51 protein-coding genes and 1 tRNA gene (1 of these 52 only partly in view) are annotated in these 41,124 nt (G+C 62.0%); 44 read left to right on the top strand and 8 right to left on the bottom strand.

The annotated features are described in order from the left end of the window. From BMY03_RS22760 to bfr, 31 genes are all read left to right on the top strand, one after another. On the top strand, nucleotides 1–465 hold a 465-nt coding region (locus tag BMY03_RS22760; protein ID WP_027614254.1), incomplete at its 5' end, for an EF-Tu C-terminal domain-related protein. A 141-nt stretch (nucleotides 466–606) separates the two neighbouring features. Beyond that, nucleotides 607–918: a 30S ribosomal protein S10 gene (rpsJ, locus tag BMY03_RS22755; protein WP_003186070.1), complete on the top strand. Its 312-nt coding sequence runs from the start codon at nucleotides 607–609 to the stop codon at nucleotides 916–918. An 80-nt stretch (nucleotides 919–998) separates the two neighbouring features. After that, a complete protein-coding gene (gene rplC, locus BMY03_RS22750; protein WP_011531887.1) occupies nucleotides 999–1,634 on the top strand; it encodes a 50S ribosomal protein L3 in 636 nt (211 codons plus the stop codon). Nucleotides 1,635–1,646: 12 nt separating this feature from the next. Further along, complete coding sequence (rplD, locus tag BMY03_RS22745; RefSeq protein WP_003255485.1) at nucleotides 1,647–2,249, top strand: 50S ribosomal protein L4; 603 nt, start codon at nucleotides 1,647–1,649, stop codon at nucleotides 2,247–2,249. Further along, nucleotides 2,246–2,545, top strand: a complete 300-nt coding sequence (rplW, locus tag BMY03_RS22740) for a 50S ribosomal protein L23 (RefSeq protein ID WP_003255484.1) — start codon at nucleotides 2,246–2,248, stop codon at nucleotides 2,543–2,545. The genes rplD and rplW overlap by 4 nt, the downstream gene beginning before the upstream one ends. 14 nt (nucleotides 2,546–2,559) lie before the next feature. Continuing rightward, complete coding sequence (rplB, locus tag BMY03_RS22735) at nucleotides 2,560–3,384, top strand: 50S ribosomal protein L2 (RefSeq protein WP_003255483.1); 825 nt, start codon at nucleotides 2,560–2,562, stop codon at nucleotides 3,382–3,384. A 16-nt stretch (nucleotides 3,385–3,400) separates the two neighbouring features. Continuing rightward, a complete protein-coding gene (gene rpsS / locus BMY03_RS22730; protein ID WP_003255482.1) occupies nucleotides 3,401–3,676 on the top strand; it encodes a 30S ribosomal protein S19 in 276 nt (91 codons plus the stop codon). Nucleotides 3,677–3,687: 11 nt separating this feature from the next. Beyond that, entirely contained in the window at nucleotides 3,688–4,020 is a 333-nt protein-coding gene (gene rplV / locus BMY03_RS22725) for a 50S ribosomal protein L22 (protein ID WP_003103908.1), read from the top strand. 13 nt (nucleotides 4,021–4,033) lie between these two features. Further along, entirely contained in the window at nucleotides 4,034–4,720 is a 687-nt protein-coding gene (gene rpsC / locus BMY03_RS22720) for a 30S ribosomal protein S3 (protein WP_011531889.1), read from the top strand. A 12-nt stretch (nucleotides 4,721–4,732) separates the two neighbouring features. Further along, nucleotides 4,733–5,146: a 50S ribosomal protein L16 gene (gene rplP, locus BMY03_RS22715; RefSeq protein WP_009397508.1), complete on the top strand. Its 414-nt coding sequence runs from the start codon at nucleotides 4,733–4,735 to the stop codon at nucleotides 5,144–5,146. Continuing rightward, nucleotides 5,146–5,337, top strand: coding sequence for a 50S ribosomal protein L29 (gene rpmC, locus BMY03_RS22710; RefSeq protein WP_002555481.1), 192 nt, complete (start codon nucleotides 5,146–5,148; stop codon nucleotides 5,335–5,337). Before rplP ends, rpmC begins: the two co-directional genes overlap by 1 nt. A gap of 2 nt (nucleotides 5,338–5,339) precedes the next feature. Then, a complete protein-coding gene (rpsQ, locus tag BMY03_RS22705; protein ID WP_003255478.1) occupies nucleotides 5,340–5,606 on the top strand; it encodes a 30S ribosomal protein S17 in 267 nt (88 codons plus the stop codon). Between the two features lie 23 nt (nucleotides 5,607–5,629). Then, entirely contained in the window at nucleotides 5,630–5,998 is a 369-nt protein-coding gene (gene rplN / locus BMY03_RS22700; RefSeq protein WP_008089810.1) for a 50S ribosomal protein L14, read from the top strand. A gap of 11 nt (nucleotides 5,999–6,009) precedes the next feature. Then, nucleotides 6,010–6,324 carry a 50S ribosomal protein L24 gene (rplX, locus tag BMY03_RS22695; protein WP_023629180.1) on the top strand — a complete coding sequence of 105 codons (315 nt, stop codon included), beginning with the start codon at nucleotides 6,010–6,012 and terminating at the stop codon, nucleotides 6,322–6,324. A gap of 20 nt (nucleotides 6,325–6,344) precedes the next feature. Further along, entirely contained in the window at nucleotides 6,345–6,884 is a 540-nt protein-coding gene (gene rplE, locus BMY03_RS22690; protein ID WP_003255474.1) for a 50S ribosomal protein L5, read from the top strand. Between the two features lie 13 nt (nucleotides 6,885–6,897). Then, entirely contained in the window at nucleotides 6,898–7,203 is a 306-nt protein-coding gene (rpsN, locus tag BMY03_RS22685) for a 30S ribosomal protein S14 (protein WP_023629181.1), read from the top strand. Between the two features lie 210 nt (nucleotides 7,204–7,413). Next, nucleotides 7,414–7,806 (top strand): 30S ribosomal protein S8, encoded by a 393-nt coding sequence (rpsH, locus tag BMY03_RS22680; RefSeq protein ID WP_023629182.1) that lies wholly within the window; start codon nucleotides 7,414–7,416, stop codon nucleotides 7,804–7,806. Nucleotides 7,807–7,818: 12 nt separating this feature from the next. Further along, on the top strand, nucleotides 7,819–8,352 hold the full coding sequence (rplF, locus tag BMY03_RS22675; RefSeq protein ID WP_038707244.1) for a 50S ribosomal protein L6: 534 nt from the start codon (nucleotides 7,819–7,821) through the stop codon (nucleotides 8,350–8,352). Nucleotides 8,353–8,362: 10 nt separating this feature from the next. Then, nucleotides 8,363–8,713: a 50S ribosomal protein L18 gene (gene rplR / locus BMY03_RS22670; protein ID WP_023629183.1), complete on the top strand. Its 351-nt coding sequence runs from the start codon at nucleotides 8,363–8,365 to the stop codon at nucleotides 8,711–8,713. Between the two features lie 3 nt (nucleotides 8,714–8,716). Then, nucleotides 8,717–9,217 (top strand): 30S ribosomal protein S5, encoded by a 501-nt coding sequence (gene rpsE, locus BMY03_RS22665; protein WP_023629184.1) that lies wholly within the window; start codon nucleotides 8,717–8,719, stop codon nucleotides 9,215–9,217. Nucleotides 9,218–9,219: 2 nt separating this feature from the next. After that, a complete protein-coding gene (gene rpmD, locus BMY03_RS22660) occupies nucleotides 9,220–9,396 on the top strand; it encodes a 50S ribosomal protein L30 (protein WP_011531895.1) in 177 nt (58 codons plus the stop codon). Nucleotides 9,397–9,399: 3 nt separating this feature from the next. Then, the gene (gene rplO, locus BMY03_RS22655; protein ID WP_011531896.1) at nucleotides 9,400–9,834 is read left to right on the top strand and encodes a 50S ribosomal protein L15; all 435 of its coding nucleotides are present in this window, start codon (nucleotides 9,400–9,402) and stop codon (nucleotides 9,832–9,834) included. Next, the gene (gene secY / locus BMY03_RS22650) at nucleotides 9,835–11,166 is read left to right on the top strand and encodes a preprotein translocase subunit SecY (protein ID WP_003257108.1); all 1,332 of its coding nucleotides are present in this window, start codon (nucleotides 9,835–9,837) and stop codon (nucleotides 11,164–11,166) included. Between the two features lie 30 nt (nucleotides 11,167–11,196). Then, nucleotides 11,197–11,313, top strand: a complete 117-nt coding sequence (gene rpmJ / locus BMY03_RS22645; RefSeq protein ID WP_002555468.1) for a 50S ribosomal protein L36 — start codon at nucleotides 11,197–11,199, stop codon at nucleotides 11,311–11,313. 131 nt (nucleotides 11,314–11,444) lie between these two features. Further along, nucleotides 11,445–11,801: a 30S ribosomal protein S13 gene (gene rpsM / locus BMY03_RS22640; RefSeq protein WP_003255457.1), complete on the top strand. Its 357-nt coding sequence runs from the start codon at nucleotides 11,445–11,447 to the stop codon at nucleotides 11,799–11,801. An 18-nt stretch (nucleotides 11,802–11,819) separates the two neighbouring features. Next, entirely contained in the window at nucleotides 11,820–12,209 is a 390-nt protein-coding gene (gene rpsK / locus BMY03_RS22635) for a 30S ribosomal protein S11 (protein WP_012270237.1), read from the top strand. Nucleotides 12,210–12,224: 15 nt separating this feature from the next. Next, nucleotides 12,225–12,845 (top strand): 30S ribosomal protein S4, encoded by a 621-nt coding sequence (gene rpsD / locus BMY03_RS22630; protein WP_023629185.1) that lies wholly within the window; start codon nucleotides 12,225–12,227, stop codon nucleotides 12,843–12,845. Nucleotides 12,846–12,867: 22 nt separating this feature from the next. After that, complete coding sequence (locus BMY03_RS22625) at nucleotides 12,868–13,869, top strand: DNA-directed RNA polymerase subunit alpha (RefSeq protein WP_003255452.1); 1,002 nt, start codon at nucleotides 12,868–12,870, stop codon at nucleotides 13,867–13,869. 42 nt (nucleotides 13,870–13,911) lie between these two features. After that, a complete protein-coding gene (gene rplQ / locus BMY03_RS22620) occupies nucleotides 13,912–14,298 on the top strand; it encodes a 50S ribosomal protein L17 (RefSeq protein ID WP_003255451.1) in 387 nt (128 codons plus the stop codon). Between the two features lie 170 nt (nucleotides 14,299–14,468). After that, nucleotides 14,469–15,908 carry a catalase gene (locus tag BMY03_RS22615; protein ID WP_094012324.1) on the top strand — a complete coding sequence of 480 codons (1,440 nt, stop codon included), beginning with the start codon at nucleotides 14,469–14,471 and terminating at the stop codon, nucleotides 15,906–15,908. A 163-nt stretch (nucleotides 15,909–16,071) separates the two neighbouring features. Continuing rightward, nucleotides 16,072–16,536, top strand: coding sequence for a bacterioferritin (gene bfr / locus BMY03_RS22610; RefSeq protein ID WP_028690240.1), 465 nt, complete (start codon nucleotides 16,072–16,074; stop codon nucleotides 16,534–16,536). 72 nt (nucleotides 16,537–16,608) lie between these two features. Here the strand turns inward: bfr and uvrA are convergent, their stop codons facing one another. Continuing rightward, nucleotides 16,609–19,443 carry an excinuclease ABC subunit UvrA gene (gene uvrA, locus BMY03_RS22605; RefSeq protein ID WP_177182944.1) on the bottom strand — a complete coding sequence of 945 codons (2,835 nt, stop codon included), beginning with the start codon at nucleotides 19,441–19,443 and terminating at the stop codon, nucleotides 16,609–16,611. 129 nt (nucleotides 19,444–19,572) lie between these two features. Here uvrA and BMY03_RS22600 point away from each other — a divergent pair, with 129 nt between their 5' ends. Together BMY03_RS22600 and BMY03_RS22595 are read left to right on the top strand one after the other, a co-directional pair. Further along, the gene (locus BMY03_RS22600; protein WP_023629919.1) at nucleotides 19,573–20,967 is read left to right on the top strand and encodes an MFS transporter; all 1,395 of its coding nucleotides are present in this window, start codon (nucleotides 19,573–19,575) and stop codon (nucleotides 20,965–20,967) included. Nucleotides 20,968–20,976: 9 nt separating this feature from the next. Continuing rightward, on the top strand, nucleotides 20,977–21,525 hold the full coding sequence (locus BMY03_RS22595; protein WP_023629920.1) for a single-stranded DNA-binding protein: 549 nt from the start codon (nucleotides 20,977–20,979) through the stop codon (nucleotides 21,523–21,525). A gap of 88 nt (nucleotides 21,526–21,613) precedes the next feature. Here the strand turns inward: BMY03_RS22595 and BMY03_RS22590 are convergent, their stop codons facing one another. Continuing rightward, nucleotides 21,614–22,108 carry a GlcG/HbpS family heme-binding protein gene (locus BMY03_RS22590; RefSeq protein ID WP_232888212.1) on the bottom strand — a complete coding sequence of 165 codons (495 nt, stop codon included), beginning with the start codon at nucleotides 22,106–22,108 and terminating at the stop codon, nucleotides 21,614–21,616. 235 nt (nucleotides 22,109–22,343) lie between these two features. Here BMY03_RS22590 and fdnG point away from each other — a divergent pair, with 235 nt between their 5' ends. The 7 genes from fdnG (at nucleotide 22,344) to BMY03_RS22550 (ending at nucleotide 31,548) form a co-directional block, all read left to right on the top strand. Beyond that, nucleotides 22,344–25,412 (top strand): formate dehydrogenase-N subunit alpha, encoded by a 3,069-nt coding sequence (fdnG, locus tag BMY03_RS22580; protein WP_143067575.1) that lies wholly within the window; start codon nucleotides 22,344–22,346, stop codon nucleotides 25,410–25,412. Continuing rightward, a complete protein-coding gene (gene fdxH / locus BMY03_RS22575) occupies nucleotides 25,412–26,362 on the top strand; it encodes a formate dehydrogenase subunit beta (protein WP_038707246.1) in 951 nt (316 codons plus the stop codon). Before fdnG ends, fdxH begins: the two co-directional genes overlap by 1 nt. Further along, a complete protein-coding gene (locus BMY03_RS22570; RefSeq protein ID WP_094012322.1) occupies nucleotides 26,359–27,015 on the top strand; it encodes a formate dehydrogenase subunit gamma in 657 nt (218 codons plus the stop codon). The genes fdxH and BMY03_RS22570 overlap by 4 nt, the downstream gene beginning before the upstream one ends. A gap of 4 nt (nucleotides 27,016–27,019) precedes the next feature. Further along, nucleotides 27,020–27,946: a formate dehydrogenase accessory protein FdhE gene (gene fdhE / locus BMY03_RS22565; protein WP_038707247.1), complete on the top strand. Its 927-nt coding sequence runs from the start codon at nucleotides 27,020–27,022 to the stop codon at nucleotides 27,944–27,946. 153 nt (nucleotides 27,947–28,099) lie between these two features. Continuing rightward, nucleotides 28,100–29,527: an L-seryl-tRNA(Sec) selenium transferase gene (gene selA, locus BMY03_RS22560; RefSeq protein WP_094012321.1), complete on the top strand. Its 1,428-nt coding sequence runs from the start codon at nucleotides 28,100–28,102 to the stop codon at nucleotides 29,525–29,527. Continuing rightward, nucleotides 29,524–31,446 (top strand): selenocysteine-specific translation elongation factor, encoded by a 1,923-nt coding sequence (gene selB, locus BMY03_RS22555; protein WP_094012320.1) that lies wholly within the window; start codon nucleotides 29,524–29,526, stop codon nucleotides 31,444–31,446. The genes selA and selB overlap by 4 nt, the downstream gene beginning before the upstream one ends. Nucleotides 31,447–31,452: 6 nt before the next feature. Then, nucleotides 31,453–31,548 (top strand) — tRNA-Sec (locus BMY03_RS22550). A gap of 95 nt (nucleotides 31,549–31,643) precedes the next feature. On the opposite strand, the gene BMY03_RS22545 is transcribed toward BMY03_RS22550, so the two are convergent. Together BMY03_RS22545 and BMY03_RS22540 are read right to left on the bottom strand one after the other, a co-directional pair. Beyond that, on the bottom strand, nucleotides 31,644–32,633 hold the full coding sequence (locus BMY03_RS22545; RefSeq protein ID WP_038707250.1) for an asparaginase: 990 nt from the start codon (nucleotides 32,631–32,633) through the stop codon (nucleotides 31,644–31,646). Nucleotides 32,634–32,708: 75 nt separating this feature from the next. Beyond that, nucleotides 32,709–34,151 carry an alanine/glycine:cation symporter family protein gene (locus tag BMY03_RS22540; protein WP_094012319.1) on the bottom strand — a complete coding sequence of 481 codons (1,443 nt, stop codon included), beginning with the start codon at nucleotides 34,149–34,151 and terminating at the stop codon, nucleotides 32,709–32,711. A 181-nt stretch (nucleotides 34,152–34,332) separates the two neighbouring features. On the opposite strand from BMY03_RS22540, the gene BMY03_RS22535 reads away from it, so the two are divergent. Beyond that, nucleotides 34,333–35,145: a helix-turn-helix domain-containing protein gene (locus tag BMY03_RS22535; RefSeq protein WP_023632678.1), complete on the top strand. Its 813-nt coding sequence runs from the start codon at nucleotides 34,333–34,335 to the stop codon at nucleotides 35,143–35,145. Between the two features lie 41 nt (nucleotides 35,146–35,186). Here BMY03_RS22535 and BMY03_RS22530 read toward each other — a convergent pair whose 3' ends face one another. After that, complete coding sequence (locus tag BMY03_RS22530) at nucleotides 35,187–36,026, bottom strand: alpha/beta hydrolase (RefSeq protein WP_094012318.1); 840 nt, start codon at nucleotides 36,024–36,026, stop codon at nucleotides 35,187–35,189. Between the two features lie 181 nt (nucleotides 36,027–36,207). Here BMY03_RS22530 and BMY03_RS22525 point away from each other — a divergent pair, with 181 nt between their 5' ends. After that, entirely contained in the window at nucleotides 36,208–37,092 is an 885-nt protein-coding gene (locus BMY03_RS22525; RefSeq protein WP_038707252.1) for a sugar nucleotide-binding protein, read from the top strand. Next, complete coding sequence (locus BMY03_RS22520; RefSeq protein WP_094012317.1) at nucleotides 37,085–38,017, top strand: NAD-dependent epimerase/dehydratase family protein; 933 nt, start codon at nucleotides 37,085–37,087, stop codon at nucleotides 38,015–38,017. Before BMY03_RS22525 ends, BMY03_RS22520 begins: the two co-directional genes overlap by 8 nt. A gap of 30 nt (nucleotides 38,018–38,047) precedes the next feature. Here BMY03_RS22520 and BMY03_RS22515 read toward each other — a convergent pair whose 3' ends face one another. Then, complete coding sequence (locus tag BMY03_RS22515) at nucleotides 38,048–38,488, bottom strand: winged helix-turn-helix transcriptional regulator (protein WP_094012316.1); 441 nt, start codon at nucleotides 38,486–38,488, stop codon at nucleotides 38,048–38,050. A 98-nt stretch (nucleotides 38,489–38,586) separates the two neighbouring features. Here BMY03_RS22515 and BMY03_RS22510 point away from each other — a divergent pair, with 98 nt between their 5' ends. Continuing rightward, nucleotides 38,587–39,810 carry an MFS transporter gene (locus BMY03_RS22510; RefSeq protein WP_038707647.1) on the top strand — a complete coding sequence of 408 codons (1,224 nt, stop codon included), beginning with the start codon at nucleotides 38,587–38,589 and terminating at the stop codon, nucleotides 39,808–39,810. On the opposite strand, the gene BMY03_RS22505 is transcribed toward BMY03_RS22510, so the two are convergent. Continuing rightward, nucleotides 39,798–40,481 carry an OmpW/AlkL family protein gene (locus BMY03_RS22505; RefSeq protein WP_094012315.1) on the bottom strand — a complete coding sequence of 228 codons (684 nt, stop codon included), beginning with the start codon at nucleotides 40,479–40,481 and terminating at the stop codon, nucleotides 39,798–39,800. The two genes, BMY03_RS22510 and BMY03_RS22505, sit on opposite strands and share 13 nt — an antisense overlap. Nucleotides 40,482–40,591: 110 nt before the next feature. Continuing rightward, nucleotides 40,592–41,124, bottom strand: partial view of a DUF3299 domain-containing protein gene (locus tag BMY03_RS22500; RefSeq protein WP_371041537.1) — the 3' portion only. It continues 22 nt past the right edge of the window; the window shows 533 of its 555 coding nt (coding positions 23–555); its start codon lies off the right edge, out of view; its stop codon occupies nucleotides 40,592–40,594.

Raw genomic sequence — 41,124 nt, 5'->3', positions numbered from 1 at the left:
GACGCCCTGGAAATCGTTGGTCTGCGTGACACCACCACCACCACCTGCACCGGTGTTGAGATGTTCCGCAAGCTGCTGGACGAAGGTCGTGCTGGCGAGAACTGCGGCGTTCTGCTGCGTGGTACCAAGCGTGACGACGTTGAGCGTGGCCAGGTTCTGGTCAAGCCAGGTTCGGTCAAGCCGCACACCAAGTTCACCGCAGAAGTCTACGTCCTGTCGAAGGAAGAAGGCGGCCGTCACACTCCGTTCTTCAAAGGCTACCGTCCTCAGTTCTACTTCCGTACCACTGACGTGACCGGTAACTGCGAACTGCCGGAAGGCGTTGAAATGGTAATGCCAGGTGACAACATCCAGATGACTGTCACCCTGATCAAGACCATCGCAATGGAAGACGGTCTGCGTTTCGCCATCCGTGAAGGCGGTCGTACCGTCGGCGCCGGCGTCGTAGCCAAAATCATCGAGTAATCACTCGACCGATTGAAAAAGCCCCCGCTCAGCGGGGGCTTTTTTTATTGGGTTGACACTAAATTGGGGCGTCTATAGAATCACGCCTCCTTTTAGCGGGCGTAGTGCGTCCGTTGGGAACAGCCTGGAGTCTGAAATCCAATGCAAAATCAGCAAATCCGTATCAGGTTGAAGGCTTTCGACCATCGCCTGATCGACCAATCCACCCAGGAAATCGTGGAAACCGCGAAACGTACTGGTGCACAAGTGCGTGGTCCAATTCCACTGCCTACCCGCAAAGAGCGTTTCACCGTTCTGGTCTCCCCGCACGTCAACAAAGACGCGCGTGACCAGTACGAGATTCGCACTCATAAGCGTGTTCTGGACATCGTCCAGCCAACGGATAAAACCGTTGACGCGCTGATGAAGCTCGATCTGGCGGCCGGCGTGGAAGTACAGATCAGCCTCGGCTAAGACTTCGGTCTGGTCGTGTAACGCTCTGAAATGGGCGGCCATAGCGGGTGAAAGCCCCGTACACTCATGAGGTTTACAACATGACTATTGGTGTAGTCGGTCGGAAAGCGGGCATGACCCGTATTTTCACCGAAGAAGGTGTCTCCATTCCGGTCACGGTCATCGAGATCGAGCCGAATCGCGTCACCCAGTTCAAAACCGAAGAAACTGATGGCTACCGTGCAGTGCAAGTCACTGTCGGCGAGCGTCGTGCTTCGCGTGTGACCGCCGCTCAGGCAGGCCACTTTGCCAAGGCCAACGTTGCCGCTGGTCGCGGTGTCTGGGAGTTCCGTCTTGAAGAAGGCGATTTCCAGGCTGGCGATCTGATCAAAGCTGAACTCTTCACTGCAGGCCAGCTGGTAGACGTAACCGGTCAGTCCAAAGGTAAAGGCTTCGCCGGTACCATCAAGCGCTGGAACTTCCGTGGTCAAGATAACACCCACGGTAACTCCGTATCGCACCGTGTCCCTGGCTCCATCGGCCAGTGCCAGACTCCTGGTCGTGTATTCAAGGGCAAGAAAATGTCCGGTCACATGGGCGCTGAGCGCGTGACTGTGCAGTCCCTGGAAGTAGTACGCGTAGACGCTGAACGCAACCTGCTGCTGATCAAGGGTGCCGTTCCAGGCGCTACTGGCGGCGACGTGGTTGTGCGTCCAGCTGTCAAGGCTCGCGGGTAAGGGGAAACTGACATGCAACTTAATGTAAATGACGCTCAGGCGATCGAAGTTTCCGAACTGACTTTCGGTGGCGAATTCAACGAGACGCTGGTACACCAAGCAGTCGTGGCCTACATGGCCGGCGGCCGTCAGGGCACCAAGCAGCAGAAGACCCGTTCTGACGTAGCCGGTGGCGGTAAGCGCCCATGGCGTCAGAAAGGTACTGGCCGTGCTCGTGCCGGTACTACCCGTGGTCCGATCTGGCGTGGCGGTGGTGTAACTTTCGCAGCTCGTCCTCAAGATCATTCGCAGAAGCTCAACAAGAAGATGTACCGCGCAGCCCTGCGCTCCATCCTCGCCGAGCTGGTGCGTAGCGACCGTCTGGTCGTGGTTCAGGACTTCGCTGTTGAAGCACCGAAAACCAAAGATCTGCTGAACAAGCTGAACGGCATGGGTCTGAGCGACGTACTGATCGTTTCGGACGCTGTTGATCAGAACCTGTACCTGGCTGCTCGTAACCTGCCGCACGTCGACGTACGTGACGTTCAAGGTTCCGACCCGGTCAGTCTGATCGCATACGAGAAAGTGTTGATCACTGTCTCGGCCGTGAAGAAATTCGAGGAGCTGCTGGGATGAACCAGGAACGCGTATTCAAAGTCCTCCTTGGCCCGCACGTTTCCGAGAAGGCTACCGTTCTGGCTGAGAAAAAAGGCCAGTTCGTATTCAAGGTTGCTACCGATGCAACCAAGCTGGAAATCAAGAAAGCTGTCGAAGGCCTGTTCAACGTAAAAGTTGAAAACGTGTCGACCGTTAACGTTCTGGGTAAAACCAAGCGTACCGCACGTGGTCTGGGCAAGCGTAATGACTGGAAGAAGGCGATCGTCTCCCTTCAGCCAGGCCAAGATCTCGATTTCAGCAGCAGTGCTGAGTAAGGAAGGGGTGCATCATGGCAATCGTTAAATGCAAACCGACTTCCCCTGGCCGCCGTTTCGTGGTCAAGGTGGTCAACAAGGAGCTGCACAAAGGCGCTCCTCACGCACCGCTGATCGAGAAGAAATCGAAGTCTGGTGGTCGTAACAACAATGGCCGCATCACCACGCGTCACGTGGGTGGTGGTCATAAGCAGCACTACCGTCTGGTCGACTTCCGTCGCAACGACAAAGATGGCATCCCAGCCACTGTCGAGCGTATCGAATACGATCCAAACCGTACTGCTCACATCGCCCTGCTGTGCTACGCAGACGGTGAGCGTCGCTACATCATCGCCCCTAAAGGCGTGAGCGCTGGTGACCAGCTGATCGCAGGTGCCCTGGCCCCAATCAAGGCCGGTAACTCACTGCAACTGCGCAACATTCCAGTAGGTAGCACCATTCACGGCATCGAACTGAAGCCGGGTAAAGGTGCTCAGATCGCTCGTTCCGCTGGTGCTTCGGCTCAGCTGATCGCTCGCGAAGGTGTCTACGTGACCCTGCGTCTGCGCTCTGGTGAAATGCGTAAAGTCCTGGCTGAGTGCCGTGCGACCCTGGGCGAAGTCTCGAACTCCGAGCACAGCCTGCGTTCGCTGGGTAAAGCTGGTGCCAAACGCTGGCGCGGCGTTCGCCCAACCGTTCGTGGTGTTGCCATGAACCCGGTTGACCACCCGCATGGTGGTGGTGAAGGTCGTACCTCCGGTGGTCGTCATCCGGTATCGCCATGGGGCTTCCCAACCAAGGGTGCTAAAACCCGTGGTAATAAGCGTACCGACAACATGATCGTCCGTCGTCGCAAGTAACTAGAGGGATACGACAGTGCCACGTTCTCTGAAAAAAGGTCCTTTTATCGATCTTCACCTGTTGAAGAAGGTCGAAGTGGCGGTGGAGAAGAACGATCGCAAGCCAGTTAAAACCTGGTCGCGCCGTTCGATGATCCTGCCACAAATGGTCGGTCTGACCATCGCGGTACACAACGGTCGCCAACACGTCCCAGTTCTCGTGAACGAAGACATGGTCGGCCACAAACTGGGCGAGTTCGCCGGTACCCGCACCTACCGCGGGCACGTGGCTGACAAGAAAGCCAAGCGTTAAGGGGTAAGGAAATGGAAGTAGCCGCTAAGTTGTCGGGCGCTCGCATCTCCGCCCAGAAAGCCCGCTTGGTCGCCGACCAGATCCGCGGGAAGAAGGTGGGCGAAGCGCTCAACCTGTTGGCCTTCAGCAGCAAAAAAGCCGCTGAAATCATGAAGAAAGTCCTCGAGTCGGCCGTTGCCAACGCCGAACACAACGAAGGCGCAGACGTTGATGACCTGAAGGTCTCCACCGTCTTCGTCAACGAAGGGCGTTCGCTGAAGCGCATCATGCCACGTGCCAAAGGCCGTGCTGATCGCATCGTCAAGCGGTCTTGCCATATCACTGTCAAGGTTGCGGACAAGTAACGGAGTCGATCAGATGGGTCAGAAAGTACATCCCACTGGCATTCGCCTGGGAATCGTCAAGGAGCACACCTCCGTCTGGTACGCAGACGGCGCGACTTACGCAGATTACCTGCTGAAGGATCTGCAAACTCGCGAGTACCTCCAAGACAAACTAAAAAGCGCGTCCGTTAGCCGTATCGATATCCATCGCCCGGCTCAAACTGCACGCATCACCATCCACACCGCTCGTCCCGGTATCGTTATCGGCAAGAAAGGTGAAGATGTTGAGAAGCTGCGTCAGGACCTGACCAAGCAGATGGGTGTGCCTGTGCACATCAACATCGAAGAGATCCGCAAGCCGGAACTCGACGCCATGCTGGTTGCTCAGAGCGTAGCCCAGCAGCTGGAGCGCCGCGTAATGTTCCGTCGCGCCATGAAGCGCGCCGTGCAGAACGCCATGCGTATTGGTGCCAAGGGCATCAAGATCCAGGTGAGCGGTCGTCTCGGCGGTGCCGAGATCGCACGTACCGAGTGGTATCGCGAAGGTCGTGTGCCCCTGCACACCCTGCGTGCCGATATCGACTACAACACCTACGAAGCTCACACCACTTACGGTGTGATCGGTGTGAAGGTTTGGATCTTCAAAGGCGAAGTTATTGGTGGTCGCCAGGAAGAGCTGAAGCCGCAAGCACCAGCGCCTCGTAAAAAAGCTGCTAAGTAAGGGGTACGCCAAATGTTGCAACCAAAGCGTACAAAATTCCGCAAGCAGATGACCGGCCACAACCGTGGTCTGGCACTGCGCGGTAGCAAGGTCAGCTTCGGCGAGTTCGCTCTGAAAGCTGTCGCCCGCGGTCGTCTCACCGCTCGCCAGATCGAGTCGGCACGTCGTGCCCTGACCCGTCACGTTAAGCGTGGCGGCAAGATCTGGATCCGTGTGTTCCCGGACAAGCCGGTTACCAAGAAGCCTCTCGAAGTGCGGATGGGTAAAGGTAAGGGTTCCGTGGAATACTGGGTTGCCCAGATTCAGCCAGGCAAAGTCCTGTACGAGATCGAGGGTGTTTCTGAAGAGCTGGCGCGCGAAGCTTTCGCCCTGGCTGCTGCAAAGCTGCCACTCGCCACCTCCTTTGTTAAGCGGACGGTGATGTGATGAAAGCGAATGAACTTCGTGAAAAATCCGCACAGCAACTGAATGAGCAACTGCTCGGCTTGCTGCGCGACCAGTTCAATCTGCGCATGCAGAAAGCAACTGGCCAGTTGGGGCAGTCGCACCTGCTCTCGCAAGTTAAGCGTGACATCGCTCGCGTGAAAACTGTGCTCAACCAGCAGGCAGGTAAGTGATCATGGCTGAAGCTGAAAAAACCGTCCGTACGCTGACTGGCCGTGTCGTCAGCGACAAAATGGACAAGACCATCACCGTTCTGATCGAGCGTCGCGTAAAGCACCCGATCTACGGTAAATACGTTAAGCGTTCGACTAAGCTGCACGCGCACGACGAAGCCAACCAGTGCAAGATCGGCGACAAGGTTTCCATCCGTGAAACCCGTCCGCTGGCCAAGACCAAGTCCTGGGCACTGGTTGAAGTCCTCGAACGCGCTGTTGAAGTCTAAGGGCTAGGGGTCGGAGAAATTTTATGATTCAGACTCAATCCATGCTCGATGTGGCCGATAACAGCGGCGCTCGTCGCGTCATGTGCATCAAGGTGCTCGGCGGTTCCCACCGTCGTTACGCCGGTATCGGTGACATCATCAAAGTTACCGTCAAGGAAGCAATTCCTCGCGGTAAGGTCAAAAAAGGCCAGGTGATGACCGCTGTTGTCGTCCGTACCCGTCACGGTGTACGTCGCGCTGACGGTTCCATCATTCGTTTCGACGGCAACGCTGCTGTTCTGCTGAACACCAAGCAAGAGCCGATCGGTACTCGCATCTTCGGGCCAGTGACCCGTGAACTTCGTACCGAGAAGTTCATGAAGATCGTTTCGCTCGCCCCTGAAGTGCTCTAAGGAGATCCGACATGCAAAAGATTCGTCGTGACGACGAGATCATCGTGATCGCCGGCAAAGACAAGGGTAAGCGCGGTAAGGTGCTGAAGGTTCTGGCTGATGACCGTCTGGTCATCGGTGGTGTGAACCTGGTCAAGCGTCATACCAAGCCTAACCCGATGGCGGGCGTTCAGGGCGGTATCGTCGAAAAAGAAGCGCCACTGCACGCTTCCAACGTTGCCATCTTCAACAGCGAAACCAACAAGGCTGACCGCGTTGGCTTCAAAGTAGAAGAAGGCAAGAAAATTCGTGTCTTCAAGTCGACCCAAAAAGCGGTTGATGCTTGAACACTGCTAGGTAGAAGACCATGGCACGACTGAAAGAGATTTACCGGAACGAAATCGCTCCCAAGCTTAAGGAAGAACTTAAGCTGTCGAACGTGATGGAAGTTCCGCGCGTTACCAAAATCACCCTGAACATGGGTCTGGGCGAAGCGATCGGCGACAAGAAAGTCATCGAGCACGCTGTTGCCGACCTGGAAAAGATCACCGGTCAAAAGCCGGTCGTGACTTTCGCTCGTAAATCCATCGCGGGCTTCAAAGTCCGTGAAGGCTGGCCGATCGGCGTCAAGGTGACCCTGCGTAGCGACAAGATGTACGAATTCCTGGACCGCCTGCTGGCGATCTCCCTGCCTCGGGTTCGCGACTTCCGCGGCCTGAATGCCAAGTCCTTCGATGGTCGTGGCAACTACAGCATGGGCGTGAAAGAGCAGATCATCTTCCCGGAAATCGACTACGACAAGATCGATGCTCTGCGCGGTTTGGACATCACCCTGACCACCACTGCTCGTTCGGACGACGAAGGCCGCGCTCTGCTGCGTGCTTTCAAGTTCCCGTTCCGCAACTGATTGGAGTAGGAAAATGGCCAAGAAGAGCATGAAAAACCGCGAGCTGAAGCGTCAGCTCACGGTAGCCAAGTACGCCAAAAAGCGTGCCGAGCTGAAAGCGACCATCGTCAACCTGAACGCCTCTCCAGAAGAGCGTTTCGCTGCCGTTGTCGCCCTGCAGAAGCAACCACGTGACGCCAGCGCTTCGCGCATGCGTAACCGTTGCCGCATCACCGGTCGTCCGCACGGCGTGTACCGCAAGTTCGGCCTCGGCCGTAACAAGCTGCGCGAAGCCGCCATGCGTGGTGACGTGCCAGGTCTGGTCAAGGCCAGCTGGTAATCCCGGTTGGCGTGACCACCGGTGGAAGGGGAGTGATCTTCCGACCGCCGGTGACCTCGCATTGAAACAAGCCCCTATATGGGGCTTGTTTCGTTTCTGCCTTGTGTCTAGAATGACCGGCTCACCTGAGCCCGGGTTTTTTGCCCTGCCTGCTCGGGTGGTTGTGATAGCCGCAAGGCTAATAATTCTTGTATCAGGAGCATCTAGCCCATGAGTATGCAGGACCCGTTAGCGGACATGCTAACTCGCATCCGTAATGCCCAGATGGCTGAAAAGTCTGTCGTAAGCATGCCTTCTTCTACCCTGAAGGTCGCGGTTGCCAAAGTACTGAAAGACGAAGGTTACATCGCCGGCTACGAAGTCAACGGCGAAGCCAAGCCTTCCCTGTCGATCGAACTCAAGTACTTCGAAGGCCGTCCGGTCATCGAGGAACTGAAGCGTACCAGCCGTCCTGGCCTGCGCCAGTACAAGGCCGTCTCTGAGCTGCCGAAAGTACGTGGCGGCCTGGGCGTGTCTATCGTCTCCACCAACAAAGGTGTGATGACTGACCGCGCTGCGCGCGCTGCCGGTGTCGGCGGCGAAGTTCTGTGCACAGTGTTCTAAGGGGAGATAGGCATGTCTCGCGTCGCTAAGAACCCCGTTAAGCTGCCAGCAGGCGTCGAAGTCAAATTCGCCGGTCAGCAGCTTTCGGTAAAGGGTGCCAAGGGCACTCTCGAACTGAACGTTCACTCGTCTGTTGAAGTTACCGAAGAAGCTGGTGAGCTGCGTTTCGTCGCTCGCAACGGTGACCAGCAAGCTCGCGCCATGGCCGGTACCACCCGCGCCCTGGTGAACAACATGGTCCACGGCGTAAGCCAAGGCTTCGAGCGCAAGCTCCAGCTGGTCGGTGTTGGTTACAAAGCTCAGGCCAAAGGCACCGTCCTGAACCTGGCTCTGGGCTTCTCGCACCCAGTGGATTACGAACTGCCAGCCGGTATCACCGCTGAAACCCCAAGCCAGACCGACATCCTGATCAAGGGTATCGACAAGCAGCTGGTGGGTCAGGTGGCCGCTGAAGTCCGCGGTTTCCGTCCGCCAGAGCCTTACAAGGGCAAGGGTGTGCGTTACGCGGACGAAGTAGTCCGTCGTAAAGAAGCCAAGAAGAAGTAGGGCCTAGCAAATGACCGACAAAAAAGTTATTCGACTGCGTCGCGCTCGCAAAGCACGCCTGAAAATGCACGAGCTCGAAGCCGTGCGTCTGTGCGTGTTCCGCTCCTCGCAGCACATCTATGCCCAGGTCATTTCGGCCGACGGCAGCAAGGTTCTGGCAAGCGCCTCGACCTTGGACAAAGAACTGCGTGATGGCGCCACTGGCAACATCGACGCGGCCACTAAGGTTGGCAAGCTGGTAGCTGAGCGCGCGAAAGCCGCCGGTGTATCTCAAGTTGCCTTTGACCGTTCCGGCTTCAAGTACCATGGCCGCGTCAAGGCGCTGGCTGATGCTGCTCGTGAAGGCGGGCTGGAGTTCTAAGTTATGGCAAATAACGATCAAAAGCGCGACGAAGGCTACATCGAGAAGCTGGTTCAAGTTAACCGCGTAGCCAAAACCGTTAAAGGCGGCCGTATCTTCACCTTCACCGCGCTGACCGTGGTAGGTGATGGCAAGGGTCGTGTTGGCTTTGGCCGTGGCAAATCGCGCGAAGTACCTGCCGCGATCCAGAAAGCCATGGAAGCTGCTCGTCGCAACATGATTCAGGTTGACCTGAAGGGCACCACCCTGCAGTACGCCACCAAGGCCGCCCACGGCGCCTCGAAGGTCTACATGCAGCCTGCCTCGGAAGGTACCGGTATCATCGCCGGTGGCGCAATGCGTGCCGTCCTGGAAGTTGCTGGCGTTCAGAACGTCCTGGCCAAGTGCTACGGTTCGACCAACCCGGTGAACGTGGTTCACGCCACCTTCAAGGGTCTGAAAGCCATGCAATCCCCTGAGTCCATTGCTGCCAAGCGCGGCAAGACTGTTGAGGAGATCATCTGATCATGGCAACCGTAAAAGTTACGCTGATCAAGAGCGTCTCGGGCCGTATCCCTAACCACAAACTGTGCGTGAAGGGTCTGGGTCTGCGTCGTATCGGTCACACTGTAGAAGTCCAGGATACTCCCGAGAACCGCGGGATGATCAACAAGGCTTACTACATGCTGAAGGTCGAGGGTTAATCGATGAAACTCAATGATCTGAGTCCAGCGCCGGGTTCCCGTCGCGAGAAGCACCGTCCGGGCCGTGGTATCGGTAGCGGTCTGGGTAAGACCGGTGGCCGTGGTCACAAAGGTCAGACCTCCCGTTCTGGTGGTTCCATCGCTCCAGGCTTCGAAGGCGGTCAACAGCCGCTGCACCGTCGCCTGCCGAAGTTCGGCTTCGTTTCCCTGAAAGCCATGGACCGCGCTGAAGTGCGTCTGTCCGAGCTGGCCAAGGTGGAAGGCGATCTGATCACCGTTCAGTCCCTGAAGGACGCAAACGTGATCGGCCAGCACGTACAGCGTGTGAAAATCATGCTGTCGGGCGAAGTCACTCGCGCAGTCACCCTCAAGGGTATCGCCGTCACCAAAGGTGCACGTGCGGCTATCGAAGCAGCTGGCGGCAAGTTCGAGGAATAAATGGCTAAGCAAGGTGCTCTCTCTTCGCTCGGTAAGGGCGGGATGTCGGAACTCTGGGCTCGTCTGCGTTTTCTGTTCATGGCGATCATCGTCTATCGGATTGGCGCGCACATCCCGGTACCAGGCATTAACCCGGACCGTCTCGCGGATCTGTTCCGGCAGAATGAGGGGACCATTCTTAGCTTGTTCAACATGTTTTCCGGCGGCGCGCTGGAGCGCATGAGCATCTTTGCACTGGGGATCATGCCGTACATCTCGGCATCGATCATCATGCAGCTCATGACCGCTGTCAGCCCGCAGCTGGAGCAGTTGAAGAAGGAAGGTGAAGCTGGCCGTCGCAAGATCAGCCAGTACACCCGCTACGGCACCGTTATCCTGGCGCTGGTCCAAGCCATTGGCATGTCCATTGGCCTGGCCAACCAGGGCGTGGCGTTTTCTGTTGGCCTCGGCTTCCATGTCGTCGCCGTCTCCACCTTCGTGGCGGGCGCGATGTTCATGATGTGGCTGGGCGAGCAGATCACCGAGCGCGGTGTGGGCAACGGTATCTCGATGTTGATCTTCGCAGGTATCGTTGCCGGTCTTCCGAGAGCAATCGGGCAGTCTTTCGAGTCTGCACGCACAGGCGATATCAACATCTTCGCCCTGGTCGCAATCGGTTTGCTGGCAGTAGCGATTATCGGCTTCGTGGTGTTCATCGAGCGTGGTCAGCGTCGTATCGCCGTTCACTACGCCAAGCGTCAGCAGGGCCGCAAGGTCTTCGCTGCGCAGACCAGCCACCTGCCGCTGAAAGTGAACATGGCGGGGGTAATCCCGGCCATTTTCGCGAGCAGCATCTTGCTGTTCCCGGCTTCGCTGGGTGCCTGGTTCGGTCAGTCTGAAGGTATGGGCTGGCTGCAGGACATCTCGCAGTCGATCGCTCCTGGTCAGCCGTTGAACATTCTGCTGTTTAGTGCAGGGATCATTTTCTTCTGCTTCTTCTACACAGCGTTGATGTTCAACCCGAAAGACGTAGCGGAAAACCTGAAGAAGTCCGGTGCCTTTATTCCGGGCATCCGTCCTGGTGAGCAGTCGGCGCGCTACATTGATGGCGTTCTGACCCGTTTGACCATGTTCGGTGCTCTTTACATGATGGCCGTGTGCCTTCTGCCCCAGTTCCTGGTGGTAGCAGCAAACGTGCCGTTCTACCTTGGCGGGACCTCGTTGCTGATTGTGGTAGTGGTTGTGATGGACTTCATGTCCCAAGTACAATCGCACCTCGTTTCGCACCAGTACGAATCCCTGATGAAGAAAGCCAACCTGAAAGGCTACGGCGGCAGCGGTCTGCTGCGCTGATTTAGCCCCTTAAGGTTCGAGGAGTCGGTAATGAAAGTTCGTGCATCGGTGAAAAAGCTGTGCCGCAACTGCAAGATCATTCGTCGCGAAGGTGTCGTGCGCGTGATCTGCAGCGCGGAACCGCGTCACAAGCAGCGCCAAGGCTGAGTGTGATCCGCGCTTCAAACCCAGCAGCTAGTGTGCTGCTGGGTTGATTATTCGTTTCTACAGCGATATTATCTCGCGCCCTATTTCTTGGCTTCCGGGGCGTAGGTAGCTGTCAATTGGAGTCCCACTGAATGGCCCGTATTGCAGGCGTCAACATTCCAGATAACAAGCATACTGTTATCTCGCTGACCTACATCTATGGTGTCGGTCGCACAACTGCACAGAAAATCTGTGCAGATGCTGGTGTAAACCCAGCCGCTAAGATCAAGGATCTGAGCGACGAGCAAATCGAAACCCTGCGTGGCGAAGTCGCGAAGTTCACCACCGAAGGTGACCTGCGCCGTGACATCAACATGAAGATCAAGCGCTTGATGGACCTGGGTTGCTACCGCGGCCTGCGTCATCGTAAAGGTCTGCCGGTTCGCGGTCAGCGCACCAAGACCAACGCACGCACCCGTAAGGGCCCGCGTAAGCCGATCCGCAAGTAATCGCCCAGGAATATAGACATGGCAAAACCTGCTGCTCGTCCTCGTAAAAAAATCAAAAAGACAGTGGTTGATGGCATCGCCCACATCCATGCGTCTTTCAACAACACCATCGTGACCATCACCGACCGTCAGGGCAACGCGCTGTCCTGGGCTACTTCCGGTGGTTCGGGTTTCCGTGGTTCGCGCAAATCCACCCCGTTCGCAGCACAGATCGCTGCTGAGCGTGCTGGTCAAGCTGCGCTGGAATACGGTCTGAAGAACCTCGACGTGAACGTCAAGGGTCCAGGTCCAGGTCGTGAGTCCGCCGTTCGTGCACTGAACAGCTGCGGCTACAAGATCGCCAGCATCACCGACGTGACGCCAATCCCGCATAACGGGTGCCGTCCGCCGAAGAAGCGTCGCGTGTAATCAGGAGACAGATAAATGGCACGTTACATTGGTCCAAAATGCAAACTGTCTCGCCGTGAAGGCACTGACCTGTTCCTGAAGAGCGGCGTTCGCGCTCTGGAATCGAAGTGCAACATCGAAGCAGCCCCAGGTATCCACGGCCAGCGCCGTGGCCGTCAGTCCGACTACGGTACCCAGCTGCGCGAGAAACAAAAAGTTCGTCGTATCTACGGTGTTCTGGAGCGTCAGTTCCGCGGTTACTACCAAGCTGCTGCCTCGAAAAAAGGCGCAACTGGTGAGAACCTGCTGCAACTGCTCGAGTGCCGTCTGGATAACGTCGTTTACCGTATGGGCTTCGGCTCGACTCGTTCCGAGTCCCGTCAGCTGGTTTCGCACAAAGCTATCAGCGTCAACGGTAAAACCGTAAACATTCCATCCTACCAAGTTCGTCCGGGTGACGTGGTCTCGGTTCGCGAGAAGTCGCTGAACCAGCTGCGCATTGTTCAAGCCCTTGAACTGTGCGCCCAGCGTGGCCGCGTTGAGTGGGTTGATGTGGATGCTGCTAAAAAGTCGGGCGTTTTCAAGAACGTTCCTGCTCGCAGCGACCTGTCCGCCGACATCAACGAAAACCTGATTGTCGAGCTCTACTCCAAGTAAGGGCTAGAAAATAGGTGCATCCATGCAGATTTCGGTAAATGAGTTTCTGACACCCCGTCACATCGACGTGCAGGTTGTCAGTCCAACCCGCGCCAAGATCACGCTCGAGCCTCTCGAGCGTGGCTTCGGCCATACCCTGGGCAACGCGCTGCGCCGCATCCTGTTGTCCTCCATGCCTGGCTGTGCAGTAGTCGAGGCCGAGATCGATGGCGTACTCCACGAGTACTCCGCGATCGAAGGTGTACAGGAAGACGTCATTGAAATCCTGTTGAACCTGAAAGGCCTGGCTATCAAACTGCACGGTCGTGACGAAGTTACGCTGACCTTGTCGAAAAAGGGTTCGGGGGTGGTTACCGCTGCCGATATTCAGCTGGATCACGATGTCGAGATCGTCAACCCCGATCACGTAATCGCGAACCTGGCGTCCAACGGCGCCCTGAACATGAAGCTCACTGTAGCTCGTGGTCGCGGTTACGAGCCGGCCGACTCCCGTCAGACCGACGAAGACGAAAGCCGCAGCATTGGCCGTCTCCAGCTGGACGCTTCGTTCAGCCCGGTGCGTCGTATCGCCTACGTGGTCGAGAACGCCCGTGTTGAGCAGCGTACCAACCTGGACAAGCTGGTCATCGATCTGGAAACCAACGGTACCCTGGATCCTGAAGAGGCCATCCGTCGTGCCGCGACCATCCTGCAACAGCAGCTGGCCGCGTTCGTCGACCTCAAAGGTGACAGCGAGCCGGTTGTGGTCGAGCAGGAAGACGAGATCGATCCGATCCTGCTGCGCCCGGTTGACGACCTGGAACTGACCGTACGTTCGGCCAACTGCCTCAAGGCGGAGAACATCTACTACATCGGCGACCTGATTCAGCGTACCGAAGTAGAGCTGTTGAAGACTCCTAACCTGGGCAAGAAGTCCCTGACTGAAATCAAGGACGTCCTGGCCTCCCGTGGTCTGTCTCTCGGCATGCGCCTCGACAACTGGCCGCCTGCAAGCCTTAAGAAAGACGACAAGGCGACTGCCTGATCGTCGTAATCACCGAACGTTGTGTTTGGTAAGGAATGAATCATGCGTCATCGTAAAAGTGGACGTCACCTGAGCCGTACCAGCTCTCACCGCAAAGCTATGTTCCAGAACATGGCTGTGTCGCTGATCGAGCACGAGCTGATCAAAACCACCCTGCCGAAAGCCAAGGAACTGCGCCGCGTTGCCGAGCCGCTGATCACCCTGGCCAAGGAAGACAGCGTTGCCAACCGTCGTCTGGCCTTCGACCGTACCCGTTCGAAGTCCGCCGTTGGCAAACTGTTCAACGACCTGGGCAAGCGCTACGCCACCCGTCAGGGCGGCTACCTGCGTATCCTGAAGTGCGGTTTCCGCGCTGGCGACAACGCGCCTATGGCGTACGTCGAGCTGGTTGATCGTCCGGTCGGTGGTGCTGTAGAAGCTGCCGAGTAAGACGTTCTGTCTGCTACAAGAAACCGGGCCTAGGCCCGGTTTTTTGTTGTCTGGTGAATTGTTATTTTCTATTGATGTAAGTCATCTAATGAATTTGTTCTTGTAACTTCGCTCGACAATACTCTCCTCAAGCCGATTAGCCGGCAATTCAAGACCGATCAGGAGAGCCCATGAGCAAGATTCTCACTACCGCCAGCGGTGCACCCGTAGCCGACAACCAGAACTCCCGTTCCGCAGGCCCCCGTGGCCCGCTGCTGCTCGACGATTTCCACCTGCTCGAGAAGCTTGCCCACTTCAACCGCGAGAACATCCCGGAGCGTCGCGTTCACGCCAAAGGCTCCGGCGCCTACGGTACCTTCACCGTCACTCGTGATATCACCGAGCTCACCAGTGCCAGGCTGTTCGAGGCTATCGGCAAGCAGACCGAGACGTTCCTGCGATTCTCCACCGTGGGTGGTGAGCGCGGCTCCGCGGACACCGAGCGAGACCCACGTGGTTTCGCGGTGAAGTTCTACACCGAGGAAGGTAACTGGGACATCGTCGGCAACAATACCCCGGTGTTTTTCATTCGTGATCCGCTGAAGTTCCCCGACTTCATCCACACCCAGAAGCGCCACCCACAGACCAACCTGAAGAACGCGCAAATGATGTGGGACTTCTGGTCGCATTCGCCCGAGGCACTGCACCAGGTCACCATCCTGTTCTCCGATCGCGGCATTCCCGATGGCTACCGCCACATGCACGGCTTCGGCAGCCACACCTACAGCCTGATCAACGCCCAGGGCGAGCGGAGCTGGGTCAAATGGCACTTCAAGACCCAGCAAGGCATCAAGAACCTGGCGCCGGCCGATGCCGCACGCCTGGCCGGGAGCGACCCGGACTACGCCCAGCGTGACCTGTTCGAGGCCATCGAGCGCGGCGATTTCCCGCGTTGGACCGTGTGCATCCAGGTGATGAGCGAGGCCGAGGCGGCCAGCCGCGACGAAAACCCGTTCGATGTGACCAAGACCTGGTCGCAGAAGGACTACCCGTTGATCGAAGTCGGTGTGCTGGAGCTCAACCGCAACCCGCTCAACTACTTCGCCGAGGTCGAGCAGGCGGCGTTCGGGCCCAGCAACATGATCCCCGGGGTTGGCCTGTCGCCAGACCGCATGCTGCAGGGCCGTGTGTTCGCCTATGCCGATGCGCATCGCTACCGCGTAGGCACCAACCACCAGCAACTGCCGGTCAATGCGCCGCGCTGCCCGGTGAACAGCTATCAGCGCGACGGCTCCATGGCCATCGGCGCATACGGCGGCGCTCCCAACTACGAGCCCAACAGCCATGCGAGCGCGCCGAAGCAACCTCCGCGGCATGCCGAGCCCGCTCTGGCGCTGAACGGCTCGGCGGATCGTTACGATCACCGTGAGGACAACGATTACTACAGCCATGCCGGGGCACTGTTCCGCCTGATGAGCGATGAACAAAAGGCGCTGTTGATCAACAACATCGCCGGGACCATGGCCGGTGTCAGCGACGATGTCATCCAGCGTCAGCTGCAGTACTTCTTCAAGGCTGATCCGGCCTATGGAGAAGGGATCGCGAAGGCGTTGGGTGTGAATCTCGCCTAAGTCGAAGTGATAAGAAGAACCGCCCTCATTTGGGCGGTTTTTCAATGAATATCACTACTGTTTAGCCGATTTTTTGCTTCTAATTGCGCGTTTTTCAGTGACCGCGAGCAAAACCTGGTTCACACTAGGCCCTATTGATGTATTCACACGGAGAAGCAGGGCGATGCAAGGTCACCCGGACGTAATCAACTATCTCGTCACGTTGCTGAAGGGCGAACTGGCAGCACGCGATCAGTATTTCATCCACTCGCGCATGTACGAAGACTGGGGCTTGACCAAGCTCTACGAGCGTATCAACCACGAGATGGAAGAAGAGACGCAGCACGCCGATGCCCTGATGCGCCGTATCCTCATGCTCGAAGGTACTCCGGACATGCGCGCCGACGACCTGGAAGTGGGCAGCACCGTGCCGGAAATGATCGAGGCCGACCTCAAGCTCGAGTACAAGGTACGTGCCGCGCTGTGCAAGGGCATCGAGCTGTGCGAACTGCACAAGGACTACATCAGCCGCGACATCCTGCGCGCGCAGCTGGCCGACACCGAAGAAGATCATACCTACTGGCTGGAGAAGCAGCAGGGTCTGATCAAGGCCATCGGCCTGGAGAACTATCTGCAGTCGCAGATGTAAGTTATCCACAGCCCTACGAAAAAGCCCCTGGCACCGATGGTACCAGGGGCTTTTTCATGTCGCCGGCGGCACTCAGGCCCGGTCACGCTCAAGCAGCGGCTTGAGGTAGTGGCCAGTGTACGACTGCTTCATCTTGCTCAGCTCCTCTGGGGTGCCACAGGCAATGATATGGCCGCCTTTGGACCCGCCTTCCGGCCCCAGGTCCACCAGCCAGTCGGCGGTCTTGATCACATCCAGATTGTGCTCGATCACCACCACGGTATTGCCGTGGTCACGCAGGCGGTGCAGTACATCCAGCAGTTGCTGGATGTCGGCGAAGTGCAGGCCAGTGGTGGGTTCGTCGAGGATGTACAGGGTCTTGCCAGTGTCGCGCTTGGACAGCTCGCGAGACAGCTTGACCCGCTGCGCTTCGCCGCCCGACAGCGTGGTCGCCGATTGCCCCAGCTTGATATACGACAGGCCCACATCCATCAGGGTCTGCAGCTTGCGCGCCAGGGCAGGTACTGCGTCGAAGAACTCGCGGGCATCCTCGATGGTCATTTCCAGCACTTCGTGGATGTTCTTGCCCTTGTACTTGATCTCCAGGGTCTCGCGGTTGTAACGCTTGCTCTTGCACACGTCGCACGGCACGTAGATGTCAGGCAGGAAGTGCATCTCGACCTTGATCAGGCCGTCGCCCTGGCAGGCCTCGCAGCGACCACCCTTGACGTTGAACGAGAAGCGCCCCGGACCGTATCCGCGCGAGCGCGATTCCGGCACGCCGGCGAACAGCTCGCGGATCGGCGTGAAGATGCCGGTGTATGTCGCGGGGTTCGACCGTGGCGTACGGCCGATCGGGCTTTGGTCGATATCGACCACCTTGTCCAGGTGCTGTAGGCCATCGACGCTGGCGTGCGGCGCCGCTTCCAGGCTGCTCGCGCCGTTGAGGGCGGTGGCGGCCAGGGGGAACAAGGTGTTGTTGATCAGCGTCGATTTGCCCGAGCCGGACACACCGGTCACGCAGGTCAGCAGGCCGATCGGCACTTCCAGGTCGACGTTCTGCAGGTTGTTGCCGCGCGCGCCCTTGAGTTTGAGCGACAGTTTCTTGTTGCGCGGGGTGCGCTTGGCCGGCACGACGATCTTCTTGCGCCCGGACAGGTATTTGCCGGTCAGCGAGTCGGGATGCGCCATCACCTCCTCGGGCGAGCCCTCGGCGACGATCTGCCCGCCATGCACACCAGCGCCCGGGCCGATGTCCACCACGTAGTCGGCCAGGCGGATGGCGTCCTCGTCGTGCTCGACCACGATCACCGTGTTACCGAGGTCGCGCAGGTGGTTGAGCGTCGCCAGCAAGCGGTCGTTATCGCGCTGGTGCAGGCCGATCGAGGGCTCGTCGAGGATGTACATCACGCCCACCAGGCCTGCGCCGATCTGGCTGGCCAGGCGGATGCGCTGGGCCTCGCCTCCAGACAGGGTATCGGCGCTGCGGTCGAGGGTGAGGTAGTCGAGGCCTACGTTGACCAGGAACTGCAGGCGCTCGCAGATCTCCTTGAGAATCTTCGCCGCGATCTCGCCACGCCGACCGGTGAGGGTCAGCGCGCCGAAGTAGTTGCTGGCTTCACCGATCGGCAGGTTGGTCACTGCCGGCAGGGTCTTCTCGCCCACCCAGACATGGCGCGCTTCGCGGCGCAGGCGGGTGCCGCGGCAATCAGGGCAGGGCTGGGTGCCGAGGAACTTGGCCAGCTCTTCACGCACGGTGGCCGACTCGGTCTCGCGATAGCGACGCTCAAGGTTCGGCACGATGCCTTCGAACGGGTGCGAGCGCTTGACGATGTCGCCACGGTCGTTGAGGTACTTGAAGTCGACACTTTGCTTGCCACTGCCGTTCAGGATGACCTTCTGGTGCTCGGCGGACAGCTCGCCGAATGGTTCTTCCAGGCTGAAGCCGTAATGCGCGGCCAGCGAGCCGAGCATCTGGAAGTAATAGACGTTGCGCCGGTCCCAACCGCGAATCGCGCCTTCGGCCAAGGTCAGCTCGGCGTTGACCAGGCGCTTGGTGTCGAAGAACTGCTTGACCCCCAGGCCATCGCAGGTCGGGCAGGCGCCAGCCGGGTTATTGAAGGAGAACAGCTTCGGCTCCAGCTCGCTGATCGCATGGCCGCACACCGGGCAGGCGAAGCGCGCCGAGAAGATCACTTCTTCGCCTTCCTCGTCGTCCATCGGCGCCACCAGGGCGATGCCGTCGGCCAGCTTGAGCGCGGTCTCGAAGGACTCGGCCAGGCGCTGCTGCAGGTCGGCGCGGACCTTGAAGCGGTCTACCACCACATCGATGCTGTGTTTCTTTTGTTTGTCGAGCTTGGGCAACTCGTCGAGCTCGTAGAGCTTGCCGTTGACCCGGGCGCGTACGAAACCCTGGGCGCGCAGCTCGTCGAACACCGCCAAGTGCTCACCCTTGCGCTCGCGGATCACCGGCGCCAACAGCATCAGCTTGCTGCCTTCGGGCTTTTCCAGCACCAGGTCGACCATCTGGCTGATCGTTTGCGCCTCAAGCGGGATGTCATGGTCCGGGCAGCGCGGGGTGCCGACGCGGGCATAGAGCAGGCGCAGGTAGTCGTAGATCTCGGTAATGGTGCCGACGGTCGAGCGCGGGTTGTGCGAGGTCGACTTCTGCTCGATGGAGATGGCCGGCGACAATCCTTCGATGGTGTCGACGTCGGGCTTTTCCATCATCGACAGGAACTGCCGGGCATAGGCCGACAGCGACTCGACATAGCGTCGCTGGCCTTCGGCGTAAAGCGTGTCGAACGCCAGCGAGGACTTGCCGGACCCGGACAGGCCGGTGATCACGATCAGTTTGTCCCGGGGCAGGGTCAGGTCGATGTTCTTCAGGTTGTGGGTACGCGCCCCACGGATCAGGATCTTGTCCACTACGGCCTCGCTCGGCGGGCATAAACAAAGCAGTATACGGCGCGCTGCCAGTACGCGGCAAAGCGTCGCGTATATGCCGTCAAGGCGTCGGACTGTTAGAATCGCCGCCGGTTCACACGAGGTTAATCCATGCACGACACCCACAACGAGCGCATGAGTGGCAGCGAAACCCGCGCCGCGAGCGGCCTGGCCCTGGTCTTTGCCTTTCGTATGCTGGGCATGTTCATGGTGCTGCCGGTGCTGGCCACCTACGGCATGGACCTGGCCGGCGCCACACCGGCCCTGATCGGCCTGGCCATCGGCGCCTATGGTCTGACGCAAGCGGTGCTGCAGATTCCGTTCGGGGTGGTTTCCGACCGCATCGGTCGCCGACCGGTGATCTATGTGGGGCTGGTGATCTTCGCCCTGGGCAGTGTGCTGGCGGCCCAGGCCGACTCGATCTGGGGCGTTATCGCCGGGCGCATCCTGCAGGGCGCGGGGGCGATTTCCGCGGCGGTCATGGCGCTGTTGTCCGACCTGACCCGCGAACAGCACCGGACCAAGGCCATGGCCATGATCGGCATGAGCATCGGCTTGTCGTTCGCCGTGGCGATGGTGGTCGGCCCGCTGTTGACCCGCGCCTTTGGTTTGTCAGGATTATTCCTGGCCACTGCAGGACTTGCCCTGGTCGGCATCGCGCTGATCGCCTTCGTCGTGCCCAGCTCGCACAGTGTGCTGAGCCATCGCGAGTCCGGTGTCGCCCGCCAGGCCCTCGGCCCGACCCTGCGCAATCCGGACCTTCTGCGCCTGGACATCAGTATTTTCGTGCTGCACGCCATCCTGATGGCCAGCTTCGTGGCGCTGCCCCTGGCCTTCGTCGAGCGAGGCGGGCTGCCCAAGGAGCAGCACTGGTGGGTGTACCTGACCGCGCTGCTGGTTTCATTTTTTGCAATGATCCCCTTCATCATCTACGGGGAAAAGAAGCGCAAGATGAAACGCGTGTTGCTCGGCGCGGTCAGTGTCCTGCTGCTGGTGGAGGTGTTCTTCTGGCAGTGGGCTGACAACTTGCGCGGACTGGTGATCGGCACCGTGGTATTCTTTACTGCATTCAACCTGCTGGAGGCATCCTTGCCTTCGCTGGTCAGCAAGGTGTCGCCTGCCGGCGGCAAGGGCACGGCGATGGGGGTGTACTCCACCAGCCAGTTCCTTGGCGCGGCACTGGGTGGCATCCTCGGTGGCTGGTTGTTCCAGCACGGTGGCTTGAGCATGGTGTTCCTCGGCTGCGCTGGCTTGTGCGCCTTCTGGCTGCTGACGGCGTTGCGCATGAACGAGCCGCCGTACGTGACCAGCCTGCGCATGCCGCTGACGCCGGAAGCGGTCCGGGAAGCCGGGCTGACCGAGCGCCTGATGGCCGTGCCGGGTGTGACCGACGCTGTGGTGGTGGCAGAAGAAGCCGCCATCTATATCAAACTGGATACGAAAATTTTGGACCGTGCGACCCTCGAGCGTCTGGTGAACCCAGCCTCTGCGGCGTGCGAAGCCTAGGAGAACGTTATGGCCCGTGGGGTTAACAAAGTCATTCTGGTCGGTACCTGCGGTCAGGATCCCGAAGTCCGCTACCTGCCCAACGGTAACGCCGTGACCAACCTGAGCCTGGCCACCAGCGAGCAGTGGACCGACAAGCAGTCGGGCCAGAAGGTCGAGCGCACCGAGTGGCACCGTGTCTCGCTGTTCGGCAAGGTCGCCGAAATCGCCGGCGAATACCTGCGCAAGGGTTCGCAGTGCTACATCGAGGGCAAGCTGCAGACCCGCGAGTGGGAAAAGGACGGCATCAAGCGCTACACCACCGAGATCATCGTCGACATCAACGGCACCATGCAGCTGCTCGGCGGTCGTCCGCAGGGCCAGCAGGGCGGTGGCGACCAGTACAACCAGGGTGGTGGCAACAACTACAACCAGGGCGGTCAGCAGCAACAGTACAACCAGGCTCCGCGTCAGCAGGCCCAGCGCCCGCAACAAGCGCCGCAGCGCCCAGCGCCGCAACAGCCGGCTCCGCAGCCTGCCGCTGACTTCGACAGCTTCGACGACGATATTCCGTTCTGATCCTTGCCTGTGGGCACTAGGTGCCACAGGTGAACGGAGCTGTGACAAGAAACCCGCTTCAGGCATGAAGCGGGTTTCTTTTTGCCTGTCAGCTTTCTTCGAGCGCCGCCTGGGCAAACTGTGCATCAAGCTCTGGTGTTGCTCCGCTGATGCCTATACCGCCGATATGCCTGCCGTTCGCATCCATGATTGGCAACCCGCCTTCCAGCAAAGTGAAACCGGGCAGCGAAGCGTAGGGATTGGCTGGCAATCCGGCGCTGCGTTCACCCAGTGAGCGGGATGAAAGTGGAAAGCGTGCAGATGTAGCGGCTTTGAGCTGCGCTACCTGGACACTACCGCTGCTGGTGCCGTCCATGCGGTGGAAATGCTTCAGATTGCCGTGGTTGTCGACGATGCTGATGACGATGGCGAAGCCCTGGGCACGGGCGGCGCGCTCGGCGGCGGCGGCCAGGCTTCGAGCCTTCTCGGCGCTAATGGGCGAAATGGCAGGGGTGTCGGGCCGGTTGGGTGGGGCCGCCAGTGTGGGCGTTACGTGCATCGGGAGGGCGAGCAAGAGCCCGACCATGAAGTGTTTCGTGTTCATTCATACGTGCCTCGTCCATGTGGATTCAGCAACCTAGCAAGCAAAAGCTGGCTTGAGATGTAGTCCGTTTCTGATCGCAATGTGGGATTGCATTACCTTTCCATGATCCATGTCACCCCACTTCCCAGATTCTTGACTAGGCTTAACAGTTGGCGGTCTCTGTCCACCGCCACCGTGAAGTCCCTGAGGCGCCGGCCAAGTCCTGTGCGCCCGAGAACCTGATCAGGAGTGCACGATGGACCTCAACCGTCGGCAATTCTTCAAGGTCGCCGCCGTCGGCCTTGGAGGCTCGAGCCTCGCGGCGTTGGGCATGGCCCCGACCCCCGCGTTCGCCGAGCAGGTGCGCCACTTCAAGCTGGCGCACACCAAAGAAACCCGTAACACCTGCCCCTACTGCTCGGTCGGCTGCGGCCTGATCATGTACAGCCAGGGTGACGCGGGCAAGAACGTCAAACAGAACATCATCCATATCGAGGGCGACGCGGACCATCCGGTCAACCGCGGCACCCTATGCCCGAAAGGCGCGGGCCTGCTGGACTTTATCCACAGCCCGAGCCGCCTGCAGTACCCCGAGGTGCGCAAGCCGGGCAGCAACGAGTGGACCCGCATCGAGTGGGACGAAGCCCTCGACCGCATCGCCGACCTGATGAAACAGGACCGCGACGCCAACTTCATCGAGAAGAACGCCCAAGGCCAGACGGTCAACCGCTGGCTCACCACCGGGTTCCTTGCTGCGTCCGCCGCTTCCAGCGAAGCGGGCTACCTGACGCACAAGGTGGTCCGTGCAACCGGCATGCTGGGGTTCGATAACCAGGCGCGTGTCTGACACGGCCCGACGGTGGCAAGTCTTGCCCCGACGTATGGCCGTGGCGCGATGACCAATCACTGGTCTGATATCGCCAACGCAAATCTGGTCCTGGTGATGGGCGGCAACGCCGCTGAAGCGCACCCGTGCGGCTTCAAGTGGGTGACCGAAGCCAAGGCGCACAACAAGGCGCGGCTGATCGTGGTCGATCCGCGGTTCACCCGTACTGCCTCGGTGGCCGATTACTACGCGCCGATCCGTACCGGCAGCGACATCGCCTTCATGGGCGGGCTGATCAACTACCTGCTGAGCAACGACAAGATCCAGCACGAGTACGTGCGCAACTACACCGATGTGTCGTTCATCGTCAAAGAGAGCTATGGCTTCGAGGACGGGCTGTTCAGCGGCTACGACGCGGCCAAGCGCGTGTATGCCGACAAGTCCGGCTGGGGCTATGAGCTGGGCGAGGACGGTTTTGCCAAGGTCGACCCGACCCTGCAGCACCCGCGTTGCGTGTACCAGTTGATGAAGCAGCACTACAGCCGCTACACGCCGGAGCTGGCGAGCATGACCTGCGGCATGCCCCAGGACCAGATGATGAAAGTCTGGGAAGAGATCGCCACCTGCTCGGTGCCGGGCAAGACCATGACGATCCTCTATGCCCTGGGCTGGACCCAGCACTCGATCGGCGCGCAGATCATCCGCAGCGCGGCGATGGTGCAGTTGCTGCTGGGCAACGTCGGCATGCCCGGCGGCGGGGTCAACGCCCTGCGCGGGCACTCCAACATCCAGGGCCTGACCGACCTGGGCCTGCTGTCGAACTCGCTGCCGGGCTACCTCACGCTGGCCGGCGACGCCGAGCAGGATTACGCCACCTACATCGACAAGCGCGCCTCCAAGCCGTTGCGCCCGGGGCAGCTGTCGTACTGGCAGAACTACGGCAAGTTCCACGTCAGCCTGATGAAGGCCTGGTACGGCGCCAATGCCACGGCGGAGAACAACTGGGGCTATGACTGGCTGCCCAAGCTCGACGTGCCGGCCTACGACGTGCTGCGCATGTTCGAGATGATGGGCCAGGGCAAGGTCAACGGCTACATGTGCCAGGGCTTCAACCCGATCGCCGCGTTGCCGGACAAGAACCGCGTCACCGCCGCGCTGGCCAAGCTCAAGTGGCTGGTGATCATGGACCCGCTGGCCACCGAAACCTCCGAGTTCTGGCGCAACGCCGGCCCGTTCAACGACGTCGACACGGCCAACATCCAGACCGAGGTGATCCGCCTGCCCACCACCTGCTTCGCCGAAGAGGACGGTTCGCTGGTCAACAGCAGCCGCTGGCTGCAGTGGCACTGGAAGGGCGCCGATGGGCCGGGCCAGACCCGTACCGACGTGCACATCATGAGCGAGCTGTTCCTGCGCCTGCGCAAGCGCTACCAGGCCGAGGGCGGCGCCTATCCGGACCCGCTGCTCAACATCAGCTGGCCGTACAAGGTCCCTGAGGAGCCTTCGCCGGAAGAACTGGCCAAGGAGATGAACGGCTGGGCGGTCAGCGATCTCACCGACGCCACCGGCGCCACGCTCAAGGCCGGGCAACAGCTCGCCGGATTCGCCCAGCTGAAGGACGATGGCAGCACCGCCTCCGGTTGCTGGATCTTTGCCGGCAGCTGGACCGAGCAGGGCAACCAGATGGCCCGTCGCGACAACAGCGACCCCTATGGCATGCACCAGGTGCAGAACTGGGCCTGGGCCTGGCCGGCCAACCGCCGCATCCTCTACAACCGCGCCTCCAGCGACCCGCAGGGCAAACCGTGGGATCCGGAGAAGAAGCGCCTGGTGTGGTGGAACGGCAAGGCCTGGACCGGCACCGACGTGCCCGACTTCAAGGTCGACTCGCCGCCGGAAGCGGGGATGAACCCATTCATCATGAACCCTGAGGGCGTGGCGCGTTTCTTCGCCATCGACAAGATGGCCGAAGGGCCGTTCCCCGAGCATTACGAACCGTTCGAGACGCCGATCGGCATCAACCCGCTGCACCCGCAGAACAAGAAGGCCACCAGCAACCCGGCCGGGCGCATCTTCGATTCGGTGTGGGACACCTTGGGCACCCACGACGAGTTCCCCCATGCGGCGACCACCTACCGGCTGACCGAGCACTTCCACTTCTGGAGCAAGCATTGCCGGCTCAACGCCATCGCCCAGCCCGAGCAGTTCGTCGAGATCGGCGAGGTGCTGGCGAACGAGAAGGGCATCAAGGCCGGCGACCGGGTGCGGGTGTCGAGCAAGCGCGGGCATATTGACGCGGTGGCGGTGGTGACCAAGCGGATCCGTCCGCTGCAGGTCAACAACCAGACCGTGCACCAGATCGGCATCCCGTTGCATTGGGGGTTCACCGGCGCCACGCGACACGGTTACCTGACCAACACCCTGGTGCCGTTCCTCGGTGATGGCAACACGCAGACGCCGGAGTCCAAGTCGTTCCTCGTCAAAGTGGAGAAACTCTGATGGCCAGCCAAGACATCATTGCCCGCTCGGCCACCACCACCGTGCCGCCTTCGGTACGCCAGCAGCAGGAAGTCGCCAAGCTGATCGACACCACCAAGTGCATCGGCTGCAAGGCCTGCCAGGTGGCGTGCTCGGAGTGGAACGAACTGCGTGACGAGGTCGGCCACAACCATGGCACCTACGACAACCCTCAGGACCTCAGTGCCGAAACCTGGACCTTGATGCGTTTCACCGAGCATGAGCGCGACGACGGCAACCTGGAGTGGCTGATCCGCAAGGATGGCTGCATGCACTGCGCCGATCCGGGTTGTCTGAAAGCGTGCCCGAGCCCGGGGGCGATCATCAAGCATGCCAACGGTATCGTCGACTTCAACCAGGACCACTGCATCGGTTGCGGCTACTGCATCACCGGCTGCCCGTTCAACATCCCGCGCATTTCGCAGAAGGATCACAAGGCGTACAAGTGCACCCTGTGTTCCGACCGCGTGAGCGTGGGCCTGGAGCCGGCCTGCGTGAAGACCTGCCCGACCGGGGCGATCGTCTTCGGCAGCAAGGAGGAGATGAAGGTGCACGCCGACGAGCGCATCGTCGACCTGAAGTCGCGGGGCTACGACAACGCCGGGCTGTATGACCCGGACGGTGTCGGCGGCACCCACGTGATGTACGTGCTGCACCATGCCGACACACCGCGGATCTACGCCGGCCTGCCGGACCAACCGGTGATCAGCCCGCTGGTCGGGTTGTGGAAGGGCTTCAGCAAGCCGTTGGCGCTGCTGGCCATGGGCGCGGCGGTGCTGGCTGGGTTCTTCCACTACGTACGTGTCGGCCCGCAGCGGGTCGAGGAAGACGAGCATCCGGCACCTGTGGATAACGATGTCCACCAGGTGGACCCGGCGGTGCATGTCTATGATCCGAACCGCCCGGGCGGGCAGGGGGAGCAGCGGCCATGAACGACAACAAGCCTATCCTGCGCTACAACGCCAACGAGCGGAGCAACCACTGGATCGTCGCGATCCTGTTCGTGCTGGCCGGCCTGTCGGGGCTGGCGCTGTTCCACCCGGCGCTGTTCTGGCTCAGCCACCTGTTCGGCGGCGGGCCGTGGACACGGATCCTCCACCCGTTCATCGGCGTGGCGATGTTCGTGTTCTTCCTTGGCCTGGTATTGCGCTTCTGGCGCGCCAACTTCATCACCGCCAACGACCGCCTGTGGCTGCGCCGCATCGACCGGGTGATGCTCAACAAGGAAGAGGGCGTGCCGCCGATCGGCAAGTACAACGCCGGGCAGAAGCTGCTGTTCTGGACGTTGCTGGCGTGCATGCTGGTACTGCTGGTCAGTGGCGTGGTGATCTGGCGCGCGTATTTCAGCCATTGGTTCGGCATCGACGTCATTCGCCTGTCGGCGCTGCTGCATGCCCTGGCGGCGTTCGTGCTGATCCTCAGCATCATCGTGCACATCTACGCCGGGATCTGGATCAAGGGCTCGATCGGCGCCATGCTGCATGGCTGGGTCAGCCGCGCCTGGGCACGCAAGCACCATGAACTTTGGTACCGGGAAGTCACCGGCGAAAAGACGCCGCACAACCACGGTAGAAAAGAAGGATGAGCGTTTGAGCACGATTCTTGAACCAGGGCAGATCGAAGCGTCGGCGGTAATGCCGCCGTTCTTGCATCTGCCGCCCACCAACTTGTTCGCAGTGCGGGCCGAGCGCCTGGAGCACCTGGCCGAGGGCAATGCCCTTGGTGAGTACCTGCGTCTGGTCGCGCGGCTGTGCCGGATCCAGCAGCAGCTTGTGGATAACCCGCCCGGTGGCTTGCCGGTGGCCGAGGAGCGTCAGCGCCTTTGCGTAAGTCATGGCCTGCCACCCCTGGCAGCGGACGGCCTGGTGCGCGAAAGGCAGTGGCTGGTGTGGCTGCAAGCGCTGCTCGATCGCTGCGAGCCGGCGCCCGAAGGGCCACTGGCAGCGGCGCTGGGCAGCCTGCGCGAGAGTGGTGACGAGCAGCGCAAGGGCTGGGCCGTCGCGCTGCTCGGTGGCCAGTACGACGCCGTACCGGCGGCCTTGGTGCCCTTCTTGGGCGCGGCGTTGCAGGCCGCCTGGTCGAGCTGGTTGCTGGCGCTGCCAGAGCCTGAGCTCAAGCCTGGTGGCAGCCTGGCCCAGTGCCCGGCCTGCGGCTCGCCGGCCATGGCCGGTGTGGTGCGCAATCGTGGCAAGCACAACGGCCTGCGCTACCTGGCCTGTTCGCTGTGTGCCTGCGAATGGCATGTGGTGCGGGTCAAGTGCGTGTACTGCGAGTCGAGCAAGGACCTGCGCTACAGCAGCCTCGAGGATGACCGCCATGCACCGGGAAAGGCACCGCTACGCGCCGAGTGCTGTCCGGGGTGCCAGGGCTACCTGAAGCAGAGCTACCTGGAGAACGACGCGGCGGCCGAGCCGTTGGCCGATGACCTGGCGAGCCTGGCGCTGGACATGCGGCTGGACGAGGAGGGCTTCCATCGGCTGGCGCCGAACCTTATGTTGGCACCGGGTGGTGGGTGAGTGTCTACACTTCGCTATCGAGTTGCCCCCATCGCCGGCAAGCCGGCTCCCACAGGTACAGCGCAAGCCTCGAGTCTGGCGCTGGAGCTGTGGGAGCTGGCTTGCCAGCGATAGGGCCCGAACAGACAACGGATCAGTCACAGGTAGTACCGCATGTCTCCAAGCCCCGCCAGCGACACCCCACGCTTGCCCTCCATCGACACCCTGCTGCGCCATCCGGCCTGCCAGCCGCTGCTCGACCGTCATGGCCGCGACGCTACCCTGGCCACCCTGCGCCAGCTCCTCGACGACTTGCGCGAACCGGCTCGTCTGGGTCAGCTTGGTGCCGTGGAACTGAGCGCCGACGTCCTGCTCGGCCGCACGGGCGAGCGCCTGGCCATCCAGCAACGCAGCCAGGTGCGCCGGGTCTTCAACCTCACCGGCACGGTACTGCACACCAACCTCGGCCGCGCCTTGCTGCCGGAGGAGGCGGTGGAGGCGATGCAGGTCGCTGCCCGCTATCCGCTGAACCTAGAGTTCGACCTGGCCACCGGCAAGCGGGGTGACCGCGACGACCTGATCGAAGGCCTGATCCGCGAGCTGACCGGCGCCGAAGCCGTCACCGTGGTCAACAACAATGCCGCCGCCGTGCTGCTGGCGCTCAACAGCCTGGGCGCACGCAAGGAGGGCATCATCTCCCGCGGCGAGCTGATCGAGATCGGCGGTGCGTTCCGCATCCCCGACATCATGGCCCGCGCCGGGGTCAAGCTGCACGAGATCGGCACCACCAACCGCACCCACGCCCGCGACTACGAAGGCGCGATCAACCCGCGTACCGGCCTGCTGATGCGTGTGCATTGCAGCAACTACAGCATCCAGGGCTTCACCACCCAGGTACCCACCGCCGAGCTGGCGCGCATCGCCCACGACCATCAGTTGCCGCTGCTCGAAGACCTGGGCAGCGGCAGCCTGCTCGACCTGACCCGCTGGGGCCTGCCGGCCGAGCCGACGGTGCGCCAGGCGCTGGCCGACGGCGCCGACATCGTCACCTTCAGCGGCGACAAGCTGCTGGGGGGGCCGCAGGCGGGGATCATCGTCGGGCGCAAGGAACTGATCGCGAAGATCAAGAAGAACCCGCTCAAGCGTGCCCTGCGGGTCGACAAGATTACCCTTGCCGCGTTGGAGGCGGTGCTGCAGCTCTATCGCAACCCCGATCGCCTGGCTGACCGCCTGCCCAGCCTGCGCCTGCTGACCCGTGCGCAAGCCGAGATCGCCGCCCAGGCCGAGCGTCTGGCGCCTGAGTTGGCTGCTCGTCTCGGCGCGCAATGGGTGGTGAGCGTCGAGCCGGCCCTGGGCATGATCGGCAGCGGCAGCCAGCCGGTGGCGCGGCTGCCCAGCGCGGCGCTGTGCCTGCGCCCGCAGGTGTCGAAGAAACTGCGCGGGCGTAGCTTGCATGTGCTGGAGCGCGCGTTGCGCGACCTGCCGGTGCCGGTGCTCGGGCGTATCGACGACGATGCCCTGTGGCTCGACCTGTGCCAGCTGGACGACGAGGCCCAGTGGCTGGCGCAACTGCCGGCGTTGCAACTGGGGCCGGTGCAGTGATTGTCGGGACTGCCGGCCACATCGACCATGGCAAGACCGCGCTGCTCCAGGCCCTGACCGGCCAGGCCGGCGACACCCGCCGGGAGGAGCGCGACCGGGGCATGACCATCGACCTCGGTTATCGCTACGCGGCGCTGACGGAAGGAGCGCCGCTGACCGGTTTCATCGATGTGCCGGGCCACGAGCGGTTTATCCACAACATGCTGGCCGGTGCCCATGGCATCGACCTGGTACTGCTGGTGGTAGCTGCTGACGATGGGGTGATGCCACAGACCCGTGAGCACCTCTCGATCATCGAGTTGCTGGGCATTCCCCAGGCGTTGGTGGTGATCAGCAAGTGCGACCGGGTCGAGCCGTCGCGGTTGAGCGAAGTCCGGGCCCAGGTCACCGAACTGCTCGCGCCCGGCCCCTTCGCCGGGGCTAGGCAGTTTGCGGTTTCGAGCCTGTCCGGCGAGGGGATCGACGCCCTGCGCGAGGCTTTGCTGGCGGCTGAAGCGCATGTTCGCCAGCGCAGCGTGCGTGGCGGTTTCCGCCTGGCGGTAGACCGGGCTTTCGCGGTTTCCGGAGCGGGAGTTGTGGTCACCGGCACGGCGCTGGCCGGGCAGGTCAGCGTCGGTGATACCTTGCTGCTGGGCAAGGCCGGCAAAGCGGTGCGGGTGCGTGGCCTGCATGCCCAGAACCAGGCGGCCCTGGTCGCCGCAGCCGGGCAGCGGGTGGCCTTGAACATCAGCGCGGAAAAGCTTTCGGCCGAGCAGGTGCATCGTGGCGACTGGCTTGTGCCGCAGTGGCTGCATGCGCCCAGCGTGCGGGTCGATATCGACTTCACCCTGCTGCCGGGCGAAACCCGCACCTTCGAGCATTTCAGCGCGGTGCACGTGCACCTGGGCACCCAGGATGTCACCGCCCGGGTTGCCTTGCTCGAAGGTGAACGGCTCGCCGCCGGCCAGCGCATGTTCGCCCAGTTGCTGCTCAATGCCCCGCTGCAGGCGGTGCATGGGGATCGCCTGGTACTGCGTGACCAACGCGCCCAGTGCACGCTGGGTGGTGGGCGTGTGCTCGACCCGTTCGCCCCGAGTCGGCAACGGCGCAGCGAGGCGCGCTTGCGTCAGTTGCAGGTGCTGCGCGAAGCCGACAATCTCGAGCAAGCGCTGTCGGCCCTGCTCGAGGCGGCCCCCGGCGGTCTCGAGCCCCGGCGTCTGGAGCGCCAGTTCAACCGCCTGCGCGAGACCTGGCAGTTGCCGGATTCGGTGCTGGTGATTGCCACCCGTCAAGGTCAGCTGTTGTTCGATCGCTTACAGTGGCAGGCACTCAAGCGACAGGTGCTGGAGCGTCTGGCGCAGTTCCATGAGCAGGAACCTGACCAGCTTGGCCCGGACCGGGATCGCTTGCGCCGCTTTACCGCCTTGCCATTGGAGCGCCCCGCGTTTGTCAGCTTGCTGGATGAGTTGCTGGGCGCAGGTGCGATCAGCAGCAGTGGCCCATGGCTGCACCTGCCGGACCACCGGGTCCAGTTGAGCGACGCGGACAACGCGTTGTGGGAGCGGCTGTTGCCGCGCCTGTTGGCAGGTGAGTTCGACCCGCCCTGGGTAAGGACCCTGGCCGGCGAGGAGGGCTGCGAAGAGGCTGATGTCCGGCTGTTGTTGCGCAAGCTGGCCCGATTGGGCGTTGTGCATCAGGTGGTGCGTGACCTGTTCTACCCGGAGACGACGCTCAGGCGCATGGCAGAGCTGCTGTTGCGCCAGGCCGCGACATCGCCGATAGTGCAGGTCGCGGCGTTTCGCGATGGTTTGGCCATCGGTCGCAAGCGCAGTGTGCAGATTCTCGAGTATTTCGACCGCGTTGGCTTGACCCGACGAGTTGGCGACCTGCGTCATATTCGCGTCGACAGCGCCCTGGCCCAACCGCAACACGGGCCCTGATTTCAAGGAAGGCAATCGCGCCCGGTGGCGCGGCCGGGCTTCAAACCCGGTTGGGGACGGCAGCCGTTCCCGGGCAGGTTCGACTCCCGCTGCCTTCCGCCACTTTTCCAGATGCTGAAACCATCGCGGGGCAAGCCCGCTCCCACGGATTTGTGGGAGCGGGCTTGCCCCGCGATGGCGAACGGAAGATCTGCGAGTCAGGCGCGCTCGCCGCACAGGTCCAGCGCGAACCAGTGCTCCGCCGCCTGTACATCCAGCCCCGAGCCCAGCAACGCGAACAGCTTGCCCAGCGCCGCCTCGCGGGTCATGCCGCCGCCACTGACCAGCCCGGTGTCGCGCAGGCGGCTGCCGGCGGCGTAGGTGTCGAACACCACCGAGCCTTCCGGGCACTGGCTGATGGCAACGATCATCACGCCACCCTGGCGGGCGTCGTGCAGCGCGTCGAGCAGCGCCTGGTCATCCGACGGGCCGGTGCCGCTGCCGTAGCACTCCAGCACCAGGCCCTGGATGCCGCTGTCGAACAGGCCGCGCAGGTGTTCGGCCGCAAGGCCCGGGAACACCGGCATGACCGCCAGCTTGACCGGCTGGCGTGGCTGGCGGTAGTCCAGGCGGGTTGGCAGTTCCGCGGCACGCTCGCCATCACGATGGCGCGGCAGCACGGTGAAGGCGTCGAACGCCTCGCTGCGCAGTTTCGAGGCGCGGCAGCCGTGCAGCAACTGGCCATGGAAATACAGCTGCACGCCGTCTTCCAGCCCGTTTTCGAACAGATTGAGCGCGCCGACCAGGTTGGCCCAGGCATCGCTGTCCGGCGCGCCGGCCGGCAGCATCGAGCCGGTAAGCAGCACCGGCACCGGCAGGCCCAGCAGCAGGAACGACAGGGCAGCGGCGCTGTACGCCAGGGTGTCGGTGCCATGCAGCACCAGCACGCCGTCATGCCCGTCGCGTTCGACCGCCTCGACGATGGCATCGCGCATCGCCAGCCAGTTGGCCTGTTGCATGTTGGCGCTGTCGATCAGCGGATTGAGTTCACGCAGCGCCCATTGCACCTTGGGCGCATCGCCGCAGGCGGCAAAGTGTTCGCGCATGCGCGCTTCGAAGCCACCGGCCGGCGCGAGGCCTTCGGCGGTCTGCAGCATGCCGATGGTGCCACCGGTGTATAGGACAAGCAGATTCTTGACTGCACGCATGGAAGTATTCCGTAGCGATGTAGCGAAAGAAAGAGACAACCGCCCCGGGCGGGGCGGTTGTGGCAGGGCAGGGTATCAGTGCTGCGCTGACGCCGGGGCGGCGGCTTTGTCAGCGGCTGTTTCAGCCTGCGGGTTGGCCGGCCAGGCGGCGCGGTCCAGGTCCAGGTCGGCGAACTTGCTGGAGTCGAACACCGGCTGCTTGATGCCCGCCTTGCGTTGTGCGTCGTAGTCGCGCATCACGCGCAGGCCGACCTTGAACAGCATGGCCAGGGCGATCAGGTTGACGAAGGCCAGGCAGGTCATGGTGATGTCGGCGAAGGCGAACACGGTCGACAGGTCCTGGGTCGAACCCCACACCACCAGCGCCAGCACCAGGCCACGGAAGGTCATCAGCACGGCACGGTTGCGGCTGAGGAACTGCAGGCTGTTCTCGCCCAGGTAGTAGTTGTAGAGAATGCAGGTGAAGACGAACAGCGACAGCGCGACGCTGACGAAGATGCGGCCCCAGTCACCGACCACGGCGGCCAGCGAGTTCTGGGTCAGGACGATGCCGTCACCTTCGAAGCCCGGGGTGTAGAAGCCCGACAGCAGGATCAGCAGCGCGGTGCAGGTGCAGATCACGAAGGTGTCGAGGAACACGCTGAAGGCCTGGACCACGCCCTGGGCGCCCGGGTGCTTCACGGCAGCCACGGCGGCCACGTTCGGTGCGCTGCCCAGGCCCGCTTCGTTGGCGAACACGCCACGCTTCACGCCCATGACGATGGCGCTGCCGAGCAGGCCGCCGAACGCCGGGTCGAGGCCGAAGGCGCTCTTGAAGATGGTTTCCAGCATGGCTGGCACGTGTTCGATCTGGGTGCCGATCACGTACAGGGTCACGCCGATGTAGGCCAGGGTCTTGACCGGTACCAGCAGGTCGGACACTGCGGCGATGCGCTTGATGCCGCCGATGAAGGTGATGGCCAGCAGCACGGCGAGGACGATGCCGGTCTGCTTGGGATCGAAGGCGAAGGCGTTCTGCAGCGAGTGGGTCACGGTGTACGACTGCAGGCCGATGAAGGCGAAGCCGTAGGTGACCAGCAGCAGGATCGAGAACACGATGGCCATGCTTTTCAGCTTCAGGCCGTGCTGGATGTAGTACGCCGGGCCGCCGCGGTACAGGCCGTCGCCGTCGGCGCGCTTGTAGACCTGGGCCAGGGTGCATTCGAAGAAGCTGCTGGACATGCCCACCAGTGCGGTGACCCACATCCAGAACACGGCGCCTGGGCCGCCGAGGGTCACGGCGATACCGACACCGGCGATGTTACCGGCGCCGACGCGGCCGGCGAGGCTCAGCATCAGGGCCTGGAACGAGCTCAGTTGGCCTGCCTGGCCGCGAAGGGATTCCTTGAAGACGCCGAACATGTGGCCGAAGTGACGGAACTGGACGAACCGCGAGCGGATGGTGAAGTAACCGCCGAGTCCGACGATCAGCACGATGAGGAGTTTCCCCGAAAGGAAATCGTTGAGTGCTTCGAGCATTGGAAAATGACCTCGATTCTTATTCTTCGCGTGGAAAGACCAGCGGACGGCAGGCGCACCGCTATTCATTGGGGGCGCATGGTTGGCCATGACAACTATGGTTACAATTTCGCGGGTTGCTCCATTTTGGTGCGAGTTGATGCTAGAATGACGCCACTCGCATCACCTGGACCCGCGTATCATGGGCGATCATTTCGCTATCAACCTCAAATTGGCCTGCAGCCATTACCGCTCTATCTCCGAGGTTTGCCGGCAGCTGTCGATCAACCGGGCGCAGTTCAACAAGTACCTGAGCGGCCAGAGCCGTCCGACGGCCTACAACCTAAAGCGCATCGGCGACTTCTTCGGTGTGGAGGACTACGAGCTGGGCCTGCCGCCCGAGCAGTTCGCCCGCCTGATCGGCGCACGCAACCAGCAGCAGCCTGTCGGCCCCCAGGACGACCCCATCAGCGAGCTGTTCAAGCCACTGCATAAAGAAGCCGGCAACCTCTCGCGCTATTGCGGCTACTACTTCGAATACTCCAACTGCATGTCGGTGCCCGGTTCGATCCTGGTGTCGCTGGTGCACCTGTGGGAGGAGCGCGGCAGTTTCCTGTTCGAGCGCCAGGAACGCCAGGAGCGCAGCAGCGGCCTCGACCGGCATGCCGAGGTGCGCTGCCGCTACCTGGGTGCGGCGTTCCAGCTGCAGGACCGGATGTTCCTGATCGACTACGAGTCGCTGACCCTCAACGAGATGAGCCAGACCGTGCTCATCCCCAGCTTCAAGAGCCGTATCAGCCGCCTGAACGGCCTCAAGACCGGGGTTTCCAGCGGTGACCGGCGCAACCCGGCCTGCACCCGCGTGGTGTGGGAATACCTGGGCGAGGAGATCAACCGCATCAACGCCTTCCGCCAGATCAAGCTTTACCGCCCGGACGATCCGCGCATCGACGACGATATCCGCGACCGCCTCAGTGCGGGGATGATCAGCAACGGGTTGTTCGAGATCGAGTGAATCAACGTTGATGGCGCATTGACTCGTGGGCGCCCGCAGAGCTAGTCGAGAATGAACGCCGCCACCGCGTCGGCCACCTGATCCGCCACCTGTGGCCGGTCACGCAGGTGCGCGGCGATGCCGTGGTCGCAGTCGGTGAGCATCAGGCATTCCACATGGGGCGCCGGCACCGAACGCAACAAGGCGTGGGTGACTTCCTCGGGGATCGGGCTGTAGCGCTCGACACCCGCCAGGCGCCGGGTGCCGGCAGAGGTCCCGGGGCCCTGGCCGTGCACCTTGGAGTTGAGCCCGTCATATTCGCCGATCACCAACAGTACCCGGCCCTGGAACTGGCGCAGGAAGGCATAGCTGTCGCAGTCGAGGAACGCATAAGGCTTGCGAATCGCTTCGCTGAAGGCTGGGCCGAAGGGGGCGACATGGGCCGCATCGGGATAGACCGCCGGGCAGATCAGCACCAGCTTGCGCACGTTGGGGCGCTGGGCGGCCAGCTTGAGGGCGATGGCGGCGCCCAGGCTGTGACCGACCAGGGTGTCGCTGCGCGCATCCAGATGCTGGTGGAAGCGCAGGGCTTCCTCCAGGTTGCTGGCCAACGACGCGTCCTTTGCACCAGGCTCGCTGGCCAGGCTGTGGCCGGAGAGGTTGCCGGTCAGCGAGCCGATCCCCTGCTGTTGCAGGCGATAGAGCAAAGGGTTCAGGCGGGTGAAATCGGAGCGGGCGCCGCCGACCACAAAGACAGTAGGGGCGCACTCATGTACCGGGAGCAGCAGGCGGGCCTGTTGCCGATAACCGTCGAAAGCCTCGTCGATAAAGCGTTCCGGGCCGGGAGCGGGTTCGTCGTATTGCCATCTGGCGCGCAGCGCGGTGTTCGACTCGGCATCCATGTTGATCTCCTTGAACAGGCCATGCGCAGTATAAGTAGCTGTCGGCAAAGGCGGAACACCCGTCCGATCGGCGCCAATCGGCACGCGGTGCGCGCCAGGCCTTGCCTGGGTTGGACTTCCCCTGTCGGAAACAGCAAAATGAACCCTTTCCTCCATCGACCAGACCGGACCTGTTGACTCTATGCGTATGCGCCTGATGCTGTTGGGTGGTGGCAATGCCCTCGGGCAAGCGCTGATTCGTCTCGGGGCCGAGGAAGATATCGCTTTCCTGGCGCCTCGCCCTCCGGAAAACGGCTGGGATCCGGCCAGCCTGACCCTGCTGCTCGACGAGCAGCGCCCGCACACCGTGATCAACCTGGCCTACTACTTCGACTGGTTCCAGGCCGAGTCGGTCAGCGAGCAACGCCTGGCCCAGCAGGAGCGGGCGGTGGAGCGGCTCGCCGAACTGTGCCAGCACCACGAGATGATCCTCGTGCAGCCGTCCAGCTATCGGGTGTTCGATGGTTCGCGCGCCACGGCCTACAGCGAGAAGGACGAGCCGGTGCCGCTCGGCCTGCGTGGCCAGGCGCTGTGGCGCATCGAGCAGAGTGTGCGCGCCACCTGCCCGCAGCATGTGCTGCTGCGTTTCGGCTGGCTGCTTGATGAAAGCCTCGATGGCGCGCTCGGGCGTTTCCTGACCCGTGCCGAGCAGCCCCAGGAACTGCTGCTGGCCGATGATCGCCGCGGCAACCCGACGCCGGTGGACGACGCCGCGCGGGTGATTCTCTCAGTGCTCAAGCAACTCGATTGCCAGGCGCCGCTGTGGGGTACCTACCACTACGCCGGCAACGAGGCCACCACGCCGTTGGTGCTCGGCCAGGCGATCCTCACCGAGGCCACCCAGTGGCGCAAGCTGGCCGTGCAGGCGCCTACCGCCCAGGCCCACGCCGCCCGCCCGGATGCCAGCGAGGAGCCGCAGCACGCGGTCCTGGCCTGCAAGAAGATCCTTCATACCTTCGGCATCAAGCCACGCGCCTGGCGCGCCGGCTTGCCGCCCCTACTGGACCGATTCTACCGACATGGCTGACGCCCCCATCCTGATCACCGGCGGTGCCGGCTTCATTGGCTCGCACCTGTGCGATGCGTTGCTGGAGAAAGGCTACGCGGTGCGTATCCTCGACGACCTGTCGACCGGCAAGCGCGACAACCTGCAGCTTGGCCACCCGCGCCTGGAACTGCTCGAGGGCGATGTCGCCGATGCCGCGCTGGTGGCCCGTGCCGCCGCTGGCTGCCAGGCGGTGGTGCACCTGGCAGCGGTGGCCTCGGTGCAGGCCTCGGTGGAAGACCCGGTGAAGACTCACCAGAGCAACTTCATCGGCACGCTGAACGTGTGCGAGGCGATGCGCCTGAACGGCATCCGCCGCGTGCTGTTCGCCTCCAGCGCGGCGGTGTACGGCAACAACGGCGAAGGCCAGTCGATTGCCGAAGATACCCCCAAGGCGCCGCTGACCCCCTACGCGGTGGACAAGCTGGCCAGCGAGCAGTACCTGGACTTCTACCGCCGCCAACACGGGTTGGAGCCGGTGGTGTTCCGCTTCTTCAACATCTTCGGGCCACGCCAGGACCCTTCATCGCCGTATTCCGGGGTGATCAGCATCTTCTGCGAGCGCGCCACCAGTGGCAAACCGATCACGGTGTTCGGTGATGGCGAGCAGACCCGCGACTTCCTGTTTGTCGGTGACCTGGTCCAGGTAATGGTGCAGGCGCTCGAGCAGCAGGCGGTGGAAGAGGGCGCGGTCAACATCGGCCTGAACCAGGCGACCTCGCTGAACCAGTTGCTCAAGGCGCTGGAACAGGTGGTGGGCGGTTTGCCTGCAATCAGCTACGGCCAGGCACGGTCGGGGGACATCCGCCATTCGCGAGCGGACAACTCGCGTTTGCTGGCACGTTTCGACTTCCCTGAGCCGACGCCGTTTGTCGAAGGCCTCGCCCGCTTGCTCGGCAAAGCTTGAGCCTCTCGCGGGGCTTGCCCCGCGATGATGTCACGAATGCCGGATCAGCTGTCGCCGGCAATCCTCCGGCCCCAGCACTCGCCCGTCCCGGGCCCGCACCTGCAACGTCTCCAGCCCCTGGCCGCGATCATCGACCAACTGCGAGCGTGACTCTCCTGACGTGAACAGGTACCGCTCCCCCCATTGGCGCAAGCCGATCACGATCGGAAACACCGAACGGCCCTTCTCCGTCAGCACATATTCCTTGTAGGCACTGCCATCGGATGCAGGCTGCTGTGCCAGTAGCCCGGCCTCCACCAGCAGTTTCAGGCGCGCAGCGAGGATGTTCTTCGCCAGCCCGAGGTTTTTCTGCAATTCGCTGAAACGGCACGGGCCATCGAAGGCATCGCGCAGAATCATCAGCGCCCAGCGATCGCCGAGCACCTCCAGGGCGCGGGCCACTGGGCATTGCTGGTTGTTCTCGTCGAGCATGAGGCGTTCCTTGGGGGTGATCTGGTTGCAGAATAAAACCATGTTTGCTAGAAATCCAGTTTCATGGTTTTAAATTGAAACCAGATTTGGAGGGATTGCTGATGCCACCGCTCACCCGCGGATTGACGCTGTTGCTGGCTGCCGCCTGCGCCCTGGCCGTGGCCACGGTGTACCTCGCCCAGCCGCTGCTGGAGGCCATGGCCGCAAGCCTCGGCGTAAGCGCTGCGCACGCCGGCCTGGTGGTGGGCATGACCCAGGCCGGCTATGCCTTGGGTCTGTTGCTGATCGTGCCGCTGGGCGACCTGGTCGATCGCCGCCGGCTGATCGTTGGTCAGTTGCTGGCATCGGCCGGCGCGTTGTTGGCCGTGGCGTTTGCCGTGGACTGGGCCATGTTGCTGGCGGTGATGGCCATGGTCGGCCTGGCTGCGGTGGTGGTGCAGGTGATGGTCGCGCATGCCGCCACACTGGCCACGCCAGCTCAGCAGGGGCAGGCGGTGGGGACTGTCACCAGTGGCGTGGTGCTGGGCATCCTGTCAGCGCGCTTGGTCTCGGGTGCACTGGCTGACCTGCTGGGCTGGCACGGCGTATACGTCGTGGCTGCGGGGCTGGCGTTGGCCATGGCGTTGTTGCTGGCCTGGCGCTTGCCTGCTGTCAAACCGCAGGGGCCGAGGCAGCGCTATCGGGTACTGCTGGTTTCAGTGCTGCGCTTGTACCGGCATGACCGTCTGCTACGTCAGCGCGGTGTGTTTGCGGTGCTGATCTTCGCGGCGTTCAGCGTGCTGTGGAGCGCGATGGTGTTGCCCCTGAGCGCCCCGCCGCTGGCGCTCGATCACACCCAGGTCGGGTTGTTCGGCCTGGCCGGCGTGGCTGGCGCGCTGGCGGCATCGCGTGCCGGGCGCCTGGCGGATCAGGGGCATGGCCGGCGGGTGAGCGGTTGGGCGCTCGGGCTGTTGACGCTGTCATGGCTACCCAGCGCCTACCTGGAGCAGTCATTGCTGGCGCTGGTGATCGGGGTGCTGATGCTGGACCTGGCCGTGCAGGCCGTGCATGTGACCAACCAGAGCCTGTTGCTGGCGGGGCGCGGCGAGATGGCCAGCCGGCTGATCGGTGCCTACATGTGCTGCTATTCAGTGGGCAGCGGGGTGGGTGCGGTCGTGGCGACCTGGGTGTATGGGCAGTGGGGCTGGGTGGCGGTGTGCGGGCTGGGGGCGGGGATAAGCGCGGTTGCCTGGGGCTACTGGGGGTACCTGTGGTGGGGCGAGACGGCGCGGGGCAAGCCCGCTCCAGAAGGAACGGGCTTGCCTGCGGATCAGAACTTGTAGCCGATGCCGACCATGTAGACCCATGGATCGACGTCCACGTCGACCTTGGTCTTGCCGACGCCCAGGGCGCTCGGGCCATTGATGCTGGCCTTGGTGTCGATGTCGACGTACCAGACCGCGGCGTTGAGCAGCAGGTTGTCGGTAAGCATGTAGTCCATGCCCAGCTGGCCGGCGATACCCACCGAGTCCTTCAGCTTCATGTTGCTGAAGCCCTGGGCCTTACGATTGCTCTTCAGGTCTTCATCGAAGAACATCGTGTAGTTGATGCCCACGCCGGCGTAGGGCTGGAATTTGGAGCTTGGCTCCATCGGGTAGTACTGCAGCGACAGGGTCGGTGGCAGTTGCTTGATGTCGGCCAGCTTGCCGTCCAGGCCTGGGCCGAGGCCCTTGACGCCGACGGTGTGCTGGAACGGCGTGGCAGCCAGCAGCTCGAGGCCGATGTGGTCGGTGAGCATGTAGGCGAAGGCCAGGCCCAGCTGGGTGTCGCTGTCCAGGGTCGCCTTGGTGCCCGAGACCTTGGCGCCATCGAGCTTGATGTCACCGCTGCTTTCGTTCGGCGCAGTGGTGATGGCGCCGGCGCGGAGGATGAAATCCCCCGCCTGGTGGGCGTGGGCAACAGGGGCTGCGAGCGCCAACGCGACGAGCGAGGCACTGAGCAAGGACTTGTTCATGGAAGCTCCCAGAGGACGTGAGTAATCGAGTAGTCCAATGGTACGAAGCTGACTAAACAGAAAGTTTGACCCAGCTCAACGAAGCCTCTTCAAACGGGCGTGCACAGTTCTCACTTAAGCTCATAAGCGTAGATTTTCTCGGCTTCCATCTGGTAGCCCGCATCCGCCAGCTCGCTGCTGGAAGCCTTGACCTGCATCGTGCCTTCGATCCAGTAGGGTTGATAGAGGTCTTCGATGCGCACGCCCATCTCGCTGAAGATGTGCACGATCTGGTTCGAGGGTGGCGGTGGCACGTGGATGCAGGCGCCGTAGTAGGGCACCAGAAGGAATTCGGTGGTGCGGCCTTCGTCGCTGACCTCCAGTGGCACGATGTAGCCGGGGATCTTCACCGGCTGGCCGTCCAGTGCCTTCACCACCGGCGCGTTGGGCGCCTGCTGGCGCGCGGCGGGGGCGGCCTCGGCGGCCAGCGCGTCGCTGATCTGCGACAGGTCGTGCAGTGGCGTCAGTTGCGGCGGGATGATCGGCGCGCCTTCGGGGATCAGGGCGGGCCAGTCCAGTTCACGAGGTTCGGCGGCGCACACCGTGGATGCCAGCAACACCACTGCCAGTAACAGGTAATGCCAAGCGGTGGAAGCCTGCCTTT

This window comes from Pseudomonas soli, from assembly GCF_900110655.1.
Taxonomy (GTDB): domain Bacteria; phylum Pseudomonadota; class Gammaproteobacteria; order Pseudomonadales; family Pseudomonadaceae; genus Aquipseudomonas; species Aquipseudomonas soli.
This window is presented reverse-complemented; position numbering and strand designations above follow the sequence as displayed.

Bases quoted from the DNA above. Each gene is read 5' to 3' on its own strand.
- rplV (WP_003103908.1), top strand. From the start codon at position 3,688: ATGGAAGTAGCCGCTAAGTTGTCGGGCGCTCGCATCTCCGCCCAGAAA.
- BMY03_RS22600 (WP_023629919.1), top strand. From the start codon at position 19,573: ATGCACGACACCCACAACGAGCGCATGAGTGGCAGCGAAACCCGCGCC.
- rplP (WP_009397508.1), top strand. From the start codon at position 4,733: ATGTTGCAACCAAAGCGTACAAAATTCCGCAAGCAGATGACCGGCCAC.
- rpsE (WP_023629184.1), top strand. From the start codon at position 8,717: ATGGCAAATAACGATCAAAAGCGCGACGAAGGCTACATCGAGAAGCTG.
- BMY03_RS22590 (WP_232888212.1), bottom strand. From the start codon at position 22,108: ATGAACACGAAACACTTCATGGTCGGGCTCTTGCTCGCCCTCCCGATG.
- rpsN (WP_023629181.1), top strand. From the start codon at position 6,898: ATGGCCAAGAAGAGCATGAAAAACCGCGAGCTGAAGCGTCAGCTCACG.
- rplC (WP_011531887.1), top strand. From the start codon at position 999: ATGACTATTGGTGTAGTCGGTCGGAAAGCGGGCATGACCCGTATTTTC.
- BMY03_RS22615 (WP_094012324.1), top strand. From the start codon at position 14,469: ATGAGCAAGATTCTCACTACCGCCAGCGGTGCACCCGTAGCCGACAAC.
- rpmD (WP_011531895.1), top strand. From the start codon at position 9,220: ATGGCAACCGTAAAAGTTACGCTGATCAAGAGCGTCTCGGGCCGTATC.
- BMY03_RS22545 (WP_038707250.1), bottom strand. From the start codon at position 32,633: ATGCGTGCAGTCAAGAATCTGCTTGTCCTATACACCGGTGGCACCATC.
- BMY03_RS22520 (WP_094012317.1), top strand. From the start codon at position 37,085: ATGGCTGACGCCCCCATCCTGATCACCGGCGGTGCCGGCTTCATTGGC.
- rpsC (WP_011531889.1), top strand. From the start codon at position 4,034: ATGGGTCAGAAAGTACATCCCACTGGCATTCGCCTGGGAATCGTCAAG.
- selA (WP_094012321.1), top strand. From the start codon at position 28,100: ATGTCTCCAAGCCCCGCCAGCGACACCCCACGCTTGCCCTCCATCGAC.
- BMY03_RS22525 (WP_038707252.1), top strand. From the start codon at position 36,208: ATGCGTATGCGCCTGATGCTGTTGGGTGGTGGCAATGCCCTCGGGCAA.
- rplB (WP_003255483.1), top strand. From the start codon at position 2,560: ATGGCAATCGTTAAATGCAAACCGACTTCCCCTGGCCGCCGTTTCGTG.
- BMY03_RS22535 (WP_023632678.1), top strand. From the start codon at position 34,333: ATGGGCGATCATTTCGCTATCAACCTCAAATTGGCCTGCAGCCATTAC.
- rpmC (WP_002555481.1), top strand. From the start codon at position 5,146: ATGAAAGCGAATGAACTTCGTGAAAAATCCGCACAGCAACTGAATGAG.
- rpsQ (WP_003255478.1), top strand. From the start codon at position 5,340: ATGGCTGAAGCTGAAAAAACCGTCCGTACGCTGACTGGCCGTGTCGTC.
- rplX (WP_023629180.1), top strand. From the start codon at position 6,010: ATGCAAAAGATTCGTCGTGACGACGAGATCATCGTGATCGCCGGCAAA.
- rpsJ (WP_003186070.1), top strand. From the start codon at position 607: ATGCAAAATCAGCAAATCCGTATCAGGTTGAAGGCTTTCGACCATCGC.
- rplQ (WP_003255451.1), top strand. From the start codon at position 13,912: ATGCGTCATCGTAAAAGTGGACGTCACCTGAGCCGTACCAGCTCTCAC.
- bfr (WP_028690240.1), top strand. From the start codon at position 16,072: ATGCAAGGTCACCCGGACGTAATCAACTATCTCGTCACGTTGCTGAAG.
- rpsH (WP_023629182.1), top strand. From the start codon at position 7,414: ATGAGTATGCAGGACCCGTTAGCGGACATGCTAACTCGCATCCGTAAT.
- rpsK (WP_012270237.1), top strand. From the start codon at position 11,820: ATGGCAAAACCTGCTGCTCGTCCTCGTAAAAAAATCAAAAAGACAGTG.
- BMY03_RS22595 (WP_023629920.1), top strand. From the start codon at position 20,977: ATGGCCCGTGGGGTTAACAAAGTCATTCTGGTCGGTACCTGCGGTCAG.
- BMY03_RS22625 (WP_003255452.1), top strand. From the start codon at position 12,868: ATGCAGATTTCGGTAAATGAGTTTCTGACACCCCGTCACATCGACGTG.
- rplN (WP_008089810.1), top strand. From the start codon at position 5,630: ATGATTCAGACTCAATCCATGCTCGATGTGGCCGATAACAGCGGCGCT.
- rplW (WP_003255484.1), top strand. From the start codon at position 2,246: ATGAACCAGGAACGCGTATTCAAAGTCCTCCTTGGCCCGCACGTTTCC.
- secY (WP_003257108.1), top strand. From the start codon at position 9,835: ATGGCTAAGCAAGGTGCTCTCTCTTCGCTCGGTAAGGGCGGGATGTCG.
- BMY03_RS22515 (WP_094012316.1), bottom strand. From the start codon at position 38,488: ATGCTCGACGAGAACAACCAGCAATGCCCAGTGGCCCGCGCCCTGGAG.
- rplE (WP_003255474.1), top strand. From the start codon at position 6,345: ATGGCACGACTGAAAGAGATTTACCGGAACGAAATCGCTCCCAAGCTT.
- rpmJ (WP_002555468.1), top strand. From the start codon at position 11,197: ATGAAAGTTCGTGCATCGGTGAAAAAGCTGTGCCGCAACTGCAAGATC.
- rplF (WP_038707244.1), top strand. From the start codon at position 7,819: ATGTCTCGCGTCGCTAAGAACCCCGTTAAGCTGCCAGCAGGCGTCGAA.
- rplD (WP_003255485.1), top strand. From the start codon at position 1,647: ATGCAACTTAATGTAAATGACGCTCAGGCGATCGAAGTTTCCGAACTG.
- rpsM (WP_003255457.1), top strand. From the start codon at position 11,445: ATGGCCCGTATTGCAGGCGTCAACATTCCAGATAACAAGCATACTGTT.
- rpsD (WP_023629185.1), top strand. From the start codon at position 12,225: ATGGCACGTTACATTGGTCCAAAATGCAAACTGTCTCGCCGTGAAGGC.
- rplO (WP_011531896.1), top strand. From the start codon at position 9,400: ATGAAACTCAATGATCTGAGTCCAGCGCCGGGTTCCCGTCGCGAGAAG.
- fdxH (WP_038707246.1), top strand. From the start codon at position 25,412: ATGGCCAGCCAAGACATCATTGCCCGCTCGGCCACCACCACCGTGCCG.
- rplR (WP_023629183.1), top strand. From the start codon at position 8,363: ATGACCGACAAAAAAGTTATTCGACTGCGTCGCGCTCGCAAAGCACGC.
- BMY03_RS22505 (WP_094012315.1), bottom strand. From the start codon at position 40,481: ATGAACAAGTCCTTGCTCAGTGCCTCGCTCGTCGCGTTGGCGCTCGCA.
- BMY03_RS22540 (WP_094012319.1), bottom strand. From the start codon at position 34,151: ATGCTCGAAGCACTCAACGATTTCCTTTCGGGGAAACTCCTCATCGTG.
- BMY03_RS22530 (WP_094012318.1), bottom strand. From the start codon at position 36,026: ATGGATGCCGAGTCGAACACCGCGCTGCGCGCCAGATGGCAATACGAC.
- BMY03_RS22570 (WP_094012322.1), top strand. From the start codon at position 26,359: ATGAACGACAACAAGCCTATCCTGCGCTACAACGCCAACGAGCGGAGC.